49 protein-coding genes and 5 pseudogenes (2 of these 54 running past the window's edge) are annotated in these 57,671 nt (G+C 55.1%); 29 read left to right on the forward strand and 25 right to left on the reverse strand.

The window, feature by feature from the left end; all coding sequences use genetic code 11:
* The 3 genes in view from ACR0AZ_RS13520 to ACR0AZ_RS13530 are tightly spaced (at most 3 nt apart) and all read left to right on the forward strand, a layout consistent with a single transcriptional unit that may run on beyond the window.
* Nucleotides 1–247, forward strand: the 3' end of a protein-coding gene (locus ACR0AZ_RS13520) for an SDR family NAD(P)-dependent oxidoreductase (RefSeq protein ID WP_480472196.1). The gene continues 533 nt to the left of window position 1, outside the view; the window shows 247 of its 780 coding nt (coding positions 534–780); the start codon falls outside the window, past its left edge; its stop codon occupies nt 245–247.
* A gap of 3 nt (nt 248–250) precedes the next feature.
* The gene (locus ACR0AZ_RS13525; RefSeq protein ID WP_480667650.1) at nt 251–1,054 is read left to right on the forward strand and encodes an SDR family NAD(P)-dependent oxidoreductase; all 804 of its coding nucleotides are present in this window, start codon (nt 251–253) and stop codon (nt 1,052–1,054) included.
* The gene (locus ACR0AZ_RS13530; RefSeq protein ID WP_480561663.1) at nt 990–1,262 is read left to right on the forward strand and encodes a trimethylamine methyltransferase family protein; all 273 of its coding nucleotides are present in this window, start codon (nt 990–992) and stop codon (nt 1,260–1,262) included. The genes ACR0AZ_RS13525 and ACR0AZ_RS13530 overlap by 65 nt, the downstream gene beginning before the upstream one ends.
* Nucleotides 1,263–1,544: 282 nt before the next feature.
* On the opposite strand, the pseudogene ACR0AZ_RS13535 reads toward ACR0AZ_RS13530, so the two are convergent.
* Nucleotides 1,545–1,793, reverse strand: a pseudogene (locus ACR0AZ_RS13535) (IS6 family transposase); the annotation flags it as partial.
* Nucleotides 1,794–2,041: 248 nt separating this feature from the next.
* Here ACR0AZ_RS13535 and ACR0AZ_RS13540 point away from each other — a divergent pair.
* Entirely contained in the window at nt 2,042–4,099 is a 2,058-nt protein-coding gene (locus ACR0AZ_RS13540) for a DEAD/DEAH box helicase (protein WP_480667651.1), read from the forward strand.
* Nucleotides 4,100–4,178: 79 nt separating this feature from the next.
* The gene (locus ACR0AZ_RS13545) at nt 4,179–4,412 is read left to right on the forward strand and encodes a hypothetical protein (RefSeq protein ID WP_480472192.1); all 234 of its coding nucleotides are present in this window, start codon (nt 4,179–4,181) and stop codon (nt 4,410–4,412) included.
* Here the strand turns inward: ACR0AZ_RS13545 and ACR0AZ_RS13550 are convergent.
* Both ACR0AZ_RS13550 and ACR0AZ_RS13555 read right to left on the reverse strand, forming a co-directional pair.
* Nucleotides 4,375–4,563 (reverse strand): annotated as a pseudogene (locus ACR0AZ_RS13550) (IS6 family transposase); the annotation flags it as partial. The gene ACR0AZ_RS13545 and the pseudogene ACR0AZ_RS13550 overlap by 38 nt on opposite strands.
* Before the next feature lie 240 nt (nt 4,564–4,803).
* Nucleotides 4,804–6,624 (reverse strand): caspase family protein, encoded by a 1,821-nt coding sequence (locus ACR0AZ_RS13555; protein WP_480472191.1) that lies wholly within the window; start codon nt 6,622–6,624, stop codon nt 4,804–4,806.
* 177 nt (nt 6,625–6,801) lie between these two features.
* Here ACR0AZ_RS13555 and ACR0AZ_RS13560 point away from each other — a divergent pair, with 177 nt between their 5' ends.
* The 3 genes from ACR0AZ_RS13560 (at nt 6,802) to ACR0AZ_RS13570 (ending at nt 9,665) form a co-directional block, all read left to right on the forward strand.
* Entirely contained in the window at nt 6,802–7,452 is a 651-nt protein-coding gene (locus tag ACR0AZ_RS13560) for a DUF928 domain-containing protein (protein WP_480667652.1), read from the forward strand.
* A 44-nt stretch (nt 7,453–7,496) separates the two neighbouring features.
* The gene (locus ACR0AZ_RS13565; protein ID WP_480472189.1) at nt 7,497–9,365 is read left to right on the forward strand and encodes a CHASE2 domain-containing protein; all 1,869 of its coding nucleotides are present in this window, start codon (nt 7,497–7,499) and stop codon (nt 9,363–9,365) included.
* A gap of 129 nt (nt 9,366–9,494) precedes the next feature.
* Nucleotides 9,495–9,665 carry a trimethylamine methyltransferase family protein gene (locus ACR0AZ_RS13570; protein WP_480472188.1) on the forward strand — a complete coding sequence of 57 codons (171 nt, stop codon included), beginning with the start codon at nt 9,495–9,497 and terminating at the stop codon, nt 9,663–9,665.
* Between the two features lie 32 nt (nt 9,666–9,697).
* On the opposite strand, the pseudogene ACR0AZ_RS13575 reads toward ACR0AZ_RS13570, so the two are convergent.
* Nucleotides 9,698–10,338: pseudogene (locus tag ACR0AZ_RS13575) on the reverse strand (IS6 family transposase).
* 357 nt (nt 10,339–10,695) lie between these two features.
* On the opposite strand from ACR0AZ_RS13575, the gene ACR0AZ_RS13580 reads away from it, so the two are divergent.
* Nucleotides 10,696–12,621: a caspase family protein gene (locus ACR0AZ_RS13580; RefSeq protein WP_480667653.1), complete on the forward strand. Its 1,926-nt coding sequence runs from the start codon at nt 10,696–10,698 to the stop codon at nt 12,619–12,621.
* A 120-nt stretch (nt 12,622–12,741) separates the two neighbouring features.
* Here ACR0AZ_RS13580 and ACR0AZ_RS13585 read toward each other — a convergent pair.
* From ACR0AZ_RS13585 to ACR0AZ_RS13600, 4 genes and pseudogenes are all read right to left on the reverse strand, one after another.
* Nucleotides 12,742–13,374: pseudogene (locus tag ACR0AZ_RS13585) on the reverse strand (IS6 family transposase).
* Nucleotides 13,375–13,492: 118 nt separating this feature from the next.
* Nucleotides 13,493–13,885, reverse strand: coding sequence for an SDR family NAD(P)-dependent oxidoreductase (locus tag ACR0AZ_RS13590; RefSeq protein ID WP_480667654.1), 393 nt, complete (start codon nt 13,883–13,885; stop codon nt 13,493–13,495).
* Nucleotides 13,886–13,917: 32 nt separating this feature from the next.
* Entirely contained in the window at nt 13,918–14,658 is a 741-nt protein-coding gene (locus ACR0AZ_RS13595) for an SDR family oxidoreductase (RefSeq protein ID WP_480667655.1), read from the reverse strand.
* A 36-nt stretch (nt 14,659–14,694) separates the two neighbouring features.
* The gene (locus tag ACR0AZ_RS13600; protein ID WP_480667656.1) at nt 14,695–15,690 is read right to left on the reverse strand and encodes a quinone oxidoreductase family protein; all 996 of its coding nucleotides are present in this window, start codon (nt 15,688–15,690) and stop codon (nt 14,695–14,697) included.
* A 91-nt stretch (nt 15,691–15,781) separates the two neighbouring features.
* Here ACR0AZ_RS13600 and ACR0AZ_RS13605 point away from each other — a divergent pair, with 91 nt between their 5' ends.
* Nucleotides 15,782–16,618, forward strand: coding sequence for a LysR family transcriptional regulator (locus ACR0AZ_RS13605; RefSeq protein ID WP_480667657.1), 837 nt, complete (start codon nt 15,782–15,784; stop codon nt 16,616–16,618).
* Nucleotides 16,619–16,620: 2 nt separating this feature from the next.
* Here ACR0AZ_RS13605 and ACR0AZ_RS13610 read toward each other — a convergent pair whose 3' ends face one another.
* The 3 genes from ACR0AZ_RS13610 to ACR0AZ_RS13620 form a co-directional block, all read right to left on the reverse strand.
* Nucleotides 16,621–17,313 carry an SDR family oxidoreductase gene (locus tag ACR0AZ_RS13610; RefSeq protein ID WP_480667658.1) on the reverse strand — a complete coding sequence of 231 codons (693 nt, stop codon included), beginning with the start codon at nt 17,311–17,313 and terminating at the stop codon, nt 16,621–16,623.
* Between the two features lie 11 nt (nt 17,314–17,324).
* Complete coding sequence (locus ACR0AZ_RS13615; protein ID WP_480667659.1) at nt 17,325–17,834, reverse strand: nuclear transport factor 2 family protein; 510 nt, start codon at nt 17,832–17,834, stop codon at nt 17,325–17,327.
* 62 nt (nt 17,835–17,896) lie between these two features.
* Nucleotides 17,897–18,850 carry an alpha/beta hydrolase gene (locus ACR0AZ_RS13620; RefSeq protein ID WP_480667660.1) on the reverse strand — a complete coding sequence of 318 codons (954 nt, stop codon included), beginning with the start codon at nt 18,848–18,850 and terminating at the stop codon, nt 17,897–17,899.
* Between the two features lie 43 nt (nt 18,851–18,893).
* Between ACR0AZ_RS13620 and ACR0AZ_RS13625 the strand changes: the two genes are divergently transcribed.
* Nucleotides 18,894–19,634 (forward strand): substrate-binding domain-containing protein, encoded by a 741-nt coding sequence (locus ACR0AZ_RS13625; protein WP_480667661.1) that lies wholly within the window; start codon nt 18,894–18,896, stop codon nt 19,632–19,634.
* A gap of 203 nt (nt 19,635–19,837) precedes the next feature.
* Here the strand turns inward: ACR0AZ_RS13625 and ACR0AZ_RS13630 are convergent, their stop codons facing one another.
* Nucleotides 19,838–21,397: a winged helix-turn-helix domain-containing protein gene (locus ACR0AZ_RS13630; RefSeq protein WP_480667662.1), complete on the reverse strand. Its 1,560-nt coding sequence runs from the start codon at nt 21,395–21,397 to the stop codon at nt 19,838–19,840.
* 170 nt (nt 21,398–21,567) lie between these two features.
* On the opposite strand from ACR0AZ_RS13630, the gene ACR0AZ_RS13635 reads away from it, so the two are divergent.
* The 3 genes from ACR0AZ_RS13635 (at nt 21,568) to ACR0AZ_RS13645 (ending at nt 23,907) form a co-directional block, all read left to right on the forward strand.
* Entirely contained in the window at nt 21,568–22,920 is a 1,353-nt protein-coding gene (locus ACR0AZ_RS13635; RefSeq protein WP_480667663.1) for a tetratricopeptide repeat protein, read from the forward strand.
* Nucleotides 22,921–22,994: 74 nt separating this feature from the next.
* Nucleotides 22,995–23,540, forward strand: coding sequence for a GNAT family N-acetyltransferase (locus tag ACR0AZ_RS13640; RefSeq protein ID WP_480667664.1), 546 nt, complete (start codon nt 22,995–22,997; stop codon nt 23,538–23,540).
* 229 nt (nt 23,541–23,769) lie between these two features.
* Nucleotides 23,770–23,907, forward strand: a complete 138-nt coding sequence (locus ACR0AZ_RS13645) for a cytochrome c peroxidase (RefSeq protein WP_480667665.1) — start codon at nt 23,770–23,772, stop codon at nt 23,905–23,907.
* Between the two features lie 37 nt (nt 23,908–23,944).
* On the opposite strand, the gene ACR0AZ_RS13650 is transcribed toward ACR0AZ_RS13645, so the two are convergent.
* The 5 genes from ACR0AZ_RS13650 to ACR0AZ_RS13670 form a co-directional block, all read right to left on the reverse strand.
* Complete coding sequence (locus ACR0AZ_RS13650) at nt 23,945–25,141, reverse strand: cupin domain-containing protein (protein WP_480667666.1); 1,197 nt, start codon at nt 25,139–25,141, stop codon at nt 23,945–23,947.
* A gap of 14 nt (nt 25,142–25,155) precedes the next feature.
* Nucleotides 25,156–25,485, reverse strand: a complete 330-nt coding sequence (locus ACR0AZ_RS13655) for a hypothetical protein (protein WP_480667667.1) — start codon at nt 25,483–25,485, stop codon at nt 25,156–25,158.
* An 861-nt stretch (nt 25,486–26,346) separates the two neighbouring features.
* Complete coding sequence (locus ACR0AZ_RS13660; RefSeq protein WP_480472181.1) at nt 26,347–27,246, reverse strand: glycosyltransferase family 2 protein; 900 nt, start codon at nt 27,244–27,246, stop codon at nt 26,347–26,349.
* A complete protein-coding gene (locus tag ACR0AZ_RS13665; RefSeq protein ID WP_480667668.1) occupies nt 27,243–29,024 on the reverse strand; it encodes an ABC transporter ATP-binding protein in 1,782 nt (593 codons plus the stop codon). The genes ACR0AZ_RS13660 and ACR0AZ_RS13665 overlap by 4 nt, the downstream gene beginning before the upstream one ends.
* 112 nt (nt 29,025–29,136) lie before the next feature.
* Nucleotides 29,137–29,820: a DnaA N-terminal domain-containing protein gene (locus ACR0AZ_RS13670; protein WP_480472179.1), complete on the reverse strand. Its 684-nt coding sequence runs from the start codon at nt 29,818–29,820 to the stop codon at nt 29,137–29,139.
* Between the two features lie 468 nt (nt 29,821–30,288).
* Between ACR0AZ_RS13670 and ACR0AZ_RS13675 the strand changes: the two genes are divergently transcribed.
* Nucleotides 30,289–31,596, forward strand: coding sequence for an AAA family ATPase (locus tag ACR0AZ_RS13675; protein WP_480472178.1), 1,308 nt, complete (start codon nt 30,289–30,291; stop codon nt 31,594–31,596).
* Entirely contained in the window at nt 31,593–32,699 is a 1,107-nt protein-coding gene (locus ACR0AZ_RS13680; protein WP_480667669.1) for a ParB N-terminal domain-containing protein, read from the forward strand. The genes ACR0AZ_RS13675 and ACR0AZ_RS13680 overlap by 4 nt, the downstream gene beginning before the upstream one ends.
* A gap of 1,058 nt (nt 32,700–33,757) precedes the next feature.
* Here the strand turns inward: ACR0AZ_RS13680 and ACR0AZ_RS13685 are convergent.
* Nucleotides 33,758–34,633, reverse strand: coding sequence for a LysR substrate-binding domain-containing protein (locus ACR0AZ_RS13685; protein ID WP_480667670.1), 876 nt, complete (start codon nt 34,631–34,633; stop codon nt 33,758–33,760).
* Nucleotides 34,634–34,754: 121 nt separating this feature from the next.
* Between ACR0AZ_RS13685 and ACR0AZ_RS13690 the strand changes: the two genes are divergently transcribed.
* On the forward strand, nt 34,755–35,504 hold the full coding sequence (locus ACR0AZ_RS13690) for an SDR family oxidoreductase (RefSeq protein WP_480472175.1): 750 nt from the start codon (nt 34,755–34,757) through the stop codon (nt 35,502–35,504).
* 17 nt (nt 35,505–35,521) lie between these two features.
* Nucleotides 35,522–35,911 (forward strand): ectoine synthase, encoded by a 390-nt coding sequence (locus ACR0AZ_RS13695; protein ID WP_480472174.1) that lies wholly within the window; start codon nt 35,522–35,524, stop codon nt 35,909–35,911.
* Nucleotides 35,912–36,214: 303 nt separating this feature from the next.
* Here the strand turns inward: ACR0AZ_RS13695 and ACR0AZ_RS13700 are convergent, their stop codons facing one another.
* Nucleotides 36,215–37,333 (reverse strand): permease, encoded by a 1,119-nt coding sequence (locus ACR0AZ_RS13700; RefSeq protein ID WP_480667671.1) that lies wholly within the window; start codon nt 37,331–37,333, stop codon nt 36,215–36,217.
* On the opposite strand from ACR0AZ_RS13700, the gene ACR0AZ_RS13705 reads away from it, so the two are divergent.
* The gene (locus ACR0AZ_RS13705; RefSeq protein WP_480472172.1) at nt 37,332–38,189 is read left to right on the forward strand and encodes a LysR substrate-binding domain-containing protein; all 858 of its coding nucleotides are present in this window, start codon (nt 37,332–37,334) and stop codon (nt 38,187–38,189) included. The two genes, ACR0AZ_RS13700 and ACR0AZ_RS13705, sit on opposite strands and share 2 nt — an antisense overlap.
* Before the next feature lie 264 nt (nt 38,190–38,453).
* Here the strand turns inward: ACR0AZ_RS13705 and ACR0AZ_RS13710 are convergent, their stop codons facing one another.
* A complete protein-coding gene (locus ACR0AZ_RS13710; RefSeq protein ID WP_480472171.1) occupies nt 38,454–39,356 on the reverse strand; it encodes a glutaminase in 903 nt (300 codons plus the stop codon).
* A gap of 175 nt (nt 39,357–39,531) precedes the next feature.
* Nucleotides 39,532–40,959 carry an alanine/glycine:cation symporter family protein gene (locus tag ACR0AZ_RS13715; RefSeq protein WP_480472170.1) on the reverse strand — a complete coding sequence of 476 codons (1,428 nt, stop codon included), beginning with the start codon at nt 40,957–40,959 and terminating at the stop codon, nt 39,532–39,534.
* Between the two features lie 237 nt (nt 40,960–41,196).
* On the opposite strand from ACR0AZ_RS13715, the gene ACR0AZ_RS13720 reads away from it, so the two are divergent.
* Complete coding sequence (locus tag ACR0AZ_RS13720; protein WP_480472169.1) at nt 41,197–42,009, forward strand: helix-turn-helix domain-containing protein; 813 nt, start codon at nt 41,197–41,199, stop codon at nt 42,007–42,009.
* Nucleotides 42,010–42,081: 72 nt separating this feature from the next.
* On the opposite strand, the pseudogene ACR0AZ_RS13725 reads toward ACR0AZ_RS13720, so the two are convergent.
* Nucleotides 42,082–42,588 (reverse strand): annotated as a pseudogene (locus tag ACR0AZ_RS13725) (DUF2165 family protein).
* Nucleotides 42,589–42,641: 53 nt separating this feature from the next.
* Nucleotides 42,642–43,280, reverse strand: a complete 639-nt coding sequence (locus ACR0AZ_RS13730; protein WP_480472902.1) for an ABC transporter substrate-binding protein — start codon at nt 43,278–43,280, stop codon at nt 42,642–42,644.
* Between the two features lie 159 nt (nt 43,281–43,439).
* Here ACR0AZ_RS13730 and ACR0AZ_RS13735 point away from each other — a divergent pair, with 159 nt between their 5' ends.
* Nucleotides 43,440–43,865, forward strand: coding sequence for a hypothetical protein (locus ACR0AZ_RS13735; protein ID WP_480485023.1), 426 nt, complete (start codon nt 43,440–43,442; stop codon nt 43,863–43,865).
* Nucleotides 43,866–43,882: 17 nt separating this feature from the next.
* A complete protein-coding gene (locus tag ACR0AZ_RS13740) occupies nt 43,883–48,658 on the forward strand; it encodes a glycosyltransferase (protein WP_480472167.1) in 4,776 nt (1,591 codons plus the stop codon).
* Here the strand turns inward: ACR0AZ_RS13740 and ACR0AZ_RS13745 are convergent.
* Complete coding sequence (locus ACR0AZ_RS13745; protein ID WP_480472166.1) at nt 48,647–49,702, reverse strand: NAD-dependent epimerase/dehydratase family protein; 1,056 nt, start codon at nt 49,700–49,702, stop codon at nt 48,647–48,649. The two genes, ACR0AZ_RS13740 and ACR0AZ_RS13745, sit on opposite strands and share 12 nt — an antisense overlap.
* 175 nt (nt 49,703–49,877) lie before the next feature.
* On the opposite strand from ACR0AZ_RS13745, the gene ACR0AZ_RS13750 reads away from it, so the two are divergent.
* The 4 genes from ACR0AZ_RS13750 to ACR0AZ_RS13765 are packed head-to-tail and all read left to right on the forward strand — an operon-like array spanning nt 49,878 to nt 54,064.
* Nucleotides 49,878–51,617, forward strand: coding sequence for a caspase family protein (locus ACR0AZ_RS13750; RefSeq protein ID WP_480472165.1), 1,740 nt, complete (start codon nt 49,878–49,880; stop codon nt 51,615–51,617).
* 2 nt (nt 51,618–51,619) lie between these two features.
* Nucleotides 51,620–52,312, forward strand: a complete 693-nt coding sequence (locus ACR0AZ_RS13755; protein WP_480472164.1) for a formylglycine-generating enzyme family protein — start codon at nt 51,620–51,622, stop codon at nt 52,310–52,312.
* Entirely contained in the window at nt 52,309–53,103 is a 795-nt protein-coding gene (locus tag ACR0AZ_RS13760; RefSeq protein ID WP_480472163.1) for a formylglycine-generating enzyme family protein, read from the forward strand. Before ACR0AZ_RS13755 ends, ACR0AZ_RS13760 begins: the two co-directional genes overlap by 4 nt.
* A 4-nt stretch (nt 53,104–53,107) precedes the next feature.
* On the forward strand, nt 53,108–54,064 hold the full coding sequence (locus tag ACR0AZ_RS13765) for a UDP-glucuronic acid decarboxylase family protein (RefSeq protein WP_480472162.1): 957 nt from the start codon (nt 53,108–53,110) through the stop codon (nt 54,062–54,064).
* An 11-nt stretch (nt 54,065–54,075) separates the two neighbouring features.
* Here the strand turns inward: ACR0AZ_RS13765 and ACR0AZ_RS13770 are convergent, their stop codons facing one another.
* Nucleotides 54,076–54,792, reverse strand: a complete 717-nt coding sequence (locus ACR0AZ_RS13770) for an OmpA family protein (RefSeq protein ID WP_480472161.1) — start codon at nt 54,790–54,792, stop codon at nt 54,076–54,078.
* Between the two features lie 136 nt (nt 54,793–54,928).
* On the opposite strand from ACR0AZ_RS13770, the gene ACR0AZ_RS13775 reads away from it, so the two are divergent.
* The 3 genes in view from ACR0AZ_RS13775 to ACR0AZ_RS13785 are tightly spaced (at most 3 nt apart) and all read left to right on the forward strand, a layout consistent with a single transcriptional unit that may run on beyond the window.
* Nucleotides 54,929–55,690 (forward strand): PP2C family protein-serine/threonine phosphatase, encoded by a 762-nt coding sequence (locus tag ACR0AZ_RS13775; RefSeq protein WP_480472160.1) that lies wholly within the window; start codon nt 54,929–54,931, stop codon nt 55,688–55,690.
* Nucleotides 55,690–56,580, forward strand: coding sequence for a M15 family metallopeptidase (locus ACR0AZ_RS13780; RefSeq protein WP_480472159.1), 891 nt, complete (start codon nt 55,690–55,692; stop codon nt 56,578–56,580). Before ACR0AZ_RS13775 ends, ACR0AZ_RS13780 begins: the two co-directional genes overlap by 1 nt.
* 3 nt (nt 56,581–56,583) lie before the next feature.
* Nucleotides 56,584–57,671: the start of an ImcF-related family protein gene (locus ACR0AZ_RS13785; protein ID WP_480667672.1), read on the forward strand. Its footprint extends 1,363 nt past the window's final position; 1,088 of the gene's 2,451 nt are visible here — the first part of the coding sequence; it begins with the start codon at nt 56,584–56,586; its stop codon lies beyond the right edge, outside the window.

Raw genomic sequence — 57,671 nt, forward strand, 5'->3', positions numbered from 1 at the left:
GGATGGCATCTGCGTCAACGCCATTGCACCGGGCTATGTCCTGACCGAGATGAACCACAAAATCCTGAGCGATCAGGATTTCGTGCGCCGGATTGAAAACCGGACCCCGGCGGCACGATGGGCCGAGCCTGCAGAAATCGCGGCCCCGGTCGCGTTCCTGATGTCCGAGGCGGCATCCTACATCAACGGGCAATTGCTGGCCATCGACGGCGGCATGAGTGCCTTTTTGCAATCGAACGAGGGGTAACACATGGCGCGACTGACAGGGAAAGTCGCCTTGGTGACGGGTGCGGGCTCGATGAAGCGCGGCATGGGCAATGGCAAGGCTACGGCCATCCGGCTGGCACAGGAGGGGGCCGCCATCGCTGCGCTGGATCTGGATGAGAACGCCGCCGAGGAAACCTGTGACCTGATCCGGCAGGACGGCGGACGGGCCATTGCCCTGACGGCAGACGTGACGCGGGAAGATCAGGTAAAGGCCGCCATTGCTCAATGCCTGTCCGAATTCGGTCAGATCGACATTCTGCAAAACAACGTGGGTATCTTAAAAACCGGCGGCGCGATGGATAGCACGGTCGAGGATTGGGACCTGCTGGTTCATGTGAACATGAAAGCGGTCTTCCTGCCCACCAAACATGTACTGCTGCATTTCGTTGAGCGCGGGGCCGGGGTGGTGACCAATATCTCCTCGATCGCCGGGCTGCGGTATCTGGGCACGCCTTACATCGGGTACAACGCCACCAAGGGCTCAATCATTTCCTTCACCCGCAATCTGGCGGCGGAAATGGCCCCGCATGGGGTGCGCGCCAACGCAATCCTGCCCGGCTTCATCGACACGCCGATGGCGCGTAACATCACCGAACAGAACACGGATGACCCGTCGACAATCGACTGGGACGCGCTGGACAAACAACGCGCCGCGCGCATCCCGCTGGGTCGCGTGGGCACCCCTTGGGACGTGGCCAATGCCGCCGTCTTTCTGGCCAGCGATGACGCATCCTATATCACTGGTACCGAAATCACCGTCGACGGAGGGGTGTCGTGCCGCGTGTAAAAGGGCGGTCGGGATTGATTGTCACGATCCCGTCGCGCTGGACCGCTGGCAGCGGGCCGGAGCGGATGTTTCAGGTGACCAGGTGCAGATCGACTGCACCCTGTTGATGGATCTGGTGGCAAAGGCCTGTCGGAAATCCGCGTGCAGGGGCGTGGGGCGACGACCGAGTTCACGATGGGTGGCGATACTAGCGTGTTCTGCACCATGAAAAGCGCGCCCTTCTACGCGATCGGGACGGAGCGCGCCGCTCGACCATCGAGGCGGGTGTGATCAATTTCGCACGCCCTGCCCAAACCTGCCAGATGTGTCGCAAGCTTTTGGAACGACCAGCACTAGCAATTTGCTACACACTCCTATCCTCCGATTTCGGCAAAAAGCCGAATTCCAGACGTCGTAATATTGGGGAATTGCTGCTTTCGGATCATGTTGGCAACCTCAATGCCGTCCAGAGTTGCGGACGCGAATGTGAAAGATCTAACCCACAAATGTGGCGAACACGCAGGTGGGTCTCGTCCATGCGCCAAGAACTCAGCGTTGGTCGCTTTTTCGATTACGCCCGCGCTGCGATCAGCAGCGAATATTTGGCAACCCACCTGTTCAATGTGGCATGACCTAGGCGCACGCCGCGTTCAGCCATGATTTCTTCAAGATCGCGATAGGAAACTGTGTAGCGCAAATAGAAGAACACAGCATACGAAACCACTTCCTTGGGGAAGTGGCAGCCTTTCAAAGAGACCACACTGAAACCTGCTCGCAATTGATTTCAAAGCAAAAGAACCAAGACACGTGATTAGGTCAACCAATGTCCAATGTTTGCGACACAACCGCCGACCTAATTCACAAGGTTAAAACGCAGCAACCATTGGTTGGGCGGTCGCGAAAGCCAGTTTCCTGTGGTTGATACATTCTCTTTCGGGCGCACATTACGGGCTATACATCTGAACCAAATACCACTATCGCCAAGTCTTTCCCCGCATTTGGTGACCCATGCAAGATTTCTCTGCCCTCCCTAAAACCCTATCCGAAGCGCTGTCTCAAAAAGGCTATAGACACTTGACGCCTGTACAAGAGGCCGTGTCAGACGAAGCGTTGGTAGGAAAAGATCTGCTTGTCTCTGCGCAAACCGGTTCGGGTAAAACCGTGGGCTTCGGGCTGGCTATGGCGGAAGAGCTTCTCGATAAGCACGGTCGATTTGACCGAGCAGCGGCGCCATTGGCCGTGGTCATCGCACCCACGCGCGAATTGGCCTTGCAGGTTCGGCGAGAGTTCGACTGGCTGTTTGCTGAGGCCGGGATAGTCACTGCGTCGGCAGTAGGTGGTATGGATGCGCGCACTGAACGCAGGGCGCTCGAGCGCGGTGCACATGTCGTGGTCGCCACCCCTGGACGGCTACGCGATCATATCACACGCGGGGTGATCGATCTGAGCGATCTACGGACCGTCGTCCTCGACGAAGCCGACGAAATGCTGGACATGGGCTTCGCTGAAGACCTTGAATACATCCTTGATCAAACACCTCAGAACCGGCGCACCTTGATGTTCTCGGCCACCGTTCCGCGCGGCATTGCCAAGCTCGCCCAGACCTACCAGAAGGAAGATGCACAGCGGATCAAGGTTGGAAATTCAGAAGCACAGCATTCGGACATCACCTATAGCGCCTTGAACGTGGCGCCATCGGACATCGAAAAAGCGATCATCAATTTGCTGTGCTATCACGACGTACAGACTGCGATTGTGTTCGCCAACACCCGATCCATGGTTGCCCGGCTGACCGCGAAATTCTCCAACCGGGGATTTGCTGTCGTCTCATTGTCAGGGGAGCTCAGCCAGACAGAGCGCACCAATGCACTGCAAGCCCTGCGTGACAGGCGAGCGCAAGTTTGCGTTGCGACGGACGTGGCCGCCCGCGGTATTGATCTTCCGGGGCTGGAGTTGGTGATCCATGCAGATCTCCCTTCTAATGCGGAAACCTTGCTGCACCGCTCTGGACGCACAGGCCGCGCCGGGCGCAAGGGATCGTCCATCCTGATCGTGCCGGGTCGGCAACGCGCGAAGGCGCAGCGCTTGCTGAAGACAGCCAAGTTGGAAGCCGAATGGGGCGCCCCGCCCTCTGCGGATGAGGTGCTCGCACGGGAAGAGGAACGCATAATCTCCAATCCCGCCTTGGATGAGCCGCCAAGTGCCGAGGAAACAGCTTTTGCAGAGCGGCTGCTCAGCGGAAGGACTCCAGAGCAGGTCGCGGCAGCCTATTTGCGACTCTACCGAGAGCGCCACTCCGCACCTGAGATACTCAGCGCGACGCCGGAATCCGAAAAACGCAACACTGACAAGCGCGCGGCGTTTGGGCCAAGCACTTGGTTCTCACTTTCTTTGGGGCGCAAGCAGCGTGCAGAGCCGCGTTGGTTGTTGCCAATGCTGTGCCGCAATACGGGTTTGTCCAAAGATGCGATCGGCGCAATCCGCGTTCAATACCAAGAGACCTTTGTCGAGATTGCCAATGATGCAGTGCCCGCATTGAAACAAGAGTTGGGGGCCGAGCTCTCCATAGAACAAGGTGCGACGCTGACTGAGCTGGCGGGCACACCAGATTTCGATGCCTCACCTAAGGGGCCGCCCGCGGCACCTTATTCATCAAACGACACAGCCAAAAAACGAGGACCTCGTTCAGGCAATCCGACGAAAGCTGCGCGCGGCTCCGAGCTTTCCGACCAAGATGCCCAGAATGCGTTCAAGCGCCTAAAGGGTAGAGGAAAATCCGCTGCAAGCACATCGAATGAACGAGCAAACGAAGACAAGTCAAAGCAGGACAAGGGTCTGCAGACGCAACCGAAAAGCGAGCGAGCAAAGGCAAAACCACAGCCCGCCGCGAAGGATAAGAAGCGGCAAAAACAAGACAAGAACGCCTCCGACACATCCAAATCTCTGAGAGCACGAAAGGCGCCTCCCAAGACCGGTAACAAAGTCTCAAACGCGCCGCGTTCAAAAAGCAAAAAAGGCAAGGGCGGAGAAGCAAGACCTTTCCGCAAGCCTTCTAGAGGAAATTGAACACTCCGGCACCTATCGACAAACCGGTAGGAAAAGATATGCGGGTTGCCCAAAGAATGTTGATTTGGCACAATTTTTTTTGCCCAACCCCATCGTCAAAGTGAAGCCGAATTCTGCAACGCCGCTCCCCAAAAAGCAGCCGTTTGCGAAACTAGGGGTTCTGGCGGAACAAAAGAAAAGCGACGAGTTCATCACTTTGCCAAAGGTGCTGTCAGACAAATTCGAACCAGTCTCAAGTGTGCCAATTGCGCTGCCCTTTTCACGTCAAAAGGATCACGCCACTCTGCTGAAGCGGCGGACCGTTTCAGCTTGAAAGTACCTCTGTGGGTGAGAGATCTTTCCTAGTTGAAGTGGTTATAGACGAAAGAGTGAACTGCGGCGAATTTCTACAAACTTCGCATCTGTCTGAAACGCAACATCGCTCGTTCTCGTCGTCGGAGTGGCAGGTGTGAATTCTCAACCCGTTTGATGTCCGCGTGCGCAACGTGCGAAACCGCAAATCAAATCGCAAAGCATAATGGAGTTAAGAGAATCTTGAACGGATATTGAAAAGAACTGTTAAACAAATCGCCCCAACCGGAGCAAATTGAGGCTGGTAAACTTTACCTCAAATCCTTATTGAAACGAAAATGCTGATCCGGTTACCGGCGTAATCTCAGTAGAAAAACAAACAGTTTCGCTGAAACTCTTTGGGCAAAAACTCGTTATTTCAAAGAACCTTCCAAAACCACGGAACGCGCATTAGATCCAGAGCCATCGAACCATTTTGTCGGCGTCACGTCGCTAAGATCGCGCCGTCCGCGCGCTTCGTACTGAAATTGGGCAAATGATTTGCCACCTTTGCCGTGGGTTTTGTTTGGCTTGGATGGCAACCAGTTAGTATAGCTCACTGGCTCACCGCTGAACCACCGCCATCCGATGATGGCACTGTCTTCTTTGGGGTCCTTTCTGAATCCGAAATAGGGTCCGGCCTTATAACTGATTTTCGTTTTGCTATCGTATCCCACTTCAAAGAAAGCCGGGTCACTTGAAATCATCCGGACGATGAACGCATTCTCCGCAGCCGATGTGATTGCGGCCAAATCCAGGCCACATTTTTGCGCCTCGCTGCGCGCACTCTGCACGCTGCCTGAATAAACCAGCGCAACGTATAGGTTACCGCGAAACGCGCCGTAGACGCTTTTGCGCAGGCCTAAACAGCCAAGAATTTTCGTGACTTCTTCGGATTCGCCTAACACTTCCAACTCGGATACATTCTGGCGAACAGCAAAGGGATTACTGATAAAGCTCGCGCCCGCGTCCGCCTGCGGCCTGATCCCCAGGCTGGAAAGGACGGCAAGATCGACATATCCGGTTTGTTCTAACCCGAAATTGGCCTGAAGTGCCTTGATGCCTGATCGGGTTCGAGGCCCAAAAACACCATCGGGCGCGCCGACCTCGAAGCCTGCGTTGTTAAGACTTTTTTGTACTTCCGTTTTTCGGGCAGGACCCGGCAAGAGCGCGGCTTCTACCTCATCGAACCGTCCGCTCTTTCTGCTCCAGGCAGGTGTGATCTGGGCCATCCGTTTCAGCATTTCGGGCTCGGATAACGTTGCTGTGCGATAAGACCTGGCAACCAAATCCCACCCCCTAACCGTGTTCACTTTCATAGCCGCTGCCAGCGCGTTTTCCCGAGTTTCCTGTGGCTGTACGACTGGTATGTCAGCCTCTTGAAGGCCCAGCGCGGGCAATGCAGCCTGTTCTACCTTTGGAACCAAAAAAATGTCCTCGCCCGGTAGGGAGCCATAGACAAATGGCTCCTGATACCCGTCGGTCAGCGCGAACACGCGATCTCGCACCTTGCGGAACAGTTTACCAAGTTCCAAACCCGGTTCTTCAACATGTTCCAGAAACGCCTGCGCGTAAGGGCTGTTCCGGCCGTCGCCATCCTGCGCCAGAGTCCCACCTCGGGCCGCGTATCCGACCACGACACCTCCTGGTTCAACCGCGGCCAGTCCCCGCCCGATTGAACGAGTGCTCGAAGCCCTTTTCATCTGGGCTAAAAATGGGTTGTTTCGGCATGCGTCAACAATCACGATATTTAGAGCGGATGAGCCAGCAATGGCATTCACGATAGCGTCCAAACGAATGGCTTCGAATTCTACATCCCGGTCACTTTTCAGTGTAGCATTAACGGGTATCAGATAGTTTGTGTTCTCGATTTCGATTCCATGTCCTGCGAAATACACAAGCGCCACTTCTGCATCGGCTGCGACTTCGGCAAAATCACGCAATGCAATGCGCATATCTGTGTAACTCAGGTTTTGATGCTGTGTAACTTCAAACCCAATGCGCTGTAACGCTCTGGATATGTCCTTGGCATCATTGGCCGGATTGCGTAGGTCCGGGACGTATTGATAGGCGGAGTTACCTATTACAAGCGCGACGCGCTCGCCCTTAGCCTCTGCCGAAAACGGCAAGATCAAGAGCAAACAAACCACCGAAAAACACCAGACGCCGCTTCGCCATTTGCTTTCAGGAATCATGGGCACTGACTCAACTCTGAACCAAACAGATCCTTATTCTAGCACAAAGTTGCCCGGTCACCGAGCTTAAGATCAGCTGAAGCGAAACAGACCGATATCTGGACTCAACGTAATTTCAAGCATACGCTAAACCTTCAAATAGCGGATTCATTAGCAATTTTCTTCGCGGGGCGCCTTGTGTCGTGGAATTGGGTATCAATAGCTGTTTTTGTCTTCCTACTGGCTGCCGACCTGTTTCTCAGTGGTTTTGCACTGGCTTCCGGCAAAGACGAAAACACCGGCAAGTCATCGGAAATTGTGTTTATTCCTCCGGAGATCGGCGCGCCAAAGGATCGAATGGGCGCAGGCACCCGGAATATACTGTCGGATGCGGCTTCTGACCTATTGCTACTGGTCCCAACAGACGGTGGGTTAACAACTCAGGCCTTTCCGCCTTTGATCTGGCGGCTAACCCAAGGTCATCGTGGCAATATAATCGTCAAGCTGGGTCCATTCGGGATGACTGCAACAGAGTTACACATCGGGGGTCCATTCCCACCCGGCGATTATGGTCTGGACCTCAGCAGGTCAAATCTTCTGCTGGACACTGACCGGGTTTACCTTTGGCAACTTGAGTTGCTCGATCCAAACACCAACGCGGTAGTCAAACGATCATCAGGGTTGATTGAGCGTGTGCCAGAAGTATTTAAATCCGACACCCCAGCTGCAGATGGTCTGTGGTTCGACGCGCTTTCTGAACTTGTGGATATAGGCCTCAGCGGACGAGTTCAGGTGACGGATCCTGCTGAACTCGAACAATTGTTGAACTCAGCTGGCGTGGGTCAGTGACATTGAAGCGTCAAAGGCACGCATGGCAGAGAACGTCATCGCTTATGCCGGTTTGGCAACGTTGGGTTTTGGTCTGTGTCATTACACTGATTGTCGGCATCCCTCTGATCGAACTCCGGCAAAAAGGCGTGCTCGAACCACTTGAGCTTCTCCAATACGACTGGACAACATCGGCCTTTGCCGTGGATGAACCTATAACAGACGTCTATCTGGCAGCCATCACCGACAGAGATTTGGGCGAATGGGGTTGGCCTGTTCCCGATCGCCAATTGGCGCAGATTGTAAGCACCTTGCTCGCCTCTGGTGCTACTACGGTGGGTGTGGACATTTACAGGGACGTTCCGGCAGGTGAAGGTCGGGACGCTTTGCTTGAGGTTCTGAGCGATCCCAGAGTTTTCGTGATCTCGAAACTACAGGATGGCGAGACTGCAGGCATTGCTGCGCCACCGGACACGCAAACGGGGTTCGCTGATATTCCAATTGACCCTGATGGCGTTGCCCGACGCACCCTGCTGCTGGTCAATACGCAGGATGGTATTTCCCTGTCACTGCCTATGCATCTGGCCGCAACCCACGCCGGACAACCCGCATTGAAAAGCGATCCCAATAATCCGCGATTTTTGATGTTTGGCGATACGATTGCAAAACCTTTGGCACCAGGCGCAAATCTGTTTCGCAACGTGGATACGTCCGGCTATCAAATCATCATCTCCTACAAGAATGCACTGCCAATTGCACACAGTGTCCCCGCCGCAGAAATTCTGGACCAAATCGATCTAAACCGTTTTGAAGGAAAGGCCGTGATTATCGGTGTCACCAGCCATTCCGTGAAAGATTACTTTTCCACACCGCTCAACCGCTCGACCGGGGCGAGTTTTACGTTTGGTGTCGAAATTCACGCTGCCATCGTCCAGCAGTTGATTGACTACTTCAACGGTCTGGCCACTCCATTGCGTGCACTAAGCAGCCAGATTTCTACCATTGTCATCTTTGCTTTAGTCTTCTGCGGGGCTTGTGCGTCGGTGTTCGTCAGAGTCACCGGCAATGCCGTCTTAGTGGCTGGGACAGGCGGCATTCTGCTAACGGTCGGATTGTCCTTTTTTCAAAAATTTGCGTTACTAATGCCTGTTGCGCCCTCCCTGCTGGGATGGACCTTAGGATTTCTATTGGGCTTCGGGATTATCTCGGGCTTTTCACGCAATCAGAGACGCGCCATCGCACAGGTGTTTTCAACGCATCTGTCCGAGGAATTGGCAGCCGAGCTCTGGAAACAGCGAAGAAATCTTCTTACCGGTGGAAAGCCCAGATCACGCCAGTTGTTTGTCACCGCGCTACTCGCGGATATCGAAGGGTCGACTCTCGCCGGGAATGCAATGGATGCTGAAGAGTTCATGGCGTGGATCGCGCGCATTCTGGATCGGCTGGGAGAGATCGCCCGCGCGCATGGTGGCTTTGTTGAGAAATACACCGGAGACGGCATTCTGGTCGTATTTGGCGCGCCGATTCCAAGTGATACACAAGAGCAAAGGCAATTGGACGCGCAAGCTGGATTGCGTTGCGCCTATGCCATGGACCGCGCCGTGGCATCGCTGAACAACACTTTTCAACATCAACGTGCATACAAGCTACGCATTGCGCTGAACAGCGGAGACGCGATCGGGGGCACACTGGGTGTCAGCGGATCCATGCACTACAATGTCATCGGCGACACGATAAATGTCGCTGCGCGCCTGGAAAGCTGGATCAAGACCTTACCACCGGATGCCGATGGGTTTCGTCCCATTTGTATGACCATGGCGACGGCAAAAACTGCGGATACTGAACGACGATGGCCGGTGACTGCAAGTTTCGTTCACGATGATGGCGAAACAGAAATTCAAGTGGTTGAACTCGGCGGACGTGTTCCCGAGTAGCCTTGGCCATTTTGTATTGAGAGTTTCAACGTTTTATTATCGTCACATCCACGAAAAAAGGCTTTGCCGAACTGGCCTTGGGTGGAGCGAAGGGTTTGCCCCTTGGCTAAGTCTGCAGGAATTCTCTGAGTGATTGAGAAGGGAATACGCGAACTTTGCGCCACAGCACCGTCCAAGTTCAAATTACACGGTCGGGATCCCGCCAGAACAGTGACACTAGGTAGCGACAATATTGTTCTGATGCCGGGATACCGGTCGCCCTTTGCCAGCGATCAAAAGGGGGATGTCAGACGAGTTTGAACCAGTCTCAGTTTACTGTGGAAACTGTGAACCTATCCGGGGCAGAGTTGACGCCACTCGGCTGGAGAGGCCGTGTGTGTCAGCTTGAATGTGTCTCGGCTAGCGAGGGATCTTATCTGGTTGATATGGTTGTAGACGAAGGAGTGGACGACGATGAGTTTCTGCAAACTTCGCATGCACCAGTAACGCTGCATGGCGCGTTCGCGTCGTCGGAACGTGCGAGTCTTCGACCCGGTTGTTGAGTCACCTGCCCTTCCTACTTTGAGTGCACCCAATTTTCTAAGCGCAGCCTTTTTGGGATGCAAAACGGTCGGTCAAAATCTCACCGGCGAAACTATAGCGCTTCACTAATTTCTAGAGAAACTTCAGTGTTGCAGCTTTATTTCGGCGTTTAGTGACAACGGCTTCCAGCACCTCCCCGTCGTTATCAACAGCACGCCAAAGAGAATGCCGCTTGCCATTCACCTTCACAAAAACCTCATCTAAACGCCACTTCCATTTGGAGCACGCGCGCAGCCGCTGAATACGCTTCCGTCTGATCTTAACAGTAAATATCGGGCCGAATCTGTTCCACCTGTATCGGACAGTTTCGTGGCATACGTCTATGCCTCGCTCGTGCAGCAAACTTTTCGACATTCCGAAACGACAGCGAAAATCGGATGTGCAGCATCACCGCAAAACTTGAGTCAAGTCGCTCAGGTTAGCGGTATTGAAGAGCACATGAACTCCAGAGGTCCATTGTGCGTCTAGAGATCATGTTCGGCAGGCTGAAAGATAAGCACAGTGTGGCGATCAGATACGACAGATTTTCCTATCAGTCATCGCACTAGCGTCACTCGTCATTTATTGGCTATGTGTCCTGATCCCAAGCACTTTGATAGTTTCACTATCTTCGGTATAATTAGTTTGTTGGCTTTTTGGTTCAATGGAGATCGTTCAGGCATTTGGATGAAATACAAGAAATAGTTTTGGTCCAGATCATCGTTTGATTTTTCCTAGCCGTCTAACTTGATTGTGTGTGAGTACTACGATGCCGGTGTTTGTTAATTTGTTTTGGGCCATAGTTTTTGCAACGGTCTCTTTTTTCATGCCAAACGCGAGCGCAGCGGAAAGTAAGCGAGTCGCTTTGGTGATAGGAAATTCCGATTATCAGCACGTTTCCAATCTCCCTAATGCTGCTAACGACGCAAGAGACCTTTCTTTGGCACTTGGCCGTATTGGTTTTGAGGTAACCGAAGGTATTGATTTGGATTATCGCACGATGCGCCTGACGGTTCGCGACTTTGCGCTAGTCGCACGAGATGCCGAAACAGTGCTTATTTACTTTGCCGGGCACGGGATCGAAATCGACAACACCAACTTCCTTGTTCCGGTCAACGCGGAGCTGAAAAGTGACCTCGACGTTGAACTTGAGGCCATTCGCCTTGATACGGTGGTGAACTCCATAGCCGTCACCAACGGTTTGAAAGTGGTTCTTGTGGATGCATGCCGGAATAATCCATTCCTAACGAACATGACACGGACTTCCACGACACGTTCGATTGGTCGGGGGCTCGGCCGGGTCGACCCCGGTGGCGTTTTGGTTGGATACGCCGCTCGCGCAGGTACGTTAGCGCTGGACGGCGACGGTCGAAATAGCCCTTACGCTCAGGCGTTGTTAGAACACATTGAAGAGCCGGGGCTCGAAATAGGGCGGCTCTTTCGCAAGGTACGATCTTCTGTACTGTCATTGACGGATGGTTACCAAGAGCCGTACACCTATGGTTCGTTACCAGATCGAGAATTTTATTTGGTTCCAGCCACCCAAACCACTCAGCAAAAAGAAACAAAAGCATCAGATCCTCGTTTGACCGAGAGTCCGTTGGTATTGGCATGCGATAAGTTGGCATCAGACCCAGACGATTTATCCAAGCCGAACCGCTCGCCCGGAGTAATTGACGAAAACATTGAACTCGAAATAGCGATACTTGCCTGTAAAATTGCGACTGAAGGACATCCACAGCATGCCCGCAGTTTTTATAATCTTGCGCGGGTGGAGTTGCTCGGTGGAAATACTGAAGCTAGCGTTAGTAACTTCAGAGAAGCGACCAGACTCGGTCATGCTTTGGCCAGAGTAAAACTGGGAAAATTGTTATTGCAAAGTGAAAACAATGCGCATGTCGAGGAAGGTATTTTGTTTTTCGAAACGGAAGCGCGTGGAGGGAATGCAGAATTTGCGAAAATACTTGGCGATCACTTCAGTGGGGCGACTGGATCTTCCGCTCCAAAAAATGACAAGGCAATGTACTACTATGAAATCGCGGCTAGCGCCGGTGACCTAGATTCGATGTTCCAAATTGGCCACCGCTTGGTATCCAATACGCGGTCCACAAAAGAGCAAAGAACATTAGGTCTAGAATTTCTTGACCGTGCCGCTAAAGCAGGGAGTGTTCCAGCACAAAATCGTCTTGCAAATGAATACTTCGCCCATGAAAATCCGAACACAAGACAAAAAGCCACAGAGCTTTTTGAATCCGCTGCTAGTGCAGGCGATACGCACGCTCAACGCCGTTTAGTTCAGATTTATTCCGGCAACAGTGGGTTCACACAAGACGCAGAACGCTATGCTTTCTGGGTCCTCACACTTGCAGATAGCGGCGAGAGCCGCTTCAATGTCGAAGCCGGATGGAATTACGAAGTAGGTTACGGCGTTAAAAAAAATCCTGAGCAGGCGGCGAAATACTACTACGCTGCATTGCGCAACGGCGAAAGCCTACTTCTTGAACGCTCCGCTTCGGACTGGGACAAAGATACCGCCAAAGAGATGCAGAGACTTCTGAGTTTTTATTGGGAAGCACGTTATGCCGGTCCAATAGACGGGTTGATCGGCAAAGAGACAAGTAAGGCAATGCAACGTGTGTGTGAATGTGCGGCAAGCTCGCGTTCAAAATACTTTTCAGAAGTATTTTCACGCTGAATTCGGAGCGCAATGGCGGTTCTGTCGCAATTTTCGTTGAAGGCTGGAGAGATGGCGCAGGTGGGTTGATTATCCTGCCAGTTGAACAAACTGCTGAAACGGGGAGAGTCCGGGTGTGAATTAACCTATGCGGATCATGTTGACCAGTTCGATACCAGCTAGGGCAGATGCAACTGAATCGAAAGACTTGAAACCCAGCATTGGCCTGATCCGACGTTCTATGAAGCGATGGTCTTGTTCAATGATGTTGTTGAGATATTTCCGCTCACCATCTCGATTGGTACAGGGCAGCCAAAGCCTTCCAGCATCTTGTTTATGGCTTTGATGCCAGCGGCGTTAGCACCGCTTTTGTCGATGACGATTTTCCGTGGCAAACCCTTCGCCTCAAGCGCACGAGCAAAGAACTTGGTCGCCGCCGCTTTATTCCGGCGCTTGGATAGCATGAAGTCGAGGGTATTCCCGTGTTTGTTGATGGCGCGATAGCGATAAACCCACTCACCTTTCACCTTCACATAAGCCTCATCCATGCGCCATGAACGGTCGGCAGGACGCTTTTTTGTACCGCGAAGCATCAGCTATTAGACCGTCATAGCGGTTCACCCATCGGTTCAGCGTTGTGTGATCCTGTTCAACACCACGATCTGCCATGATTTCTTCTAGATCCCGGTAAGACACGCGGTATCGGAGAACGAAGACAACAGCATACAAGATCACTTCTTTCGGAAAGTGTGCACCCTTGCATGAAATTGTCACGGTCTGCTCCTGTAATTTGGAGCATGCGCTACCAAAACTAAGCTTGACCTGACAGGTGGGAACTAAGTTTGCGACAGAACCTCCGCGGTTGCCCAAACGTACATGCAACCACCACATATCACGCATTCGCATTTATTAGCGGCCTTAACGCCTCGAACAGATTGCAGGAACCATGGTTATTCGTCTCCACAAAACCGCGCACCTGCTGGGATTGAGTGCGGTCTTTCGAGATGCGCGCAGTTGCATTTGAGGCAACGATATCGATACTGCCGTGAGCCGATTTCAGATGATCGACCGCTGCCTGAATCACAATCGGATTTGTCACATCCAGCTTCAGAAACCGCAGCTGCGCTCGAGTTGCCCCCATCTCTGACACCGCCTCCAGTCCGCGTTCTTCGGATCGGGCGGCAAGGTAGACGGTGTCGTCTGCCGCCATACGATTTGCCAAGGCTCTGACTAAAGCCAGACCAAGACCTTGGTTGGCGCCTGTTACAAGGGCTGTTTTTGGCATGGTGTACTCCTTACACGGGCTTGGTTCAGGTTTTAGCCGCGGACCAGATGGCCGCCGTCTACGTCCAAGACGGCACCGGTCAGGAAGCCATTTGTCATCGCCAGGATAACGGCCTGCGCAACTTCCTCCGCCACTCCGACGCGTCCGACGGGCAAGCTGGTGCCGACCTGGGCATACATGTCGTCTCGCGCCTGGTCCGGCATTGCGGCATAGGCTTTCGTAGCGACCATGCCGGGACTGATGCAGTTCACCCGTGCCCGTCCAGACAGTTCCAGCGCCAGCCCCTTGGTCAGAGCCTCGACCGCAGCGTTCACCGCACCAAGACCTGTCGCCCCTGCGGACGGGCGACGGCTGAGTACGCCGGAGAAAAACGTGATGGACCCGCCAGCGCTCAATACCGGCAGCACTTCGCGCGCAGCCACATAAGGGCCGATGAATTTGGCCTCTAACATAGCGCGCAGATCGTCGGTCGGCAGTTCTACAAAGGCCCCGTGCGCGGCGCTGGATGCGGAGATCACCAGATGGTCCACCTTGCCAAGGCCCGCAACCCAGGATCTCATTTCTGTCTCGTCGGTCGTATCCACTGGCGCGATCTGCACCCCGCCGCCGATTTCCCCGGCAGCGACCTGCAACTTGACTTGGCTGCGGCTAGCGATCGTGACACGCGCCCCAAGCGCAACGGCCATTTTTGCCGTTGCTTTCCCCATTCCGCTGCTGCCGCCGACGATGACGGCGTGTTTGCCCGCGAGGGCCGTTTCGAAAACTGTGCTCACTTCTTTGGTCCTTGTCTTTCGATTTGCCTGATTGGGTCAGTCGATGCTCAACACAAGTTTGCCGGTAGTCTCGCATGCTTCCAGACGGCGATGGGCCTCGGCCGCTTCGGCAATCGGCAACGCAGTAATCTGAGGCCGCAGAACGACGGTCTCCAGCAGTTCGAACACAGTCGCTAAATCCGCACTGAACGCGTCGGGTTGGTTCACGAAATAGGTGTAGATGTCGCTAACCCGGACAGCGACGGATTTTTGGAAGTGCTTCGCCAGATCTTCAGCAAAGCTGCCAGCAGGCGGGCCCGCGAGAAAACCGAACAACACAGCCGTACCAAGTGGCGCCAACGCATCGAGGTCAGATTTCAGGGTCTCGCCTGAAATTGGGTTCAATGTCAGGTCAACGCCGCGCCCGCCTGTGATCTCCATCGCCCGCGCGGCGACGTCCTCTTGGCGGTAGTCGATGACGTGATCTGCGCCTTGCGCGCGCGCATAACCAACCTTGTCGGTACTGGCCGAGGCGATGACGGTCATGCCCAGATGTTTGGCGATATGCAGGGCCATCGTTCCAACACCGCCCGCAGCCGCGTGAACCAACACAGATTTGCCAGCCGCTGCGCCGCCAAGATTGACCAGCATGTGGTATGCGGTCATCGCGTTTACCGGGATCGAGGCTGCTGTTTCAAAGCTGATGTTATCTGCCAGCCGGGTTACATATGGCGCTCCGATCACGGAATGAGTGCCATAACCGCCCGCACCAATCGGACCCATCCACGCGACACGATCACCCACAGAGAAACCTTCGACACCATCGCCCAAAGCTTCGACAACCCCGGCCCCTTCGACGCCTGGTACATGCGGCAGATCGGGCATCATTCCCTCGGGCATCTCGCCCCGGCGTATGATCGTGTCGATAAAGTTGATGGACCCAGCGTGGTTGCGGATCAGGATCTCTCCAGCACCGGGTTTTGAGATGTCGAGGTCGGTTTCGCGCAGGACGTCAGGGCTGCCAGTCTGGGTAATCTCAATTGCATAAGGCATTAGATGTCTCCTTCTGTTGAGCAGAAGGTAGAGGTCAGCACGTGCAATAATAATAGTTGATTTTAGAAGATATTATCTCAAAAATAGGATAATGATCTACAATGACCTTGCCCTATTCACCGTTGTCGCCAACCATCTAAGCTTCTCCAAAGCTGCGGATCGATTAGGCATACCGCTTAGCCGCGTTAGCCGCAGGGTTGCTGAGTTGGAGGACCATCTGGGCGCCAAGCTTTTTGAGCGCACGACCCGTCAGGTTCGCCTGACCGAAGAGGGGCGACGCCTTCTGGATCGCTGTCAGGACCCGATCGAAGCGCTTCAGGGTGTCGCCGGCTTTGCGGATGAAACAAGACGGCAAACCATCCGCATTACCGCCCCTCCGCTGGCGGCCCGTACCACCATAGGCCCGCGCCTGCTGGATTTTGCGGAGCAGAACCCGGACGTGGAACTCGAATTGACCACCACAAACATGATGCTGGACTTCTTTCGTGACAATATCGATCTGGCCTTTCGGCTCGGTCCCCTGACTGATTCCAGTCTGGTCGCCAAGCGGCTGTGGTCGGTTCCCTACTGTTTCTGTGCCGGGAAGGTTTTCATCCAAGAACGTGGGCTGAGCGGGCCGGTATCGCGGCAGGAGCTTCTGAGATTGCCTGCGCTGGCTGCGGGGCAACCCTGGGTGCTTGAGACCCGGGAGACATTGCAGCCATCCCATATCGTCCACAGCCTAAGCGACCTTGACGTCATCGCTCAGGCTGCCCGACGCAATCTGGGTGTCGCAATGTTGCCTCGGGACATGGTGGGCGGCGACTTGCACCGGCTGGAGGTCGAGGATGCCGTGCCTCTGACACGAGGCATGTTCGCAGTCTATCCTGGCCGCCGCCTGTTGCCGGCGCGGGTCCGGAAACTGATTGATTTCATGGCACCCGGATAGGCCTACCAATCAATCGCGATAGCGTCGCGGAAGAACCCACCGGTCGGGCCGTTATTTGGTAAGGTTGCCGCCCAGACGACACCTTTTGCACCTTCAGCCACCGGACGTCCTCCGCCGCCCATATCCGTGGCCACCCAACCGGGGCAAACTGCGTTGACGAGGATGCCTTCGGGTTTCAACTCCGCAGCGGTTTTTAGGGTCAGCGCATTCAGCGCAGCTTTGGAAATACCATAGCCGGGCGTGCCAGAGGACATGCCGGTCAGCGCCCCCGCTCCTGAAGACACGTTGACGATCCGCGCATCCTCTCCGCGGCGCAAGAGCGATACCGCGGCGATTGTGGTGTCCCAGGGGCCAAAGAGGTTAGTGTCAAACGCGCGGCGCACGCGCTCAAGATCCACGCGATGGGCCTGCTGATCCGTATCGTAATCCACGCCCGCATTATTCACCAGGACATCGAGATGCCCATAGGTGGATGCAATCGTTGAAAAGGCGGCTACGACCGAGTCCGGATTGGATACATCCAATTGCAGGGCTTCCGCCCCATGCCCAATGTCCTGCGCCGCAGCCCGCCCTTTTTCCAGATCACGAGCGCCGACCAGAACTTTCATCCCATGGTCCTGTGCCAGTTGGCGAGAGACTTCTCTGCCGATGCCTCGATTGGCTCCGGTCACGAGTGCGATGCGTTGATTGGTCATGGTCTTCTCTCTCAATTCGCCCCAGCGGCGCGTTCGCCAGCAATGGCGACAAGGCCACGGTCGCCAGCTTCCCACAGTGCGGTCATGGTCATCGAGGTGACAACCCAGTGGTCATCTGATTTTTGCAGCTCATAGCTGTAGCGTCCGCCCAACACCCAAAGATCATCGTCGATCCGGTGCGTCGCCGTGAAGTCGGCATCAGCTGTCGCGGAGCCTTCGCATATCGAGGTGATCGTGTGATTGGTCACCATGTGATGCGTACTGTCAAATCCTGGCAGGAAAGCGGCCCAACCCGCCACAAGGTCATCAGAAGGTTGCGTCGCCGGTTCCCCACCCCAAAGACTGGTGTAGTCGGTGGTGACAGTGTCGGCGAACGCGCGGCGCACGCGGGCCCAATCATGGCGATCCGCACCGGCGGCGATGTCAGTGATAGAGGTTGAGATTTCAGCCTGTTGATCGGCAAAGGCCACGCCGCCGATCAGAGTGGCCGTGGCGATGGTTGTCGCAAGTTTTCTGTACATGGGGGTGCTCCGAATACATGAAAGATGAGCGCCGGACGGAGTTCCAGCGCCCAATTGACGGCTTAGTTGTTCAGACCGGCGCGGAAGTGGTCGGCCACTGTGCCAGCTGCGCGGGTCACGTCCTCGGGGTTGTCATAGAAGTCGAACTGAGTGACACCCTCCAACCACTGCGCCGTCGCTTCCCCAGCAAATCCGGCAAGGAAAGTCTGCACGCCCTGCGGGATGGCCGCGCTTTCCGAATGCACAACCGCCAGCGGCTTGTCCAAACGCTTCGGATTGTCGGCGGGGTGATAGGTCAGCCAGCCTTCCCAGCCTGCGTTGTTCCATTTGTCGTCATATTCCGGGATCGCGCCCCGATCAGCCTCGTAGTAGTAGCCGCCGATTGGCATCAGGACACCCTCGGCACCTTCCGGGCCTGCGGCGGGAATGATCTGCCCCCCGGCGGCCTCGGCAGCCTGCGATACTTCGATCAGTCCGGCGACACCTTCTTCACCACCGTAAACCGCCTTAACGATTTCTTCGTTCTGCAGCCAGGGTGCGACCAGGCCCAGGCTCTGAATCAGCGGGTTCCCGGAAACGGCATCGACCATGTATCCAGCCGAAGCGCAGATACCCAGGCCGTTGATGTGACCGGCATCCACCTCAGGCAGACTCGCGACGAACTCGATCGCAGCTTTGATGTCAGAGGTCTTGGCCTCGGGGCTTTCAACAAAACGCACTTGGTTCGGTAAATCACCGGACTTACCCCAACCACGGAAATCAAAAGTGAAGGCGGCGAAACCACGTTCGGCCATCTCGCGGGCGTAGTTGGCGGGCATCTGCTCTTGTACAGAGGTCCACGCCCCGGTGACCACGACGGTCGGCAGCGGCGCATCACTGCGTTCCTCTGGCAGATAGAGCGTGCCGGACAAGGTCGCGCCTTCGTTTTCGAAGGTCACTGTGCGGGTCTCTACCTGAGCAATCGCGGCTGACGAAGCCATCAGCGCTGCGGCGGTGTTCAGAGCGAGGGTTTTCATGGTGGTATCTCCCAAAAAATCTGTCTGGATGGGCGCAAGCCCGATGACCAAAGAGATACCTTTAGGAAGCCGTATATACTTGCAACGGACTGCCGCGTTTTTGAAGGATCCTGCTCAGGCGTTGTTTGCGGACACCCTTACGCCGTCACTGATCGATCTTGCGCAACAAGTGTTCAACGTCGAAGACATCACACTACACGCCGGGCAGAGCGGCAACCACGAGCATCTGCTGCGCACCAAACAGGCGGACCTGGCAATTACATCGAACCCCTTCTTGGACATGGACGGGTTAGAACGTCATCACGTTTTGACCGAAAGATACCTTTTGGTTCTCCCCGAAACCTACGACGGTTCGACCGAAAGCCTGGAGGTGATCCAAGAACGGCTTCCGTTGGTCCGTTTCGGAGATACGACAAATGCTGGACGCCAGATCGCCCAGCATCTGCGTCGACTGCGGTTCGAGCCTGATAAAGTCATACAAGCAGATCGATCCAGCATGGTGACCTCCTGTGTTTCGACTGGACAGGGTTTTAGTTTATTGACCCCGACACTCCTGATCGACGGCCTAGTGGAAAACATGGGCTTGCGATTGCAAGAATTGCCGGTTTCAGGGTTGTCGCGCGCGTTGACGGTAGTTGCGAGGAAAGAGGAATTGCAAAGCTTGCCAGCGGCTGTCGCGGAGTTGTGCAAGCAGAAACTGGCAGAACAAATTGCGCGCCATATGGGTGATATCGGCATGAACAGCATAGACCTCGAGTTGTCCCAAAATCCGGTCTCTCACTGAATTTTCACAGCTCAATTGTTGTTGCTGTCTCTTGCTATGAAAACACCTGCCCGTTGCCTGACAATCAGCGATGGCTTGGGGGAGGTTCTACGCGTCGCAGGCCAATAGTTGAATACAGCCCGAAACCGGCGACTTCTCATGCAGCTATTGCCGAAACTATACTTGGTAGCTTGCGCGGTAATTCCAGCTTTGCGTCGCAACCATTAGTCGGGAAGACCAAGCGCGATCGAAGCCTCTTCTGTTAGGGCGCGAAATTCAGTGTGACTACTCGGAACCAGAGCCTTTGCTTTTGCTTTGCTGAACCCCGGATTACGGCGTTTCGTTTCCTTTAGCCACCGCGACACACCTTCATCATTGCCAATCAAACGATTTGTCATCGCCGCAAACATCGCGTGGCCCGCATGCGCACCAGGAGTCAGCGCGGTTTTTTGTGCCCACTGAACGGCAGCATCATAGTCCTTTGCGGCAAGTGCGATCCACATCTTGTTGCAGAGCATGCCGCCCCGGAGCGGATCGAGCGGGCTAAGAGCAATGGCAAGGTCAGTCATTTCGTTTCCTCCTGCGTAGTCCGATGTGAAAACCTTTGCCCAACTGGAAGCGTAACGGCCAAATGCGTAATTCGGGCTTTCAAGAACCGCCCGATCAAACCACGGCTTACTCGCCTCTGTATCTCCTGTCAGCCACAGGCTTCTGCCCATCACAACATTCGAAAACGGGTCACGAGGTTGAAGCATAACGCTTTCCTCAGCGCTGCGTCTGGCGGCCAATCGGTCCGCAGCAAGGTCGGACGAATATCCCAGAAACACGCGTTGGAAAGTGGTGAATGAAATCCCAGCATGCGCGCGTGCCAATGTTGGTTCTAGCGCTACAGCACGTTCGAACATCTTTCGGGCTGTTTCTGTATCTGACTTGTTAAATCGATACATATGACGAATTCCCAGATGCAAGGATGACCATGCATCCAGATTTTCTGCATCATCTACATCAAGGAGCCGCGCTTCGTGTTCAGGAAGCTCAAACTCAGAAATATTGAGCACAGCCCCGGCAATTTCGGTTCGCAAACGTTGCACCTCGTCAATCGGGGCCTCTTTGCGAATTGCCCAGACGACCTCACCGGTGCGGGTATCGGCCATTTCAACATCTACATAGAGACGACCAGCTAAAGTCTCCACCATTCCGGAGATACAGTACTGAGCACCCAGCAGTGACTTTACGTCTTCAAACTCAATCGTCTGTCCTCGGAACCTGAATGACGATCCGTGTGCAATGACACGCAACCAACGCACACTGGAAAGCGATCTGATCAATTCGCGCGGGATTGCATCCGCCAATGATCTTCCAACCTCTAGGTCGCCGATCGCTGAAAACGGCAACACGGCGATACATGGTGGCGCCCCGACCGTTTTCTGCTCGGTGTCTTTGGACGCTTCCAGTGCTGTGGCGCTTTCTACCGACACTAGCTTGGCAGGTGTCATTAAGCGAAACCCTTGCCCGCGCAACGTACGAATGTATTTCTGAGCGCTCCCATCATCGCCCAGTGCCTGACGAAGCGATTTTATGCGGCCGAGGATTGTCCAATCTGACACCACGCGTCCAAACCATACGCGTTGGACAATCTCATCTTTGGAAACCACCCGGTGACGGTTTTCGAGCAGAAGAACCAACAGATCAAAAACTTGCGGCTCGAGCGCGACAGCGGTCGTACCGCGGCTAAGCTCGCGGGTGTCAGTGTCTAACGTGAAGGCATCGAACTCGTATCGCATTCTCGTACCGCTCCTTCGCTGTCGCCATTTTATCCCAAGCGATGTCTCAAATACAGATTTCCAATGATCTCCCAAAAATCTCCCAGTTGACTTCAAGCAGCGCAGGCAGCGGCGCGGTAAAGCCATTGCATTCGGGCAATCCGCCCATTCAAAAGAGTTTGGAGAATGACATGTCCCACCAAGAAACGAGGTTGTCCGGAAGCTGGCCAGCTGCGGGTTCAATTGAAATCGCTGCGGACTATTTCAACGCCGCCATGCGCGCGTTCAACATTTACAGGGGCGATCCCTTAGCGCTGGCCGACCAGGCGATCGAGGCCTCGCCGGATTATGCAATGCCATATATCCTGAAAGCCTATCTGTTCGGATTGGCAACCGAGCCTGATTCTGCAGCTGAGGCACGGAACATTTTGGCGACAGTCCGCCCACTTGCCAAATCCGATCTGGAAAAATCGCATGTCGATGCCTTGAATGCGCTTCTTGCCAACAATTGGACAGAAGCTGCCGTCAAGCTGGATCGCCACAACATGTCGTTTCCACACGATATTCTGGGCCTGCAAGCTGGTCATTTGATGGACTTCTACCGCGCCAATGCGCGCGACCTGCGTGACCGGATTGCACGGGTCCTACCAAAGTGGTCGGAAGACCAGCCGGGCTATTCCATCCTGCTGGGCATGTACTCCTTTGGGCTGGAAGAGACCGGAGACTATGCCCGCGCCGAAGCGCTTGGTCGGGAAGCGATCGAACGCGACCCCTTAGACTGCTGGGCACAGCACGCTGTCGCTCATGTGCTGGAAATGCAGGGACGTGCTGAGGACGGAATCGAATGGATGGCGTCGCGTGAACCAAATTGGTCGGGTGATGATAATTTCTTCAAGGTCCACAACTGGTGGCACAAGGCGCTTTATCACCTCTACCTCGGTCAGGCCAATGAGGCGATCAAGCTGTACGATGCGCGGATTCGTGAAGTAAAAAGCGATGTCGCACTGGATCTGGTCGATGCCTCGGCCTTGCTGTGGCGCTTGCATCTGGAAGATCACGACATTTCCGACCGCTGGGCCGATGTTGCAGCATGCTGGGACAACCACGCCGATGGAAAGCTGTATCCGTTCAATGACTGGCATGCAGCCATGGCGTATCTGGGTTCCGGTCGCGATGACGAGGTTGATCGTATCGTTGATCAGTATCGCAACGCACCCGCCAGTGGCAGCGAGACATCGCGTTGGGCCGCAGCGACAGGGCTGCCCTTGATCGAGGGGTTCCGGGCGTTTTGGCAGGGCCGCTACGAAGATGCGACCGAAGCGCTCCATGGTGCGCGGTTTATCGCAAATTCATTCGGTGGCAGTCACGCACAACGCGATATTATCGATTGGACGTTGACCGAAGCCGCGCTTCGTTCTGGCAATCACAATGCTGCTGAAGCCCTGGCAAACGAGCGGATTGCCGTCAAACCACACAGCCCCATCAATAAACGCTTTCTGGGTCGTGCGAACGCGCATCCTCAAAGTTCCGCGACCGTGGCCTAGAAGCCGGCGACGCAAAGAAACTGGCGCGGGCAAATGTTTGCGCGCGCCAGAAGACCTGATTGAGAGGACGAAAAATGAGAATCGAAATCCGCCATGTGGAAGCACAAGACGTATCGGACATCAAATGCATCTTAACTGATGATTCCGTTATGTTGGGAACAATGCGCCTGCCACATATTGCAAACGCCAATGTCGAAGCGCGTATCAACACGGGACCGGGTGATTACAAACTAGTGGCTGAAGTAGACGGTTGTGTCATTGGCATCTGCTTTATGTCGTCGGTACCAGACGTGCCACGCCACAACCATGTGGGCGAAATTGACCTGGTCGCGGTCCGCAGCGATTTTCAGGGCAAGGGAATAGCCAAAGCGTTACTAGGCGCGATGCTGGACCTCTGTGACAACTGGTTGCAGCTGGAGCGGATCGGTCTGTTGGTCTGGTCGGACAATACGCATGCCATCGAGCTTTACGAAGCGTTTGGATTTGAGCGCGAAGGCGTAATTCGCAAATACGCCCGTCGCCCAGGCGGCTTTGTCGATGCAGTGATGATGGGCCGATTGTCGGATCATCACGCAGCGGCCGATCTGCGCGTCGGCCATCTGGCAAACCACTCTTTTTGAAAATGAAAACCAGAGTTGCTGAGTCGCTATCAAACGCAGCAAGAGGCGTCAGCTTGCGAAGGACAAAGACATGACTCTTAAATATTGCTCCAAGCGCTCAGCAAATCTGACGATCTCGATACTATGCCTGACAACGGTGATAGCCTACCCGGCTGCGCGGGCCGACATTCAACCCATGCCTCCGTCTCTGACAGATACAGATTTTCTGTAGGATGGAAATCCTGACCAGGTGCTCGTCACTCTTGGACAATATCTCCTCTTTGACCCCATTCTTTCAAGCAATCGCAACATTTCCTTTGGAACTTGTCACGACCCGTCGCTAGGAACTGGGGACGGATTGGCGCTGGGTATTGGCAAGGGTGGCTAAGGCGTAGGTCAGAAGCGCGAGACGAAGGACGGCGTGATCAACCTTGTTCCTTCGGAGGGACGAGGGTGAGAAAACCCTCTTCCACAAGGCGGCGTACGAGAAGCAGCCGTGCGTCGTCGTCGAGATTCCCAGGCAGGGCGCGGGCGGTGGCACATCGCCCGTCCATTAGAGCCACGAGGTCGGGTTCGACATGCGGCGGAAAGGTCATCGCTTTACCGTTGAAGTGCAGCCAAAGCCCGTCAGGGCCAGAGTCGAGGATCGCTCCGGTGCCTGCGCGCGGGATCACATCGGTGTCCAGCCCAAGCGCTTCGATCCCAGCAATATCGACGAGATGGCCGCGGAGCGTCGGTTGACGCGCGGCACGGGCGGCATCGGAGGCGGTTTCGAGGATTTCGGAGCGATGCAGTTCGCGGCAGAGCAGTTCGACCAGCGAGTTCCAACGCACCTGGGCCACGTCGCGCGCGGCAGGCGTTCCGGAGAACCCTACCGGCAAGGATTCGCGAAACCGTGGATTCGCCAAAACGGCGCGTTCCAGCGCGTGCAGGGCAACAGCCCCCCAGGTCACGGGGAACACGCCCACGGTTAGGTGCAGCGAAGTTCTGTCGTGGGCGACGGCATCATGCCACCAGCCGCGCGGCAGGTAGAAAATATCGCCGGCTTCGAGATCGAAGGCGTCGATCAGGTCACCGGGGCCGCCCTCGGCCTCGGATGGTGGCTGACCAACGGTCGGCAGGTGCCGGGGGTTGTCAAACAACCGCCAGTGCTTGCGACCCTCGAGTTGCAGCACGAAGACGTCGTGAGTGTCGTAGTGCGTAGCAAATCCCTGTTCACCCGGCGGGGTGAGGTAGGCGTTGACCTGGAACGCCGCCGAGAACTCGGTGGCAAGCCCCTGGCAAAAGCGCCGCAACGGTGTCCAGCGGTCCTGAAGCGCCTGAAGAATGATCGTGGCCCCGTCACGGTATTCTTCGTACAGGCGATCGAGCGTGCCGACGTGACCGAACGGTCCAGCCCCGCGCAGCGCCTCGAACGGGATGACCTTGCCATCGCGAGCCAATCTTATGAAAGGGGCGGAGACATGGCTTTCCGACAGGATAGCATCGACGTCCTCGAGGTCGAGCAGACCGACATAGCGACCCGGATCGCCGCGATGGGTGACGTAGGGTTTCCGCTCCCAGTACTCGTCTTTGAACACCGTAGGAGATAGCGGCGCCACCAGCGCAGATAGATCGAACATCGCCCGGAAACCCGTCAGTCGGGATCAGATCCCGGGGGCCACGGTATCTGAAGCACTTCGTCGCCACCGGGGCTTGTGTCGCTGTCGAAGATCAGGATATCGTCGTTGGGGTCTCCATCGGCGTCGACGGTGCGTCCGCCGGTATTGCCCCCAGCCGAGAAGTTTCCCGCGCCGAACAAGCGCGAGGCGGGGACGCTGAATTCCACCCGGACCACTCCGATATCGTCTGGTTGGAGACCGCGACATTCGTTCTTGCGAGCTTCGTGCTGTCGGCGCAGCAGACGTTTTTGCCGTGCGAGTGCATCGCCTTTCTCGTCGGACCGGGATTTGGATTTGTTGGACATGGATCAATCCCCTTTCTGAAAACGTAGCTTGGAAAAGTGACTACAGAATAGCACAACCTGAAGAAATTTGGGTGGCAAGCTTTGCGTGCGAAGCCTGTCTAGCAGAGTTCCGCTGGAATTGCCTCGCTAACCTAGTGACTGCAGGAGCGGATCGCGTCAGATAAGGCTTATCGCGGCGGTGGTTAATTCGGTCTCGAAGCCGACATCAGATGCGGCGCAACATTCGATCGATAGGTCCGACTGGTTCAGTTGAGGACGGCCCAAACCGGGCCTTGCGCGCGGAATTGGGGCGCTGTGATCGCAGCCCGCTTTGCGGTCAATCGCTGCATGGGCAAAGTTGGGAGCCGCTCAATCTCACAGAATGCAGACTTTGCGGACTCGCGCGAACGCAGCATAAAGAACGCGGAACTCCCAGATATGCTTTTTGCTGTTGCGGCAAGTAAATTAAATCAGGGGAACGCACCAATCCGGGTGAATCAGGGCCATCTTACAAAACCCCATTGCGTCACTACCGGAGAATAGCCCGTCGCGGGTGGCGAGCGCAGTGCGCCTGCTAGGGTTCATGGCCTTTGCTTCAGCGGCTGCTAAACTGGACGGAATCGAAGTGACGCACATGATCCGCAAAGGCCTACTCACACTCGGAATCTGCCCATTTCGTCAATTTGCGGAACTGGCGACATAAGCCGCTGGTTCGGTGTCATCTCTTCGTTCAGTCAGAAACTTCGCAACAAATCCGTGTGTCCAGTAAGTCGCTGGCCATTCCAAAAGTTTGCGGAACATCCGCTTAGATGTAAGGCGCAGGGCTCATTGCGCTCATAATCGGTAATAAATGCGCAGCACCACCGAGCTGCCGAAACGCCCTCATTTCCGCTGGTCAGGCTGCCGGAACCACAATAACCGAACAGTTTCAGTGATCTTCACGATCCGCAGTGCATAATGAACGCCCCAAACCCCAAAAGCTTGCCCCGTCGACAGCTCAGGAGTCCTAAGGAGATTTCTCAGTGTCTTGAAGGACGGGATCATTTTGTGAATAGGCGGGATATAATTCACGAAGCCACGCTTAGCATTGCGGCGCAAACGCGCGCCCTCGATGCGGCGGGCTTTTGTAATGTGCTCTCGCAGGCTGCCGCGCGCGGGATGGCGGACAATGGCATTTGCAGCAAACAGGATGGGCTCACCTGCAGATTTGGCCCGATCATTCCACTCCATGTCCCCGCCCGATAGCACCGTGTCGTTAAAACGACCGACCCGATCCATGACAGAGCGACGTACGATCAGGTTAGCGGTCACCGCCCTGCCCCGTTCGACCCATTTCTGCTGCTCAAGCCCAAGATGCACATCGTAAAGTTCGGTTGTTGTCCAATCCCGACCGTTCGGGATCAGCACGACATTGCCGCCAAACCGCCCGACCTCAGGATGGTCTGAGGCGATCTTCAGACCCGCCGCTACATATTGGGGATCAGGCTGGCAATCGGAATCGGTGAAAAACAGCAACTCAGCCGCCGCATCTTCGATACCGCGGTTTCGCGCAGCATATGAACCGGGCTTTGCCTCACTCAGAATGCGCGCGTTTGAAGGTAACCGAAAACCCTCAGGCACTGGATCAGTGGGATCGTTGTTTACCGCAAGTATTTCAAAGCGATCAGCCGCAATGGTCTGCGCCACAAGACCATCCAAACAAAGCTGCAGCTGATCCCAGCTCTGATAGGTCGGGATGATAACCGAAGCGTCCAGAGGCGTTTTTTTAGACCCTAAGCTCATTCTGCTTTGACCGAGCTGGAATACTGATGGTCGTACAGAGTTTTGAACGGTCCATCATGTTCCAGCAGCTGCGCCGCGCTGCCTTGTTCCAGAACTTCTCCGGCTTCAATGACCACGATCTTGTCCGCATGCATGATAGTGGACAGGCGATGCGCAACGATGATCGTCGTCCGCCCTTTGGTCAAACGATGCAATGCTTCCTGCACCTGATGTTCGGACCGTGAATCCAGCGCACTGGTCGGTTCGTCTAGCAGCAAGATCGGGCTGTCACGCAACAACGCGCGCGCAATCGCAAGACGCTGTTTCTGCCCCCCTGACAGGAAGGCGCCGTTTTCGCCGACCATGGTGTCAAACCCATCTTCAAGCGCCATGATGAAATCGAAAGCGTTTGCAGCCTTCGCGGCATCAATTACGTCTTGCTGTGACGCCCCTTCGCGACCAAACCGGATGTTGTCGGCTATTGAAGCCGAGAACAGAAACGTCTCCTGACCCACGAAAGACATGTTCTTGCGCAGCGTTTCAAAGGACGCGTATTTGATGTCCAACCCGTCAATCGACACCGATCCACTAATCGGGTCATAGAGCCGCAGCGCGAGGTTCAGAATGGTCGATTTACCGCCACCCGACAGGCCAACAAGCGCCGTCGTTTGACCCGCTTCAAAGGTCAGCGACAGGTCTTTCAGGATCAGGTCGCGCTTGCGATACCCAAATGAAACGTTATCGAACACGAGTTGACGCGGACCATCCGGCAACGCCTTGGGGTCTGCTTCTTCAGGAAGGGTTTCGGGCTGATCCAGCAGGTTGAACAGCATCTTCACCCGCCGTAGGCCAACCTCCATCTTCACCCGCACCTTTGACAGACGTTTGGCAGGCTCATAGGCCATCATCAGCGCCGTCACAAATGACATCAACTCACCCGGGGTGGAGCCAGCTGAACCGAAAAGCTTGGCGGCACTTAGTCCGATCACCGAAGCGATGGCAAAACCCGCCAAAATATCCATCAACGGGCTGGTTGCTGCTTGCAAACGCGCGAGTTTGTTGCTGCGCTTTTCCACGCTTTTCACGGCCGTGTACATCTGTCCGGCCATCCGCTCTTCGAGCCCGAAGGCTTTGACCACTCGAATGCCCGCCGAAGTCTCCTGAATCACTTTCATGATCGCCGCCATCGACTGCAATTCCATATCCGCAATCGCGCGCACCTTGCGCAGTAGGGATCGAACACCCCAAATCGCCAGGGGACCAATGATCAGAGTGAACAATGACAGAACCGGCTGCTGATAGAACATAACGAACAGCAAACCAAGCAATGTCAGCGCATCACGAACAGCGGTGGTCACCATGACCTCGATCACCATCCGTGCAGCCTGCGCTGATTGAGTCACCCTCATCAAGAGGTCCGAGCTTTCGGTAAGGTTAAAAAAAGAAACCCCTTGCCGCAAAAGCTTGTCATAGAGCCTGATCTGTTGTTGAGCGATTATTCTGTTTCCCGCTCGTGTCAGCGCCACCACCTGCACGTACGTCGCGATACCCTTGATAAGGAAGATCATGAAGACCGCGATCGAAACACCCAGAATCTTGCTGGAATTTTCACTGTCAAACAGCGAATCCACCACATCGCGCATGATGAATGCCACCGCTGCAGTGGTGAGCGCAACAAAGACCATTGCAATGGTAGCAATGATATAAGGCACCATCTGGGCCCGGATGTTCTCAGCCAGCAACCGCCACAGGATTGAATCTTCGGTGAGTGCTGCGAATTTCGATTTGATCTTTAGCAATGTCAGCTTCCACAGTGATCAACGGCGAGGCGGAATGGATCGTACCGCCCTTAAACCATCGTCGCTAGATAGTCTGCCCACCCTCGTTGAGCAAGCCCACCCGCCCCCTGCCCTATTCTGCGGCCTCGATGCGCACAGTCCGGACCGATGGATCGACGCGCCCATAGGCTGCCAGAACACGGGACATCCACTTTTGGGCAATATAGTCCGCCATAAAGCGTGACGGCGCAATCAACGTTACTTGCCCCCCTGCCCGCTCGGCTTCGTTCAGATGCTGAAACCAGCTGGCCCAAAGCTCAGGATCGCGACCATATAAAATGGACTGGACCTGGCCCCAGACATCTTCGCTTTCAGGCGGCGGGACAGTCGGCTTGCCCTGAAAGGGTACGACATTTGTCGTCTCTGTCGGTTCCTGCTGCATCCGATCCTGAAAATCGGATCCGATCACAGGCCAGATTTCAGCCGTGTCCAGCATGAGCTGTTTGAGGTCCAGCTCGTATACAGCGACACGCCCACGTACGGCTGCACGCTTTACCGCTATCCAACCCGAGCTCCGAAATTTCGCCATTTCTCGCTTTACCGTCCGTTCGTTCACGGACCAGAGGCGTGCGATCTCCTCACGACCGATCGACAGCTCGTTGGAACGCCAATTGTACCGCGTGGTGACCAACGTCATCAGTCGTAGGACGCTACGGTGCCTATGCTTGTCACCGGACAACGCATAAACTGCCAATGCTGACAGGATATCATACTTCAGTGCAGGCGCATTACGCCCGACTGGTTTCGCAACCTGCATAGGTGTCCTCACCGCCTTTACATGCCTCAAACGGGTTTATCCGCCATGAATGCGCTGTTTCCCAACGCTTTTCGTGATTGTGGCCCGATTAGCGTCCAATAATCCGATTCTGTCAAGACTTGGTTACACTTGCGTTCGATGGATGCCCCAATCTGCTTTCAAAAAAGAAAAGAAATAGGTGAAGTTCTGGTGATGGGGGACACCTTAGTTGACCCCTTAACAGCCTATGATGTCCCCCCAAATGCAGAGGTTCGGCCAAATACGTCCCCCTAAATGTCGCCTGAATCCGGCGACGGAGTCCCATCTTACTGATGGCTACTAACCGAATCGGTTTCAGCGCTCATCAGTCTTATTTTCTTACCCATGGGTAAGTTCACAACTCCACAATAATTTCTTTTGCTAAAACCGCAAATCAAGCGTAAATAACGAAAGTGAGAAAAATAGCGTCCAACAAATGAGAATTGAGGCATGTACACGCACGAAGACCTAAACGCATTGCGTACGCAGTCCCTGAAGCTGCAGGGCTGGATTCGGCAGCAAACCTTCAGTCCCGAGATGGAGAAGACCTTACGCCGCTTCTCAAGCTGGGAGGTGTCCGAGCTGATCTTCAAAGTGAATCAGTCGACCTTCCGGGGAAAGCTGGCCGCTGATCCCTCCTTGCCTGGCGGTGAGGTAGAGCCTGATGGGCGTCAGCGCTGGTTCAGCCTGGAAGAAGTCAATGAGTTGCGGCGGAGGCTCAAGATCAATCGCAAGGCGCTAACGCCGCCGCGCCCAGCGGGTAAGCGCGCGATCCGCGCAGCCGTCGCGAACTTCAAGGGCGGCGCTGGTAAATCGACTGTTGCTCTGCACCTCGCGCATGCTGCGGCACTAGACGGTTATCGTGTGTTGGTGGTGGATTTTGACCCACAGGCTACGCTCAGCCATTCGATGGGGCTGACCGACGTTGCCGAAGACTATACGGTTTGGGGCATCATGGCCCGCGATCTGATCCGTGAGACGACACGGATGAACAACCGCCCTGCGGCTGCGGAGTCCGGAACCGCCCTGCCCCGCCGCGAATTGCCACCATCAATTACCGATATGGGCCTTGGTGATCTGCGGATATCGGACTTCATCAAGCAGACCTCGTGGTCGACCATTGACGCGATTCCCTCATGCGCAAACGCAGCCTTTGTTGAATTCGCGTCTGCTCAGTATCGCCATCTGAATCCAGAGTGGTCGTTCTTTGCCGCGGTGTCACGCTATCTGGATCAGATCCCGGACGACGCTTACGATCTGATCCTGTTCGATTGTCCACCCGCGATTGGCTATCAGTCGATGAACGCAGTGTTCGCCGCTGATATGCTCTATATCCCGTCCGGGCCCGGCTATTGGGAATACGATTCAACGACATCGTTCATCGGTCAGTTGGCTGAAGCGCTCGAAGATCTTGCCTATGGCTTCGACAAGACCTTACCCACGGGTAAGATCGGTTTACCCAAGACCTTCTGCGAACTGCGCTTCTTGCTGACTCGGTATGAGCCGGGCAATGCACTTCACACAGCAATGTACGACGCTTTCCGCAAAGTCTTTGGGGATCATCTTGCCGAACACCCGGTTGAAATGACGCGAGCCGTTGAACAATCGGGGCGCTTCCTGAGCTCGGTTTACGAGATGGATTATCGTGAGATGACGCGGGAAACCTGGCGTCGTGCACGGTCGACTTTTGACAACGTTTACGATGAATTCCGGGGCGTTATGTTGTCGGCCTGGGATAAGTTGGAGGATGACGCATGAGCCGCAAACGCAGAATGTTCGATATCGACATGCCAGCGATGGAAGATATCCCGGCCAGAAAAACACCTGACGGAGCGCTTGAAAAGCGCCGTGGTCCAATGGCGGCGGCTATCTCCGAGAACGCAGATGCGTTGCGTGATCAACAGTCTACCGAAGACGCGATCCGTGTTGAGAATGACAGGCTCGCGCATGAACTGGTTCGACTCCGCAGTGAAGGATTGGTGACAGAGCAGGTCGCTCTGGCGGATGTGCTTACCGAACGTCTGACACGAGATCGCAAGCCTGGGCCTGATCCGGAACTGGATGAGTTAAAAGCATCAATTCAGGATATCGGCCTGTCGAACCCGATCCGTGTCGAGCGCCGTTCTGATGGGCGCTATGAGCTGGTACAGGGTATGCGACGGTTGTCGGCCTATCGCGCCTTGCTAGAGGAAACCGGCGATACAGGATATGCGACAATCCCCGCCGGAATTTCAGAGCCGGCGGATTTGAATGACAGCTATCGTCGGATGGTGGATGAAAACCTGATCCGAAAAGACATCTCATTTGCTGAGATGGGATCTTTGGCGCGTGCGTATGCAGATGATCCAACGAACGATTGCCCGGACGTAGACAAGGCCGTGTCTGCGTTGTTCAAGTCAGCAAGCTACACCAAACGCAGCTATATCCGTGCGTTCGCCAGTTTGCTTGCGATGCTCGAGGAGACGCTGATGCATCCGAATGACATTCCGCGGAATGTCGGGGTGGAGTTAAAGCGGAAGCTGGATACTGATCCCGGGTTGATCCATCAGGTCAATACAGCGCTGATGAACGAGCCAGAAAGAGATGGCACTCGAGAGGTCGCCATATTGCGTGGTTTCTTGGCTCAGGAGAATGAAGTCGCAGCGAAACCTCCGGCTGAATCGGTGAGCAAGCCGCGCCGAGCGAAAACCACGTTTCAGGTTACGGGCAGGGCAGGGATCGCCAAATGCTCCGCTTCAAGTGGTCGGTTGGAACTACGCTACAATCTGGATTTCACGCGCGTTGATCGCGCGAAACTGGAACGAGCCGTGAGCGTATTGATTGATGATCTGCGTGAAGAGGATGATCTTACCCATGGGTAAGGCGCAGAGTAGGGTGCTCATTGCGATTGTGTCTAACTATGTCTTTTGGTTCCAATGATCCGTAATGTGGTTGTTTTTATGGTGGGGTGTTCGGCGCTGAAAGAAGTGTGGCACCCGACCTTGGATTAAGTTTCGGAGTTTAGTCACAGGAACGCGTCCTATCGCCTAACAGGTGAAGTTCGAGCGGGTTCAAAGGTGATTGCGGGCCGTTTGGATGCTACCATCGGCAATAGAGGAACTACGTGGTTGTGTCGGTTCTGTATGTAGAAGGGTTTAGAAATCAGTGTAGATAGGGAATCGTATAAGTCAGCATTCGAGTTGCCAAGATTGGCTACATTGACTTGGTTACAGCAATGTGAAGGCAGTGCGCAAAAACCTATTATAATGAGCATTAATGATGTTGCTGCCCGATTCCACCGAGTATTCTCGGGCTCTGTTAGGTTCTGTTGTAAACTGGACGTGTCACGAACCTTTTGGGGGCTGGGTTGACGATCATGCATGTTCCGGCATTTGTTCGCAGCGAGGGTGTTGTCACATTAACTTCCTGCCCAACTCTTCCGGTGAGAGCCGATGTACCAGCTCTGCCAGCCGTTGCTCTGCTTCCAGATCGATATCGGAGCAAGGTTCGACAAACTGCCGAGGTTGACGGCCAGGCTTGGTGCCTTGGCGGCTTGGTCCGGTTGCTGGCTGTGGGATCTTCTTGCGTTGTGAGGGATCCAGGTTTCATACGAAAACCGCAACTTAGAATGACGGAACCGGCTGCTTTAGTTTATTACAACTACCAAGATGACTTAGTGCGTTCAGAACTTTTCAACAGTGCCCCGAATAGCAATCGCCATTCTCAGAAACGAATGCTGTCAGTCCCAGGTCGTTCAACGTTGGAGATACCGACCCCATCCAACTCAAGATTAAGAAAAAATTTGAGAAACGAACGTCACCAGCCTGAACCTGCCATTCGTCACGACGGTTTGATGCTGCGATACGGCCCGTGGTGCCGGGCGCTCGCCACAAGGTCAAACCAAGACGCAGAGCTAAGTTGCACAGCGCGAACCCGAATCTCAAATCGACTTAAGCCACTTCTTGAAAATTCTCACACATTCCCGCTCCTGATCGCCCGGGCGGCAGACGAAGTAGAGCCCACGATCCAGCGGAACACGGCTATCATCAAGACGGATCAGTCGACCAAGTTTCAAGTCTCTCTCTGCCAAGAGATGTCTTGCCAAGGCCACGCCTTGTCCGTCAATCGCCGCCTCCAACAGAACGGCACTGTCGACGTATTTGATACTTTGCGAGTTGATCTGATCTGCGTTCAGCCCGACTTGCACAGCCCAGGTTTCCCATCCAACGTTGAAAGCATCGTGCAATAGTGGGAGAGCAGCCACGTCTTCGGCACGCATTGGTAGCTTTGCTTGGTCAACAAGGGACGGCGCCGCCACGACAATCAGTTCCTCATGTCTTAACTGCTCATGATACAACCCATCCCAGCCGGGTTCTCCGAACCGCAGAGCTACATCGACCTCGGATGTGTCAAAATCTGCATAGGCATCATTTGTGTCCAGCAACAGTGCGATACCCGGATGCTCTTGCTGAAACGAGCTCAGTAACGGAACAAGCCAATTGAGCGCCAGCGATGTGGACAGGGACACTGTAATCGACTGGCGGTGATGTAATCGCTTCACCTCCGTCACGCCCAATTGCAATGCAGAAAACGCGCTGCGTGTCGATTGATGCAGGCGCTCCCCGGCGGTGGTCAGTTCAACGCCATTGGGGCGGCGGTGAAAGAGCGTCACGCCAAGATGCAGTTCCAGCAACTTGATTTGCCGGCTGATCGCCCCGTGGGTAACGTTCAGAACATCCGCTGCCTTAGTCAGGCTGGAATGGGTTGCGGTTTCGTCAAAGGCCTGAAGCGCCCTAAGATGTCTGAGGTTTTCCATCATGTGAGAAAATCTAACAGCAGTGTTCTAAAAACTCGATAGGCACCCTGAAGTTTGAGAAGTTATACTGATCTCAACCTAGTAAATCTCACACCCAATGCGCCCAGAGGGAGTAAACACTATGCCCGAAGTCAAAGTTGCGCTGATGACAGGTACAGGACAAGGCATTGGCCGGGGCTGCGCCATTGAAATGGCAAAGGCTGGCTACAAAGTCTCGCTGATGTCCCCCTCCAACCGTTCTGTCGAACTGGCGGAAGAACTTGGAGGTATAGGTCGCCGCGGCTCTGTTTTGGATGTCGATGATTTGCAAGCGATGATCGATAGCACCATGAGCAGGTATGGCCGGATTGATGCAATTGTCAGCAACATGGGCCACGGCGGAACTGTGCCAGAAGCCATCAAAACCGTCGGCTTCGATCCTGATTTCGATGGGCCGCTATTGGAGCTCAGTGACGCGTTATGGCACGAAAGCCTGGATATGTATGTGCTGAATGTCGTGAAGATTGCCCGTATCGTCACGCCCATTCTGATTGAACAAGGCGGGGGTGCTTTCGTAAACATCTCGTCCATGAATGCGGTTGAGCCACGCGCGCCCTATCCCATGAGTATGTTGCGCGGCGCTTTGCACAGTTTCTCGAAGCTTTACGGGGATCGGTATGCGCGGCACAACATTCGCATGAACAACCTGTTGCCTGGTTTTTGCGAGAACGTGAACCTGTCTGAGGAGGCCCGCAGGTCCATCCCGGCGCAGCGGCCCGCGACGTTCGAAGAAATTGGACAAGCCTGCGTGTTTCTTGCCAGCGATGGAGCTCGGTATATCAACGGTCAGAGTGTACTGTCCGACGGCGGGATGAACCGCGCAGTTCGTTAGAGAATAGGTGATGATAAATGATTGTTACGGCACTCACAGATATCCTTGGTACAGATCGAGACGTTTCCGGTCCGGGTTGGAATAGCAGAAGGTTACTGCTTGCCTCGGATGGGATGGGGTTCTCGCTGACGGATACGATCATCAAAAAAGGTATCGTGCTTGAGCTTGAGTACACCCATCATCTAGAGGCGTGTTACTGTATCGAGGGCCTAGGGCAGATCAGAGCGTCTTGCGATGAAACCTGGCATTCCCTTGAACCATTCGCCCTCTATGCTTTGGATCAAAATGACCGGCACTTAGTGCAAGCGACAGACGCTGATCTGCGACTTGTCTGCGTATTTAATCCACCGCTTAGCGGTCGCGAAGTTCACCGCGAAGACGGAAGCTATGCACCGACGGAATCCTAATGCGCGTAGCTCTGTCTGAGCACTCCCATCCATACAACATGCCGCATCGACCAAGATGGTCTTAGGGTGCAGTGCTGCAGTGGAGAGGCGCAGGCGCCTTACGCCCGGCGCTCCACTCCGGTTATTCACTGCGTCAAGCCAAGCCTCGATGCAGCTTAACCGAACCGGCCATTCGTTGCTCCCTCGATGTCGACGCGTTGCCCGAAGTCGGCGGTGTGCCATGATCTACCTTTCGTGGTGCCGACATCCAGATCTGGTCCAGAATGCTTAGCAACTTTTTTTTCGACAACGGATATCGCAATGCTAACCGAACATTCCAAAAACCCAACCTGCTGCCATTGAGCCACCTACCGCTAGGGAGAGGTAGAGCAAAAACGGTTTCAACTTCAGTACTGGAAAGATCGCCATTGCGCCCCAAATGCTGACGACGCCACCCGATACCAGAAACGCCATCGCTGCGCCGGGCGACATGCCATGATCCATAAGGGAGCGGGTCAGCGGCAAAGCGGCGTATCCATCCAGATAAGCAGGAGCACCAACAATGACCGCCAGCGGTATGGCCCACCATACGTCGCCACCCATGTAAGACGACAAAGCTTCAGGCTCCAACAGGCTTTGCAGAACAAACTCGGCCGCAAAGGCCGGGATTAAGCAAATCAGGACGAGACGCGCTATCGCGACGAACTCGGTCTTAAAGTGACGGCGATACTCCCGTGAACGCCAGACAGCCCATTCGATTTCATTCGCCTGGCAGACCGGCCCGAGGTTTCCGATAAGCGCGTTATCACGCAGCGCCGACTGGGCCCAAGATTGGCTGCGAAGCAGCGCGGTTACCCCTCCTCCTAACAAACCCAGTGCCATAGCGGCAAGCGTTTTGCCGATTGCGAAACTCATCCCCAAGGTAGCGATGGTTGTGGCCAGCATGGCTGGATCGGTGACAGGCGATGACAGCCAGAATGCCATGACAGGTGCCAGCGGAACACCGGCGGCCAACAATCCAGACATTAAGGGCAGAACCGTAACACCGCAGACAGGTGTCACCGCTCCGATCAAAGAGGCTGCAACGATTGTTTTGAGCAGGTTGCCGTTAAACACCTCGGCGATTTGGCCGCTGGCCCCGCTGGCGCTGACCCATGCCGCGATCAGAATTCCGGGAATGACAAGCGGCGAAACCTGAAGCAGGCTGATTGCCACAAACGAAAGCGTCTCCATGGCCTTGGCGGGAAAGGTAACAGAAATTCCCACCATGGAGACAAGCAGCACAGTTATCAGGATTTTCGTTTTTGAGATTCTGGGAGCGAGAGTGCTGTCGTTTGCCATGGCACGTCCTTTCAAAGGCTGCGCTACAAGTAGCAACTTGAGTGAACTCGGAAAATCGAATAGTATTGAAGGCAGGTATAAGAGAATACGAAACCTTGTCATGCCGCATCTGGATAGCGATCTGCTGAGAACCTTCCTTGCTGTCAGGGATACCGGCAGCATTCTCGCGGGCGCGGAGAAAATCCATCGCACCCAGTCTGCCGCCAGTATGCAAATCCGAAAACTGGAGGAGCTTCTGGGTAACGACGTCTTTGTGCGTCACGGTCGAGGCGTGCGTCTGACCACCGTTGGAGAACGGCTTGAGCCAGTCGCCAGAAAAGTCGTAGGAGAGCTCAATGACATCTTTGCGGAGCTAACCGGAATAGAGCTGACCGGGGTGCTTCGAATTGGAATCCCCGACGACCATAGTTCTGAGTTGTTGTCTAAAATCATCGCGGACTTTGCCCGCGACAATCCTAAAGTGGAACTCAATGTACAGCGTTCATTGAGCACTGGCTATTCAGCTGCATTGGCTTCCGGGCAGTTGGATATCGCTGTTCACGAAGTCGCGGAATTAGGCCCCAATATGGAGCCCCTGAAAGATGAACACATTGTCTGGGCAAGATCGCGGGCCTATGCCATTCACGAAGCAGACCCATTGCCTGTTGCGTTGTTTGACCGTGATTGCTGGTGGCGGGACGTAGCGGTGAATGCACTGAATGAAGGCGGCCGCGACTATCGGGTTGTCTATTCCAGTGAAAGCGCTTCGGGCATTGCTGCAGCCGTTCGGGCGGGTGTGGCCATCGGTGTTCTGAACGCGGACATGTTGACATACGACATGGTTAAACTAACCGCCGAGAACGGGTTTCTGCCGCTGCCCGCATCCAAGCTTGTGATTGAGTATGGTCAGAAAAATGATCCTGAGATTTGCGGAGCGATGGCTGATGCAATTCGAGAAGCATTCGGAGCCGTAAGCTAACCAGCACTATACTGATGGCGAGCTAGTCGCGACATATCGTCGACTGCCCCGCTTCACGCAGGTGAAAACGACCCAAAGCGATCATTAGATACGGTGCTGTCATTCTGCGGTCGCAACCGCGATTGCCACCATTTGTTGGACGGGCAGAACCAGGGTGCCGCGCGGCGTCATGTGCTACGGACAATCTGTATCTGGGTATTATCTCGACAAGTCGAATTCAGTCTTCTCATTACTTTTAGACGGCTAAAACCATCTTGGAGCTACCTAAAAGACCGACCAATTTGTCGCTTGAGAGAGCATTGAAGCAGCGCGTGTTCCGGCATGCGAATTGCCATAAGTATTCAGCCCAGGAGACCACAATGCGATAGAAGCGATTTTTGGTGCGATAACAAGCAAACCACCACCAACACCGCTCTTTCCGGGCAGACCCACCCGGAAAGCGAAATCACCCGAACCGTTGTAGTGTCCGCAAGTCATCATCAGAGCGTTTACCCGGCGGGCATGATGTCGCGAAATAACGCGAGGAGCGCCATCCAACCCAGCAAGAATGCGGCCAGCCATTGCCAACTGTTTGGTCGTCATTTCGATCGCACATTGATGAAAATAAACCCCAAGCGTAAGTTCCGGTGAATTAAAGAGGTTCCCATGGGATTTGAGGTAATGCGCAAGCGCAATGTTTCTGGATCCGGTCGCCTGTTCGGACGCGGCTACCCTGCGATTGATATGAATTTCGTCTGATCCGGCCATTTGCCGAACAAGTCCAAGCATTTCTGAAAGTGCAATTTTAGGCTCTCGCTTGGATAGCAAAGCATCCGTGGTAACAATCGCGCCAGCGTTGATGAATGGATTGCGAGGTCGACCTTTCTCGATTTCCAATAGTACGACAGAATCGAAAGTGGCCCCCGATGGTTCTCTGCCAACCCTTTTCCATAGTTGGTCCCCCACTCGCCCAAGCGCTGCCACAAGCGTAAAGACCTTTGATACACTCTGTATGGAAAATGGTGTGTCAGCCGAGCCCGCGCTAAACACATGCCCATCGTTCAGGCATACGCTTATCGCGAACTGCTTTGGGTCAATTTCAGCAAGTTCGGGAATGTACTGAGCCGTTCGCCCCCAGTCATCCTGTTTGAATATTTCAGCCGCAATGTTCTGCAACACATCGTTCATTAGGATCCCCTCACGCGTTGGCCGCATGTCGGGCCTGATTTCATGTGCAATTCGGACCGGAAATTTCTGTTTCCTCTAATACAACAAAGAACCTCGCCAAAACTGGCGAGGTTCAAGTTAGTTAGAGCTCGAGCATTGAAGACGAACATAAATCCGTCACGCTCCTTTGTGGAAATCAGTCTTTCACTTTCCCGGTCCATGCCGTGCGATCGATGTCCAGATCAGGAAAATCGTCTGGGTTCAGAACTGGGCGTTCCACACCTGCTGCAAGCTGCTTACGGAAGTCTTGCAAGATGCGGAGGCATGTCGGCAGCAGCATCATGATCACGACAAGGTTGACCAGGGCTAGCAGGCCCATTGCGGGGTCAGAAAATGCGAACACCGATGTCGCACCCGGCGCTGTCGCCCCAAGAAACACGATACCCATAATAGCAACGCGCAGAACGTTGATCGCCATGGGGTGTTTAGTAATCACGGTCAGCGCGTTTTCACCCAGATAGTAGTTGTAGATGATCGAACTGAACGCGAACAGCAGGATGATGAACGTCAGGAAATACTGGGTCCACTCGCCCAGATGGCTTACCAACGACTGCTGCGTCAGGACCACCCCATCGATATCTGCACCGGGCTGATAGACGTCGCTCAGCAACACGACCAAAGCGGTGCATGTGCAGATGACAATCGTGTCGATGAAGACCGAGAACGACTGGGTGATACCCTGGCTGATCGGGTGACGTACATCCGCTGTTGCGGCCACGTTCGGAGCCGAACCCAAGCCGGCTTCGTTCGAAAACAGACCACGTCGCAGACCGTTCGCAATGGCCGCGCCCATGCCGCCACCGACTGCTTCTTCCCAACCGAAGGCGTTCGCAATAATCGAGACGAACACACCCGGTACGTCAGCGATGTTGATCAGGATGATCACAAAGGCCATCAGCAGATAAGCCATTGCCATGATAGGAATAACCACATCCGCTACTTTGGCAATCCGATGAATGCCGCCAAAAACCACGAAGCCGGCAATCACTGTGAGCACTGCACCGGTGACAAAACGGCTAAGGCCAAGGCTTTCTTCTGCAGCGCCTGCAACCGTGTTGCCTTGGAATGCGTTGAAACCGATGGCAAAGGACGCGATCAGGCAGATCGCATAAACAATGGCCAGCCAACGGTACTGCTGACCAAGCCCGTGTATGATGGAACGTGCGGGTCCGCCGCGGAAATCTCCATTTTCCTGACGACGCTTATAAAGCTGCGCCAGCGAGCATTCGACCAAGCTGGTAGCCATACCGACAATCGCGATCGCCCACATCCAGAACACCGCGCCCGGGCCACCAAGCGTAATGGCAACCGCAACCCCGGCGATGTTCCCGCCACCAACGCGACCGCCGACCGACACCAATAGCGCCTGCCTAGCCGAGATGGCATTAGGATCAGCGCTTTGGTTGTTTGAAGACAGCACACGGAACATGCGCTTGAAAAACTGAAACTGAACGAAACCGGTCAGTAGAGTGATGAAGACGCCGAAGATGACAAGAATTGGTACAAGCGACCAACCCCATGTCAGGTCATTGATGGCGCCGAACAGGCCGTCGAAAATTCCCATGTTTCCTATGTTTCCCTGTTAGTGATGACCATGCGCCGTGGGCAATGGTCTGATCGCCGCACCGCATCAAGTCTGGTAGCACCGGGCCCGCGTTCGACTCAATTTGGTGAGGTGATGCAACCAGTTGCAAAAAGGTCTTGCATGAGCGCCAGATAGCGCCACATTATTGTCCGGTGTTGATCAAAATATCTGACGTTTTCGGATTCGGTGGTCCGAAAAGAAGGGAGCAGGCCAAATATGACGGATGATTTCCAACGGAACCTGAGGTTGCTGACGAACCATTTCAAGTCTGTGGCCGAGGTTTGTCGTCAGCTGAAGATCAACCGGTCGCAGTTCAACAAATACCTCAATGGTGCCTCTCGGCCATCGCAACATGCCCTTGCGAAGATCTGCGATTTTTTTGGTGTCGAAGAAGGCGAGATATTACTTCCGCATGATAATTTTGCGGAACTGGTTCGACTTCGGCGTGACGCCAACGTTGGCCCATTGGCCTATTCTGCCTATCTGGAACAATTGGCCAGGCGCTCTCGCAATGATCTGTCCCGGTATGATGGTTTCTACCACGAATATTCCTATGCCATGACATATCCGGGATTGATCTTGCGGACTCTGGTACGACTGTCGACAGAAGGAGGTGTCACGCGTTACTCGCGCATCGAAAACATGGCGATCAAGGGCCGGGACAAGGCCCGCATGCATGGTCGCTATAACGGGCTGGCTTTCTACCTGAACGACCGCATCTTTCAGGTCGATTTCGATGCGATCACTGGCGAAGAAATCAGTCAGACAATTCTTTATCCTAATTTCAAGAACCGTCACAATCGGCTTCCCGGACTGAAGCTCGGAGTCTCGACCAGCAGTTCCAGAGAACCGCTTTGCGCGCGCGTTCTCTATTGCTTCCTCGGAAAAGAAACCAACATTAAGGACGCTCTTAAGGCGTGTGCAGTTTTTGAACCTGACGATCCGGAAATTGATCGATCAATAGAGATGATGGTAAGAAACACAATGAACATCGACGATTCACACTTTCGTGTAATGAGCGACTTGTAGGATCGGTCAAAACGATGTTGCTGAATAACTAGTGCGGTGCGAATCCACATCATAGTGTTCCATGTCCTAACGTCAGGCAAAATAGATGGCCAGTGCGATCAGTCCAACGCTATTGGCAAGGCCCCAAAGCAACATTTGGAGATGAGTATTCTGACCTCCTTCATGCCCGAACCAGTGGCAGAAGTAATTCCCTGCGATAAGAAATCCGGCCCAGGTGGTACAAAACAGCAATGCGCCAATCAGGCCCAGCGACAACCCCACTGAAATGATGACAATGCCTAAGGCTGCGCCCGCCAGTGCTCCAACACCAAGCCAAAGCCCGGCGACGGTCAGCAACTCCCAGCCGACAATGAACGAGAACAACCGGCGTCGGATCTTTCAGTTGGTGAGGTGCCAGTAAGCAACATGTACGTAGGCTTCTGGATATTCCTCACGCATACGTTCCATATCCATAACCTGCGCTGTATAGGTTTCGTTTAAGAACGGGTGAAACACATTCTCAAACTCACCTATCGTTAGCCAGGCCGCCATGAATGCCAAGTTGACGCACCCGGTAACAAGTAAAACAGTATCCAGCATCTCTTATCCGTGGATTTCGCCCGCCCGGGACCGGCCCGGACAAGCAGCTAAGTTCAGGATTCCCAGTACATGTATTGTGGGTAAATTTCATTGGAGATATGCACTGCAGCTCCTTTTAGATTGCTGTTGCGGTGATTATGTAGCGACCACCAGTAGGGCTGAATGATGACGCCCTCGTCGACCGTGATCTGTTCCAGCTTGGCCATGATCTCGCACCGGGCGTCCGGGTTTGGCGTCGCCAAAGCTTGATCGACCATCGCGTCGAACTCGGTATTCTCGAAACCGGTCTCGCTCCAGCTTGCTCCGCTTTTGTAGGCAAGCGCGAAAGTCTGGATGCCAAGCGGACGGTGGTTCCAGTTGGTGACCGAGAAGGGGTAACTCGCCCATTCGTTCCAGAAGGTCGAAGACGGGTAGACCGTGCGTTTCACGTTTATGCCCGCATCGCGCAGCTGGCCGGCGATCGCATCACCCGTGGCCTTCCAGAATGCGCTGTCGAGCGTAACGAGGTCGAATTCGTAATCGCTCATCCCGGCCTCTTCCAACAGGGCCAGGGCAGCTCCGGCATCGCGCTTCGGAGCACTGATGTCGGCATATTCAGGATGTTTGGGCGAGACGTGATGGTTTTCTGCGACGCTGCCGAGGTTGTTATAGGCGAGCTCCAGAACTGTGGCGTCGTTGACCGCCTGTGCCAGCGCGCGGCGTAGAACAGAACCGTGCTATCCTTCCCTCTGCCGGATCAGATCCCTACCTGGCATTGATCGCAAAGCGATGAGCGGTCCAATTGCAAAAGGTTGACTGGGAACTCGCGCAAAGGTCATACTCATATTATTTCATATGTACGAGGTGGACCGATGGCAAAACCATCCAGACCACGGAATTTGAGGAAGAAGATTTTGATGGGCGTGGCTGTATCGGCCATTCCGTTGGCTGGGTGCGATCTTATCGATGCAATTGAGTCTTCATCGGGTGGTCCAACCCCTAGCATAACCGCATCTCCGGACGAGATTGCAGCATTTGAAGCAGCGAAATCTCAGGGTACCGTGGCATCGGTCGAACAGTTTCTGCGCGGTTATCCTGACAGCATGCTGGTGCGAAAACTGCTGCAAGATCAATCGCCAGCTACCCTTAGCCGGATTAGCGACGCTGTTGTTCAGGGTTTAAGCCCTGCGGTTGTAAGCTCGCTTTCACCCGGCGTAAAACAAGCTCTTGGGATACAGGTGGATCGCGGTGATGGCGGCGATGGGCGTGAAGGCGCGTCTGACGGCTATAGCGGATAGCTCCCGAATATCAGCGCGTGAAACCTGATACCTCTTCCATTGAAAGCAGCAATTTGCTCTCGGTTTCCGTAATCGTAACCAACTACAATTACGGACACTATCTTCAGGCGTGCCTGGACAGTTTGTATGCTCAGACCTGCGTGCCGGACGAGATCATTGTGGTAAATGATGGCTCAACCGATGGCAGCTCCGAAATATTGGCGCTCCAGCAGGGGATCACCGTGATTGATCAACCCAATGGCGGGCAGGCAGCGGCGTTCAATGCTGGTTTTGCCGCCAGCCACGGTAAGATCGTGATGTTCGTTGACGCAGATGACAAGCTTGAACCGCAGGCGATCGAGGTTGTGCGCCGGTTGTGGAGCGACGAAATATCGGCTTTGTCCTTTGGGCTTTGCATGATCGACGGTCAGGGGCGAGGGATCGGGCAATATGCAATGGACTTGCCTGACGACGATCTTCTGGGCCGGATGCTCAGCCAACTGACGATTCCGTTCATGCCCACCAGCGGAAATGCCTTTCGCCGTGACGTTGTTGCTTGGGCCTTTCCTCTGCCCACGGAACGCTGGCGCATAAGTGCAGATGCGCTGCTTATTCGGGTGGCGGTCCTGGCGGCCCCGATCCGGCAAATCCGGCAGACGCTGGGGGCATATCGTGTTCATGGGCAGAACAACTATTTCCGCAGTGGCGTCACAGGCCCGTGGCGGGCCAACCGCGGTTTGCGTGACATTGCGCAGGCTGGCTTGGACCTTATCGCGTTGTCTGATCGCGCAGGGCGTGATTTGTCGCGTTCCGATCGCACGAAATTGCTGTTTGCGGCGTCGCGATGTCAGATGAAGGCCGAAAACCTCGTGTTTGACACGGGATCTCTGGCTGCATTTAGGAAACGAGCATTGTCGCTTGCTCAAGGCGGGCGAGTAACCTCTAGCCTGTGGCTTTATCTCACCTGCGCCCGTTTCAGCCGAACCATCAGGAAATGGAGTGTTGATCCCCGGTATCAACGACGTTTCTTGCGCACTGCACTCGATATTCTACGAGGCCGCAGATTGACCCGCGATCTTGCCGCGCCTGGAGCCACTCGCACACCTTTTGAGGCCCGTCTGTCGCCGGAATCTGAACCGCCCCAGGATCCCATGGAGTGGCTGACAGGTCCGGAGTGGTCCCGTGATCACAGCACGGGTGGTGCTGACCTGAGTGCCGGGAGAGGGCGGTTCAGCTTTGCGCGGGTCTGGTCCGGACCCGCCAAGCTTAGCTTGGATGTTGTTCCGCGTTCAGATCTACCCGTTGAGATCGCAGTCTTTCACAATGGATTGCCAGTGGGATCTGAAGAAGTCATATCGAAGAAAACTATAACAGTCGTGCTGCCCGAAGCAGCAAGGTTGCCTCCCCCCCCGGATGATATTGAGCTACGGATTACGGATCAGTTTCCCGGGCGATTTGGCGTGTTTTCCAGGATTTGGCGCAAAGCCCATCGCCTGCAAATCCAGCGCATCGGGTTGGAGCCGGAGCCAGCTGAACCAGCTTCAGCTGTCGTGCCGGTGGCTGGCAGTGCTCTGATGTCGGGTTTTGGGGATGTGGTGCAGACGAAAAATGGTCACGTGTTGTCGGGCGAGCGGTTGATTGGTTCTGGCGAGGCACTGTCACTGGCTGTGCCGCCCCTAAAGCCGCCCTTTTGCCTGCAGTTGAGTTTTTCACCGGATCAAGTGCCAGGGTCTTTGACAATTGGAATACGTGACGCGGTATACCACGCTGAAATCGGTCCTTCGGGACAGTGCTTGATCGAAATTCCACATATGATGGACGTTTTTGACAGCCCGGCCGTGCTGAGATTTGACCTGCAACCACAGGAATTCCTGGATGACCCGGTCATCGAAATTCAAAGCATGTCTTGGCTACCCGAGGGTCCGGTTGGGCGGTATGAGTTGCCTGCACTGGTTCCGGGTGGCTGGGCTGGTCCGGGCACAGGGAGGGCCTTGTCGTCGTTCCTGTCCGATGGCTGGATGCATGATCCGGACGGCACCGCGATGATGTTTGGAAGCACCGCACAGATTGTGGTGTCGCAGGCGGCTGTTCGCACCGGTTCCGTTCTGCGCCTTGATCTGGAGCCTTTGGACCCAATCGCGCTGCGGGATCGGCTGGTGCTGGTGATCAATGTGGGCGGCACTGCCCGAGCAACGGTACAGCTAACCGGGGCGGGAATTGTCGAAGTCGATCTTGACGGCGTTCTGGCGGGCCCCCGGCATCGGATAGAAATCGATATCTACGCCGCTACTCGCCCACAGGATAACCAAGATGACGGGCTTGTCGGAAACCACGGTGGTCTGCGGCTGAACCGGATTGGAGTTGCTGCCGACAACGGGCAAGAACAAGCGCTGGCTCAGCCCGTCCCGGCTTTGCCGGATATGCAGGTCGCGCGCATTCTGAAACAGCTGCGGCAAGCGTTGCGGCAAGGGGCCGATTATTCAAAACTCGAAGCATTCAGAGACGAGCTGACCGCCGCTATTTCTGCGCTTAGCCCCTCAGCCGCATTTGGTGGGCTGGCAGCGAATGACTTGGATATGCTGACGCAATTGTCGGCAAAACTTCCAAGCTGCAAACAAAAGTTTGAACCGCTGGATCGGGCTGATTGGTTGCGTGATCTGGCGCTTCGAATGCTGCAGGGTCCCGGATATATAACTCTGCAGGGAACAGAGCTGACCGCCTTGCCCGAGCTGACGCCGGATTTCGCCCGGATACTTGGGGCTTACCTCGTTGCCGATCCAGTTGCTGGCACCAAGAAATCTGAATTACAGGCCTATCAGGATCACTTGGTTTCGATACTGTCTCAGGCGCGCGAAGTTATCGCCAATAGCCCGGAAAACAGCCCCCTTGGTCTTTTGGCGGGGCAGGTGGTTACATCCTTCCGCGCCCGGCAGTTGCTGTTCAGTGATCTGCCGCTGCGACCGCATGTTCAAGCTTTTGCACAGGCGCTTGAGGCCAAGCTGCTGAGGGCCGGGTTCGATTTGTTCGCGCCGCAAACCCGTGCGCGCGGGCCGCGTCGTGGCCCGTTCAGAATTGGGGTGGTCCTGCACAACACGAAACCTTCGCCTGAGACTTGGATATGGCGCGCATTGTTACGCAAGCTCTCTGCTGACCGGGTCGAAGTGACGCTGTTTTTGACAGAACAGAATGCGGCCCCCGACTCGGGCTTTGAAGGCTGTCGGGTGGTCGGCCTTGCCGGGTATTCCCTATCCGAGACGGTGGTCTCCATTCGCAGAGCTCAGGTGGATGTGATGCTGCTTGGTGCCAATTTTTATGGCCATTGCTTCATGGCCGAGCTTTGCGCGCATCGATTGGCGCCAAGGCAGATTGCATTGTCGGCGGTTTTCCCGGCGACTACCGGATTTGCCAGTGTTGACAGTTTTGTTCTTGGTAAATCCGTGGCCCCTTCATGCGCTTCCGATGACTATACTGAGACGATACATTGGGCCCCCGGCGCTGGGCAGGCGTTCGACATACCTCCGGCACCCAGGGTGAATGTGGATGCGATACAGGTGACTCGTAAGCGAGTCGGCATCGATGCTGGGGCGGTAATGCTTGTCAGTGGTGCAATGACGGACAAGATAGGCGCGGAAGTTCTACAAGTCTGGACCCGCGCGTTGGCAGCCGTTCCCGAGGCTGTGCTGGTGCTTTATCCTTTTGCCGCCAGCTGGCAGCAGACCTATGACGGATCGATTTTCAATGCCCGAGTGGCAGAGGCCTGTAAAACCGCCGATGTCGATCCGCGCCGGATCCGCATCCTCCCTCCGATCCCGAATGCAGAAGTCAAACAGGTGTTGGTTGCAGCGGATTTGTATCTGGACAGCTTCCCGTATTCCGGGGCAACGACCACGGTTGAAGCGTTGCAATGCGGTCTGCCCGTTGTTGCCTTGCAAGGTAAAACGCAGCGCGGACATCAAGCTGCAGGTTGGCTGGCAGAATTCGGGCTGGGTGATCTGATTGCCAATTCGCATCAGGCCTATGTGGATATTGTGGCTGATCTGGCTGGTGATCCCGCCCGCTTATCTGAGGTGCGAGCCCGGATTGCGGAAAGTCGGGAAACGGCGATGAAGCAGCACGAATTCGCGCGCTGGTTTGAGGACCTGCTGCTGCCCAAGTCCCAAGGCGGCCCGGAGCCGCGTTATCTGTTTCACCACATGCCAAAAACAGGCGGCACCAGTCTGAAGCGGATCTTCAGCAGTTGGTTCGAACTGGCCGAAGATTATCGCGCGCCCTGGGCCTATATCATGCCACCAGCCTTGGATCTGGATAGTTTGGGAGCGAAGACGATGCTATGTGGTCATTTTGCAGCCGATCGGGCCCGGTTGACGGAAAGATATCCGCAAACTGCCAACTCAGATCGCTGGCGCAAAATCACTTTTCTGCGTGACCCGCTGGAGCGTGCGATTTCAATTCACGCCTATGAAAAGAAACTGCGGCTCGACTATGATCAAACCTATCAACCCGTCCCGCTGGGAGAGTACCTGCGGAGCAACGAAGGGATCTTTCTGACGCATTTCGAGTGTGATGAAAGCAACTGGCGACAGGTGCTGGACAGTTATTGGTTTGTCGGCACGCTCGAACGGATACCTGCGTGTATGGACTATTTGGCAGCCAAGCTCGGCAAACCTGCACCGGATGTGCTGCCGCATGAAAACGCAAGCTTGCGAACCGAGGACGCGACAGAGGAAGACATCGCCGTATTTCGCGCGAACAACGCCATCGAATTCGAGATATATGACGCCGTGTCTGCGCGTCTGGACACGTTATTGCCCTAACATACGCGCGATCAGGTCCCGTGCTGAATAACGTGGTGCCCAGCCGGGGTAATCGGTTTGAAACGAGCGTGTATCCGAAATCCACCACTGATGATCACCATAGCGGGGTTCGGGGTTAATCCGGCGCGGCACTTCGCGGCCTAGCAGGTCCTGTGCGATATCCAGCGCCTCGATTACAGAAACCGAGCTGCCACGCCCGCCGCCCATGTTATAGACGCCCAAAAGTTTGTTGCCCTGCATGACGCGCACGAACGCCTCGGCCAGATCATCTGCATGTAAATTATCGCGCACCTGCTTGCCGCCATTGCCGATCACTTCATAACATTCGCCACGTAAGGCGGTCCGACAGAGGAAGGACAGAAACCCGTGCGCTTTGGAACCGCTGTGATCCTCGCCCGTCAGACATCCAGCCCGGAACACCGCAGCTCTCAGGTCAAAGCGGGTGGCATATTCCTGAACCATCAGATCTGCCGCAGTTTTTGATACTCCGAACAGGCTGTGCTGTGTCTGATCGATGGACATGGATTCATCGATACCATGTGCGTAAAACGGGTGGTCCGGCGAAGGTTCCAACCGGCTGTCATGTTCCTGCAATGGCAGCAGATTAGGACGGGTGCCGTAGACCTTATTCGTGGATGTAAAAAGAAATGCCGCGTCCGGAGCGAAAGTGCGGCACGCGTCAAGCAAGTTCAAAGTTGCAGTGGCATTGATGGCGAAATCGGTGAAAGGATCACGCGCCGCCCAATCATGCGAAGGCTGCGCGGCTGCGTGGACGACCACAGCCAGACCCCGACCGATCTTGCGAAACAAGGCTCTGATTGCCTCGTCGTCGCGAATATCCAGATTGTAGTGCTGGTAACCTGGGCAGCTGGCGGCAAGCGCTGCCTGTTTACCTGCATTGCTGGCGGCGTCCCCAAACAGCACCCGCCGCATATCATTGTCTATGCCGACAACGTCAAACCCCAACGCCGTAAATCTGCGCACAGCAGCAACCCCGACAAGTCCCAGTGATCCGGTCACAAGGGCCAGGCTGTTGGTGGTCACGGGCTGGGTCTCCGGCTGTCTCTGAATGTGTTTAAATTCTAATATCTTTGTCGCTAAACCTACCGTTTTCGCGTATAAGGAACAAGCTACTTTAAGGCTTTACAGATGTTCGACTATTCGGTTCTGGATGGTGTGGCTTAGAATTTTAATAATCTCAACGCTTTTTTTTCAAGCGTTGACAGATGACGTATTTGCTCAGTCTGCCGGACCGGGGGCGGGCAAGCGGGTTGCGTTTGTCGTTGGCAACTCGGCCTATCAGGGCACTCTTGGCAAGCTGCGAAATCCAGTCAACGACGCCACAGATGTTGCCACCAAGCTTGAAGAGCTTGGGTTCGAGGTCATACTCGCCACCGATCTGAGCCTGCACGCTTTCCGGGCCTCACTGCTGAATTTCGCAACCGAGATTGAAGGCGCAGATACATCGTTGTTTTTCTATGCAGGACACGGTGTGCAGGTGAACAATGAGAACCACCTGATTCCGGTGGATGCCCAAATAAACCGCGACCGCAACCTGTCTGACGAGACGATTACAGTAAACCGCGTGGTTGGTTTGATGAACCAATTCACCGAAACATCGATTGTTCTGCTTGACGCCTGCAGGGACAATCCGCTGACCAGTGATATACCGATAGGCGGGCAAGTGGACGGGTTCGGGCGGGGCCTGGCACGGGTGAGGGCGGATGGGGGGTCGTACATTGCCTTTGCGACAGCACCGGGGAATGTCGCGTATGACGGCGAGGGGCGTAACAGCCCGTTTACCACGGCTTTGTTGAAGCACATCTCGACGCCTAACACTGATATTCGTCTGATGATGGCTGACGTGCGGCGCGATGTCTTTGCAGCTACGCAGCAACGGCAATTGCCGTGGGAGAATAACTCGTTAATCGGTCGTTTTTTCTTTGATGAAAACAGTACGCTGCAACGTCTGGACAGCAGCGCCCGCACCGAGGCTGAGGCGTGGCAGGCGATTGCCAGCACGAACCGGCGCGAGGATTACGCAGCTTTTCTGCAAGCCTTTCCTGACGGGAATTTCGCTTCGGTGGCGCGTCTGAAAATCACCGCGCTGGAACAATCCGAGGAACGCGCAAGCGCGGCGCAGTCGGGATTTGTCCGGGCGCGGGCGACCAATACCGAAGAAGAATGGAACAATTTCCTACAAACGTTCCCCGAGGGGATATTGGCCGATATTGCCCGCGAAGAACTGCAGGAATTGCAGGACGAGATCGAGCGCAACCGCATGACGCTTGAGGAAATCCACTGGCGCTCTATCGAAAACTCTCATGCGGCTTCGGATTTCCGCATGTTCCTGTCGCTCTATCCTCAAGGCGCGTTCTCCGACCTGGCGCAACAGCGCCTCGAAGCGACCCTGCGCGCCGAAGAGATCGTTGCCTCACTGGCTGACGGAGCCTTGCCCGAAGATGTCAGTGATGTTCGACTTGAGCGGGAAATCAAGCGCAAGGTGACGCAGATACCAGTGCAGTTCATTCAATACGGTTTGAATGCGCTGGGGCATCAGGTCTCTGATATCTCCGGCGTTCTTGATGCCCCGACGCGCCGGGCGGTACGCAATTATCAGGCCACCATCGGTGCCTCGCAAACGGGCCGTCTTACACCGCAACAGATCGTGGATCTCCTGCTATCGGCTGCGGCGCTGGGCGACAGTCATGCGTTGACGGCAACGGGGATCATGCTGACCGCGGGGCAGGGATTGCGCAAGAACGAGAAGATGGCACGCCTGTGGCTGGACCGGGCGGCAGATCAGGGCAATGGGCTGGCGATGGCCAATCTGGGCATCCTCTATCGCGATGGATTAGGGGGTGAGCGCGATCTGTCCAAAGCCCGATCCTTGCTGACCGTTGCCGTGACATTGGGTGTTGAAGGGGCCGAACCGGTTTTGCGGAGCCTTGGAAATTGAGAGTGTACGCGATCCTATTGATCGGGATCATGCCCGTTTTGGCTGACGCACAGCTTCTGTTGCCGACCCCTGAACTTCGTGTTGAAAAAGACTGCGATATCTGCCCTGAGATGGTGATCCTGCCGGACGGGTTGTATATGTCCCGCGCCCCGGTGATGGTTGAAGAATTCCGCGCTTATGTTCAGGAAACCGGCTACAAAAACGCTGGTTGGGGGTGCAAATGGAACTTTCCGGGTTTTGAACAGGGTCCGCGACACCCGGCGACTTGCATCACCTATGAGGGGGCCGAAACCTATGCCGATTGGCTCAGCGACAAGACTGGCAAGCCTTATCGACTGCCCACCGCCGAAGAGCTGACTTACGCGGTGATGGCGTCGGCAACGACAAACTATTGGTGGGGTCAGCAGATTGGGCGGGATCGCGCAACGTGTCTGGGGTGCGGTCGGGCGCTGGACGCCGTGGGGACAACCCCCGTGGACAGTTATGAGGCCAATCCCTTTAACCTGCTGGATGCCGTGGGTAATGTCTGGATCTGGACAAGTGATTGTGTGTCCGCTGCGTGCGAGGAACGGCTTCTGCTGAGCGGGGGCTGGTCAAGCCCGCCATCGGATCTGAGGATGACCAAAAGCATTTTCAACAGCGTAACGGTACCTTTCAATACCTATGGCATTCGTGTGGTGAGGGAGTTCGAATGACACATATAAGTTGGTTTTTCCACGTCCTGATTTTCTGTTTTGCCGGGGGCATTGCATGGGCGCAGAACGAGACAAGCTCGGGTAATGTCTTTCGCGATTGTGATAGCTGTCCCGAGATGATCTTGTTGGAAAATGGCTCTGCTATCGCCGCAACTTTGATCACCCGCGCACAATTTGCCGAGTTTGCTGCAGAAACCGAATTACCCGGCGATGAAAGCTGTTTTATCCGTATCGCCAAACGATGGAAGAACACACCCGGCAAAGGCTGGTCTGACCCGGGGTTTGAACAGGGGCCGGATCATCCTGCGGTTTGCATGAACTGGCTTGAGGCCACAGCATATACGGACTGGCTTAGCGAGAAGACTGGTCAGTATTACCGTTTGCCAACCTACGAAGAATCCGTAGCCGCCACGGCGGCGGGGGCGGAAACGGCCTTTTGGTGGGGTGATGATTTCGCCGAAATCTGTGACCGCGCGAACGCCGCAGATGCCAATTTCAAAGCTGCTTTTCCTGAAGATGGCCGGAAGTTTCTGACCTGCGACGACGGGTATACCTATACCTCTCCGGTCAGGGCCTTTCCGCCCAATCAACTGGGTCTCTATGATGCGGTAGGCAATGTCTGGCAATGGACCAACACCTGCTTCAAAGGCGACTGTTCAAATGCGGTTTTTCGTGGTGCCTCGTGGGTAGTGCCCGCTAAAAACCACTTCCGCAACGACGGGCAATGGGCCGACAGGATTATTCTGCGCAATTCGGCGGTAGGTTTCCGCGTCTTACGGGACGCGCAATAGCCGGATGCCGCATCTCAGAGACAGCACCAAGAAAATTCTGGTCACAGGCGGTGCCGGTTTCATTGGCTCGCGTCTTGTGGATCGGCTGCTGGCACAAGGCCACGATGTTCTGTGTGTCGACAATCTGTTCACCGGGTCCAAGCGCAATATCGCGCATCTGCATTCAAACCCGAATTTCGAGTTCATGCGCCATGACGTGACCTTGCCATTATATGTCGAAGTGGATGAGATCTATAATCTCGCCTGTCCTGCCTCGCCGGTACATTACAAACATGATCCGGTTCAAACCGTTAAGACATCGGTACATGGCGCGATCAATATGCTGGGTTTGGCCAAACGGTTGGATGCGCGAATTTTTCAGGCGTCAACGTCGGAGGTCTATGGTGATCCCGCGACGCCGGAGCAATCCGAAGATTATTGGGGGCATGTTAATCCGATCGGGCCGCGCTCTTGTTATGACGAAGGGAAGCGTTGTGCCGAAACTCTATTCTTCGACTATCATCGGCAGCATGGGTTAGACATAAAGGTCGCCCGGATTTTTAATACTTATGGCCCGAACATGCATCCTGCTGACGGACGGGTGGTTTCGAATTTCATCACGCGTGCATTAACCGGTAAACCGCTGATCATCTATGGTGATGGCAGCCATAGCCGTTCATTTTGCTATGTGGATGATCTTGTCGACGGCATTATGGCGCTAATGGGGACCGATGCTGGAGTGACCGGTCCGCTCAACCTGGGAAACAGGCAGGAGATCACGATATTACAGTTGGCTCAGCGGGTGTTGTCACTCACGGAATCGCCCTCGGGGATTGAGTTTCAGGACACTACACCAGATGACCCAAGACGTCGCCGACCGGATCTTACCCGCGCCAAGGCCGTGCTTGACTGGACCCCGCAGACTGATCTTGATGAAGGGCTACGGCGTACCATCGCGTATTTTCGGGGCAACTCCGGTTGAACTGCAAGCCGTCAACTCATGGCCTGGAATTCTACGCGGCGGTTTTCCTCGGCGCGCGGATTGCTGGAGTTGACCGGAAAACGTTCCCCCATCCCGACTGTTTCCAGACGCTGAGGTGCGATACCACATTCCTGTACCAGATGACGCGCGACTTCTTTCGCGCGCAGTACCGAAAGGCGCTGGTTATATTCATCCGAGCCGGATGTATCCGTGTGCCCAATGATGCGAAACAGGTCAATCGGGCTGGTCTTCATTGCGGTACACATAGCTGACAGCTTGGATTTCTGACTTTCATCCAGCGCAGCAGAATCGTACCCGAATTTGATATGCATATTGATCTGCAATTCGGTGTCGAGCTTGGCGTAGACCAGTGGCTTATTCGGATCGGTTGCACTGGTGACCTGAGTGGTATCCGGCGTTGACGTCGTGCCGGTTTCCTGTGTCGTGATTGCTGTTTCCGTCGTTGGCAGGGTTGCAGTTTGCGCCGAAGGTGAGATCTCAATGCTTTCGGGGCTTACCGCCTCGGCCTGAATATCCTCTACCGTGACCAACGAAACACCACGGGCATTCGAACTGCCGTCAAGCGAGCGGGTCAGCGGCCGGTTCTGAACCTCAATCTGCCGGTTGAAAATCTCATTGATTTCCTCCGGAGTCATCTCTTGGCCAAGCGCGGGCAGGGCCAGAACGGCAAGGCAGATTCCGCCGATACATCCTGAATAAAACCGCATTTGAATCACCTGAGAAAAAAGGATTTGTACGGTCCCGATACTAGGTTAATATCTACAAATATTCAATTCTGTCTTTTGTATTGGCTGCTTCTTCGGCCCTGTGTTGTGGGCTGCCGGACTTGGGTGAACGCTCGGTATGACAGTTCCGACGACCAAAATTCCACACCCGCCGCGCCGTGCGGCTTTATATGTCGCCGGGGCGGGGCTGACCCATACCGGCCGGGTGCGGTCTGACAATGAAGATGCTATCTTAACTGATCCAACCGGGGTTCTTTGGGCCGTGGCCGATGGGATGGGTGGATACGGGAACGGAGATGTAGCCTCAGACATAATCACGCGTCATTTGTCTGAAGTGGTTGATACGATGTCAGCAATACCTGCGCTGCGTAGTAGCCTTCAGGCGGCGAATACTGAAATTCAGTCAGTGGCGCGGTCCAAGGGAACACAACGCTTTGGTGCAACGGTGGTGGCGTTGATGTTTCAGAACGGTCACGCCAATATCGTTTGGGCGGGTGATTGTCGTGCATATCTGATGCGACAACGCTGCCTTAGGTTGCTGACACGTGATCACACGGTCGTTCAAACTATGGTCGATGAGGGGTTGCTGCGTGATGAAGACAGCGCCAGCCATCCTGACGCTCATGTTGTCACCCGCGCCGTCGGATATGAACCTGAGATTGAACTTGATGCGCTGTCCGTTCCGGTGGTGCCAGGTGATATTCTGATGCTGTGCAGCGACGGGCTGACGGCGTGTCTGGGTGATCATGACATCGCCGATTGCGCATTGAGGGCGACAGACCCCGAGGCCCTGTGCGCCGATCTTATAATCCATTGCCTTGAACGCGGTGCGCCGGACAATGTTTCGGTGGTATCGACCTTCGTGCAGGAAGCACGCTGATGCGACAAGGTACGCTGATCGGCCCGATCATCATTGCGATAGGTTTGATTGCCGCGGCGATTGCCTTTGCGGTGGTCGGAGCGGTCTTGCAGACCGCCGATGGCGGGACTGAGTTACGGCTGGATCGTGCCGAAGACAGGATTGAGACCCTGACCACCGAAATCAAAGCGCTGAGTCAGGCGTTGAATGAAGCTGAAACAGCCATTGAACGACAGGCGGAAGCGAATGCGCTTCTTGCGGCCCAGGTGCCCTCTGCCGCGACGACAAATCCCGTCGGCGATGCAGCACAGGGGTTAAGCCTTGATGTGACGCAAACCATGCCCGAGATCGCGGACCACATTCCCACTGAAGAGATGACCGAGGTCATGCAGTTGGCCAAGGCGCGTTTCAACAAGGGGATAACGCAACCGCGCAATTCCACGATGCTCAAGCTGTTGGGTCAGCCACGGCGCGACTATGGCACCAACTGTCAGGGTATCACCAACGCGGCGCTGAGCGCGCTCGTGGAAACAAGGCAGGTGGGTCCAATTCGTGTAACCCTGCTGCGTCCGGCGCTGGACTCGCTGGAGCGGATTTTTAACACCCTGCAAGCCACCGAACCTGATATCTATGCAGCGCTCGGGACGGCAGGTGGCCTGTGCGTACGGCTGATCCGGGGCTCCAGCAGTTCGATCTCCAATCACTCATTCGGCACGGCGATCGACATCAAGCTTCAAGGACAGCTGGATGGCTTTGGCGATGGTGGTACGCAGTTTGGTCTGTTGTTACTGGCCGAGTTGTTCAATGCCGAAGGCTGGTATTGGGGCGCGACCTATCGCCGTGAAGATTCGATGCATTTCGAAGTTGGCGAGGAAACGTTGCTGCGCTGGCGCGCAGAAGGTCAGCTGTAGCTGATGGTGCGCAGAGATGCTCAGCCAGCGTCGGGCAAGCAGGTCTTCGAGAAAGCTGCGGTTCCCATATTCGATTTGATTGACCGTATGGATGAAGAAGTGCGCGCTGGCGAATCTGCGTTGTTGGCGCGTGCAAAAGAGGCCCTGACCGTGTTCGCAGGTGCGTTGGAGCAAAGCGATGTTCCGCAGCCTGCGATTGCTCCGGCGCGATTGGGGCTCGCCATGCTGATCGATACGCGGGCCCGCGCGCAGAGCGCTTTGAAACTGACTACGTGGAGTGTTCTGGCGCAAAAGGCTTTGTTTGATGACCACCAAATGTCGCTGTCGCGTATACGCGAGTTTTCCCAAACCGCCTGCGATGCCGGGGCTGACTATGCTGGTCTTGCAGCGTTTCTGGACGATGTGGCGCTGCAAGTACAAACGGGTGGTCGCAGCCTGACAAGAAGCCGCTCGAATTGGGGCGTGTTTGCGGTGCTGAGTTTTCTGGTGTTTTTGCTGTCGCTGGCCGGATATGCGTGTTGGCTGGAGTATCGGTTCCACGCCAGAATTCTGGATCGGTTTGAACAGGATATTGGTGCGATTACGCTGGCACCTGATATGGCAAGGGCCGAGTTGACCAACTCACTGACACAGGTTTCCCAAGCGCGGGATCGGGTGGTTCGTGCAGCACAATATGCACCGTTGCGCCGGGTTGTTCGATTGCCACGCGTGGACAGCGAAACAGTCGCGGAAAACAGATACCGGTCTGACGTAGCCAAAGTTGGTCCCGCCACGCTGGCCACTGTACTGGAGGAGGTGCTGGCGACCGAAGGCGACAGCCTGAAACTTTACGACGCGCTTCGGGCTTTTGCTGTGCTCAGCGGTGATCTGCAATGGTCACCCGCCTATCTTGAAGGCTGGTTGGAGGATAACCAAGACGCCCATGGTTTACCCGGGTTTTCTCGTCATGTGATGGCGTTTCCAACCCCCGACGGTACGATACAGGCCACCGATGCGCAGATACAGGATCTGGCGCGTGGCTTTGCCAGCGAGACGTCCGAGGCGGATCGGGTGTGGCTGGAACTGTTGCGCGCTTCGCAGACCCGGGCTCT

This window comes from Ruegeria sp. BE3, assembly GCF_056538865.1.

Coding starts and splice junctions, on each gene's coding strand:
- ACR0AZ_RS13525 (WP_480667650.1), top strand. CDS start 251: ATGGCGCGACTGACAGGGAAAGTCGCCTTGGTGACGGGTGCGGGCTCG.
- ACR0AZ_RS13530 (WP_480561663.1), top strand. CDS start 990: ATGACGCATCCTATATCACTGGTACCGAAATCACCGTCGACGGAGGGG.
- ACR0AZ_RS13540 (WP_480667651.1), top strand. CDS start 2,042: ATGCAAGATTTCTCTGCCCTCCCTAAAACCCTATCCGAAGCGCTGTCT.
- ACR0AZ_RS13555 (WP_480472191.1), bottom strand. CDS start 6,624: ATGATTCCTGAAAGCAAATGGCGAAGCGGCGTCTGGTGTTTTTCGGTG.
- ACR0AZ_RS13565 (WP_480472189.1), top strand. CDS start 7,497: ATGCCGGTTTGGCAACGTTGGGTTTTGGTCTGTGTCATTACACTGATT.
- ACR0AZ_RS13580 (WP_480667653.1), top strand. CDS start 10,696: ATGCCGGTGTTTGTTAATTTGTTTTGGGCCATAGTTTTTGCAACGGTC.
- ACR0AZ_RS13590 (WP_480667654.1), bottom strand. CDS start 13,885: ATGCCAAAAACAGCCCTTGTAACAGGCGCCAACCAAGGTCTTGGTCTG.
- ACR0AZ_RS13600 (WP_480667656.1), bottom strand. CDS start 15,690: ATGCCTTATGCAATTGAGATTACCCAGACTGGCAGCCCTGACGTCCTG.
- ACR0AZ_RS13605 (WP_480667657.1), top strand. CDS start 15,782: ATGATCTACAATGACCTTGCCCTATTCACCGTTGTCGCCAACCATCTA.
- ACR0AZ_RS13610 (WP_480667658.1), bottom strand. CDS start 17,313: ATGACCAATCAACGCATCGCACTCGTGACCGGAGCCAATCGAGGCATC.
- ACR0AZ_RS13615 (WP_480667659.1), bottom strand. CDS start 17,834: ATGTACAGAAAACTTGCGACAACCATCGCCACGGCCACTCTGATCGGC.
- ACR0AZ_RS13620 (WP_480667660.1), bottom strand. CDS start 18,850: ATGAAAACCCTCGCTCTGAACACCGCCGCAGCGCTGATGGCTTCGTCA.
- ACR0AZ_RS13625 (WP_480667661.1), top strand. CDS start 18,894: ATGACCAAAGAGATACCTTTAGGAAGCCGTATATACTTGCAACGGACT.
- ACR0AZ_RS13630 (WP_480667662.1), bottom strand. CDS start 21,397: ATGCGATACGAGTTCGATGCCTTCACGTTAGACACTGACACCCGCGAG.
- ACR0AZ_RS13635 (WP_480667663.1), top strand. CDS start 21,568: ATGTCCCACCAAGAAACGAGGTTGTCCGGAAGCTGGCCAGCTGCGGGT.
- ACR0AZ_RS13640 (WP_480667664.1), top strand. CDS start 22,995: ATGAGAATCGAAATCCGCCATGTGGAAGCACAAGACGTATCGGACATC.
- ACR0AZ_RS13650 (WP_480667666.1), bottom strand. CDS start 25,141: ATGTTCGATCTATCTGCGCTGGTGGCGCCGCTATCTCCTACGGTGTTC.
- ACR0AZ_RS13655 (WP_480667667.1), bottom strand. CDS start 25,485: ATGTCCAACAAATCCAAATCCCGGTCCGACGAGAAAGGCGATGCACTC.
- ACR0AZ_RS13660 (WP_480472181.1), bottom strand. CDS start 27,246: ATGAGCTTAGGGTCTAAAAAAACGCCTCTGGACGCTTCGGTTATCATC.
- ACR0AZ_RS13670 (WP_480472179.1), bottom strand. CDS start 29,820: ATGCAGGTTGCGAAACCAGTCGGGCGTAATGCGCCTGCACTGAAGTAT.
- ACR0AZ_RS13675 (WP_480472178.1), top strand. CDS start 30,289: ATGTACACGCACGAAGACCTAAACGCATTGCGTACGCAGTCCCTGAAG.
- ACR0AZ_RS13680 (WP_480667669.1), top strand. CDS start 31,593: ATGAGCCGCAAACGCAGAATGTTCGATATCGACATGCCAGCGATGGAA.
- ACR0AZ_RS13685 (WP_480667670.1), bottom strand. CDS start 34,633: ATGGAAAACCTCAGACATCTTAGGGCGCTTCAGGCCTTTGACGAAACC.
- ACR0AZ_RS13690 (WP_480472175.1), top strand. CDS start 34,755: ATGCCCGAAGTCAAAGTTGCGCTGATGACAGGTACAGGACAAGGCATT.
- ACR0AZ_RS13695 (WP_480472174.1), top strand. CDS start 35,522: ATGATTGTTACGGCACTCACAGATATCCTTGGTACAGATCGAGACGTT.
- ACR0AZ_RS13705 (WP_480472172.1), top strand. CDS start 37,332: ATGCCGCATCTGGATAGCGATCTGCTGAGAACCTTCCTTGCTGTCAGG.
- ACR0AZ_RS13700 (WP_480667671.1), bottom strand. CDS start 37,333: ATGACAAGGTTTCGTATTCTCTTATACCTGCCTTCAATACTATTCGAT.
- ACR0AZ_RS13710 (WP_480472171.1), bottom strand. CDS start 39,356: ATGAACGATGTGTTGCAGAACATTGCGGCTGAAATATTCAAACAGGAT.
- ACR0AZ_RS13715 (WP_480472170.1), bottom strand. CDS start 40,959: ATGGGAATTTTCGACGGCCTGTTCGGCGCCATCAATGACCTGACATGG.
- ACR0AZ_RS13720 (WP_480472169.1), top strand. CDS start 41,197: ATGACGGATGATTTCCAACGGAACCTGAGGTTGCTGACGAACCATTTC.
- ACR0AZ_RS13735 (WP_480485023.1), top strand. CDS start 43,440: ATGGCAAAACCATCCAGACCACGGAATTTGAGGAAGAAGATTTTGATG.
- ACR0AZ_RS13760 (WP_480472163.1), top strand. CDS start 52,309: ATGACACATATAAGTTGGTTTTTCCACGTCCTGATTTTCTGTTTTGCC.
- ACR0AZ_RS13765 (WP_480472162.1), top strand. CDS start 53,108: ATGCCGCATCTCAGAGACAGCACCAAGAAAATTCTGGTCACAGGCGGT.
- ACR0AZ_RS13770 (WP_480472161.1), bottom strand. CDS start 54,792: ATGCGGTTTTATTCAGGATGTATCGGCGGAATCTGCCTTGCCGTTCTG.
- ACR0AZ_RS13775 (WP_480472160.1), top strand. CDS start 54,929: ATGACAGTTCCGACGACCAAAATTCCACACCCGCCGCGCCGTGCGGCT.
- ACR0AZ_RS13780 (WP_480472159.1), top strand. CDS start 55,690: ATGCGACAAGGTACGCTGATCGGCCCGATCATCATTGCGATAGGTTTG.